This window comes from Cesiribacter sp. SM1 (genome assembly GCF_020178975.1).
GTDB lineage: Bacteria > Bacteroidota > Bacteroidia > Cytophagales > Cyclobacteriaceae > Cesiribacter.
The window spans coordinates 1-57,671 of sequence record NZ_JAHXBU010000038.1 but is presented as its reverse complement, the minus strand read 5'-3'; the positions used below and the strand labels follow the sequence as shown (position 1 = coordinate 57,671).

The window sequence follows — 57,671 nt, the reverse complement described above, 5'->3', positions numbered from 1 at the left end:
CGGAATCAGACTGGATGATCATAACTTTGGGAATTGGCACCACCATACTATATATAGCAGGAGTTGTACTTTACGAAAAGAAAGGATTACGCGCCAACCTTTAAGCTTTTTCCTAACTTTGTTCTTCGATCTGAAACCTAATGCACTCAACCATGAACAACGCGCTGGCAGTTAAAGTCATCAACAAATCACATCATCCGCTACCGGAATATCAGACTCAGGCAGCGGCCGGACTTGATTTGCGTGCTTTTTTGCAGGAACCTGTTACACTTAAACCCCTGCAAAGAGCCCTGCTGCCTACAGGCTTGTTTCTGGAAATACCAGCCGGTTATGAAGCGCAGGTAAGACCACGGAGCGGCTTAGCCTATAAACATGGCATTACCGTACTCAACAGCCCCGGCACTATAGATGCAGATTATCGTGGTGAGCTAAAGGTACTATTGGTTAACCTCTCGGCAGAGGAGTTCGTTATAAACGATGGTGAACGTATTGCGCAATTAATAGTAGCCCGCCATGAAGTAGTGCAGTGGGAAAGCGCACAAGTGCTTGCCGACTCTCTTAGAGGTGCTGGTGGTTTTGGCAGCTCCGGAACGCATTAACCGCCCTGTTTACCGAAGGCAGGCGTGCTTAAAAATCGAAGCGTGCAAAAACTTCTTTTACACCACCCTGATGCAAAAGTTTAAACTACCCGGTACATTTAATAGTAATAACTTATACCGGTGAATGGCTTAGCCTTTCAGTTGTACTTACCTTCAAACAATCCTGGTGCTGTGCCCTTCGCTGCTGATTAAAATACTAAATAATGTATATTCATAGTCCAGTTGCCAATGGACCGCTTTTAATACAGACTAAACCGAATACTAAATACTACATTTTTTTATGAACATTATTATTCCAATGGCCGGCAGGGGCACCCGTATGCGCCCGCACTCACTTACCATTCCAAAGCCACTTATTCCAATAGCCGGCAAACCCATTGCTCAGCGTCTGGTAGAAGACATTGCTGGTATTGCCCAGCAAAAAATCGACAACATCGGCTTTGTGATTCACCCTAGCTTTGGTAAAGATGTGGAAGAGCACCTGAAGCAGGTAGCAGCACAACTAGGAGCAAAAGGCCATGTTTATTATCAGGAAAAAGCACTTGGTACAGCACATGCCATTCAGTGCGCCCAGGACCTGCTGGAGGGCAACTGCATTGTTGCTTTTGCCGATACCCTTTTCAAGGCCGATTTTAAGCTGGATAACACCAAAGACGGCATCATATGGGTTCAGAAGGTAGAAAACCCGAAGCCGTTCGGCGTAGTAAAAGTAAATGCCGATGGCAACATCACCGACTTTGTAGAAAAGCCTCAGGAGTTTATTTCTGACCTTGCCATTATTGGCATCTACTATTTTAAAGATGGCGCCTGGCTGCGCAAGGAAATCCAGCACCTGCTCGATAATGACATCAAAGACAAAGGCGAATACCAGATTACCAATGCCCTTGAGAACATGAAGCAGAAGGGCGCACAGCTGGTTCCGGGCCAGGTTGATGAGTGGCTCGACTGCGGCAATAAAGATGTTACTGTTTATACCAACCAGCGCTACCTGGAGTTTATCAAAGACAAAGAGCTGGTGGCAAAATCGGCAAAGATTGAAAATTCAGTAGTGATTCCCCCCTGCTACATCGGAGAAAATGTTGTGCTGAACAATTCTGTTATCGGCCCGTACGTTTCAATAGGTACCAATACCAAAATAGTAAACAGCCGTATCGAAAATAGCATCATTCAGGAAAACACTTCGCTGAAAGACCTGCTGGCAAAGAACTCGATGATCGGCAATCACGTTATCTATGAAGGAAGGGCAGCCGACTTAAGTGTGGGTGACTATAACGTAATAAAAGAATAAACCGGCATGATCATTAACAAGCACCGGATCTTAAAAGTAACTGTACTTACATACCTACTGCTTGCAGTAGGTATGTCTTTTTCATATGCTCAGAAGAAGAATAAAAAAGCTTCTGCGCAGGCAGCACAATTAAAGTCCGGTGCTGCTGTTGATTATTTTATGGATGGCGTTCGCTATGCCTTAACAGACGATAACGCCAAGGCCGTGAGTGCCTTTGAACAATCTCTGCGGCTGGACCCCAAAAATGCTGCCGCCCATTACAAACTGGCAGAAATCCTTTTGCAGCAAAACCAGTACGACCAGGCAGTTGACCACGCCCGCCAGGCCTTAGCACTGGATAAAAGCAACGAATGGTACTACATGATCCTGGCAGAAAGCCAGCTGCGCTCAGGAAATGCTAGTGAGGCTGCCGCAACAGTGGAGACTATGCTAAGCAAAACAAAGGCTCCCCCGCATAACTACCTGAAACTGGCACAGCTCTACCTGCAACAAAACCAGGTAAACAAAGCCCTTACTGCACTCGATAATGCAGAAAAAGCACTGGGTGTAGACGAAGAAGTGGTAGCACTCAAACAACGCCTGTACCTGAACCAGAACAAGCCGGAAGAAGCACTGGCAGAAGGCGAAAAGCTGGTATCCAACTTTCCGCATCAGAACATTTATGCCCTTCGCCAGGCCCAGCTACTGATTAACCTCGATCGTAAGGCCGAAGCACAAAAATACCTGGAAAGCTACCTGAAGAAAAATCCCGAAGATCCGGAGGCACTGTTCCTGATGGCAAAAACCTATGAGCAGCAGGAGCAGCACAATAAGGCCGGCGATGAATTACTGAAAGCCTTCAGCAGCCCCGGCATGGCCATAGAGCCTAAATTACAGGAAGCAGCCCAGCTCATCAGCCAGCTTCCCAATGTCGAACTGGAGGCCTCCCTCCTACAGCTCACCAATGCCATAAAAGAAGCACATCCAGAAGATTCCCGGGCATATGCCATCAGTGGCGACTACCTGCTGGCCGTTAACCGTAAAAATGAAGCTCGTGGTCAGTACCTGAAAGCACTTGAATTTGATGAGAGCAACTTTGAAGTGTGGCAGAATGCACTAACCTTAGGCATGGAGCTTGGCCGATTCGACAGCGTAGCAAAGGAAGCAGACGAAGCATTGATGCTTTTCCCTAACCAGGCGGCGCTCTACTACTTCAGTGGCGCTGCTAACCTAAGCCTTAACCAGTACGACGAAGCCGTTATGGCCCTGGAGCAGGGTAAAAAATTAGCAGCCTCAAACAAACAGCTAAGCAGCATCTTTAACAGCCACCTGGGCGATGCTTACAACGGACTCAAACGTTACGATTTGTCTGATGCTGCCTACGAAGCTGCGCTGGCCATCAACCCAAATAATCCATACATTCTTAATAATTACAGCTATTACCTGGCCCTGCGCAACGATAAACTGCAGCAGGCGCTGGAGATGAGCAAAAAGCTGGTAGAGCTGGAGCCGGAAAACCCCAACTACCTCGATACCCACGCCTGGGTTTATTACCAGCTGAAAGAATACGATAAAGCGCGCAACATCCTGGAAAAAGCCCTCAAACATGCAGATGATGCAGATGGCACAATTCTTGAACACTATGGAGATGTTCTCTTCCAGCTAAACCGGAAGGAAGAAGCTGTTCAGCAATGGAAAAAAGCCAAAGACAAGAACAGCACTTCAGAATTAATTGACAAGAAAATACAGGATCAAAAGCTTTATGAATAAAAATTTGCTCGTGCTGCTGTTAAGCGCACTTATTTTAGTAGTTGGTTGCAAGCGCGATACTATTCCTTCTGTTAGTGAAAGTGATTTAAAAGGCCTGAATATACGTCCGGCCGATTTTAAATACTTTAGCTCCCGCAGTAAGATTAATTTTGATGACGGCAACAACCGCATTGGTGCCACTGCCAACATACGTATAGCCAAAGACAGCCTTATCTGGATTAGCATTACCCCGGGTTTTGGCATCGAAGCAGCCCGAGGCCTGGTAACCCGCGACTCTCTTTTTCTGGTAAACAAATTGCAGAAAGAGTACCATGCCTACAGCTTTAAAGAGCTTAGCCAGAAATTAAATGTGGTGGTAGATTACGACATTCTGCAATCGGCCCTGCTGGGAGACCCTATCAAACCCATCACCAACAACAAAGGCGTTATGCGCAACGAGACCGAAACCATTGTAATGCAGCAGGAACAGGGTATTGATATCATCAACTACTTCAGCAACAACACACTTAAACTAACCAAGGTACTGCTGCAGGAGCCCTCATCGCCAAACAACCTTATGCTGGAGTATGCCGACTTTCAGGAGGTGGCAAATAATATTTTACCGTTTACAAGTACAATTACAGCACAATATCAGGATAATCAACAAATGAAGGCCACAGTAGTTGCTTTTCAGCATAATAAGGCCGAGTTTAGTGATACGGCATTACCGTTTCCATTCAGTATTCCGGATCGCTATGTACGCAAACAGTAGAGGGGTTGGCCTGTGGCTTGTTGTAATATTCTGTTTAATGCTTGCACCCGCCTGGGCGCAAAGCAAGGCAGAACTTGAAAAAAAGAAGCAGGAAAACCTGCGCAAGATCAAAGAAGCAGAAAACATCCTGGCTCAGACCCGTAACCAGAAAAGATCTACCCTGGGGGAACTTTCTGCCCTTGAAGCCCAGATCAGTGCAAGCCAGGAATTAACACGCCTCATTAGCCGGGAACTTAACATCTTGGACTCAGAGATTGGTGAGCTGGGCATGGTTGTAAATGCGCTGGAAAGAGACCTTGGCCAACTCAAAAAGGAGTACGCCAGCATGGTGTACAACGCCTACAAAGCCCATAAAGGTTATAGCCACCTTACCTTTCTTTTCTCTGCGCCTACCTTTAACCAGCTGGTAATGCGCATGAAATGGCTGGAACAGTATAAAGAGGCCCGCCAGGTACAACTGGAGCATATCCGCAAGGTACAGGACCTGTTGGGCTCGCAACAGGCCCAGGTAAAAAGCAAAAGGCAGGAACAACAGGTGTTGCTCGATGAGCAGGTGGCCCAGAACCAGAACCTGCTGGCCCTGCAGCAACAGCAAAGCAAAACCATTGCAAAGCTTAGCGACCAGGAGAAAAAAATTCAGCAGGATATTGCCCAGCGACGCAAAGACCTGCAGCAAATGGAGGCTCTTATTGCCAAGCTGGTACGAGAAGAAATAGAGCGTGCCCGTCGCGAAGCAGAGGAAGAAGCTAAAAAAACAAAAACAGCCACTGCCTCAGCATCGGTTGCCGTTCCGCTTACCCCAGAGGCCACAGCTTTGGGCAATTCTTTTGAGGGTGCACGCTCCAGGCTGCTGTGGCCTGTGACAAGCGGCTTTGTATCGAACCGTTTTGGAGAGCACCAGGTCTACAAACAGGTAAAACTGGAGAACAGCGGTGTAGAAATTCAAACCAAGGAAAATGAGCAGGTACGTTCTGTATTCGATGGCCAGGTAAGGCGCGTGTTCTTTATGCCCGGCATGAATAACGTGGTAATGATACAGCACGGCCAGTATTTTACCGTTTATGCCCGCCTGAAAGATGTATCTGTAAAACCTTTACAGAAAGTGAAAGCCAAAGAAGCCCTTGGCACCGTATACACCAACAAAGACGGTGTTTCGGAGCTGCATTTCGAGATCTGGAAAAATGATCAGAAGCTGGACCCCGAACACTGGCTTTACAAGAATTAAAGCATATTATGCTGGAAATGACCGGCGTAAGATTTTAATTAAAATAAGAAGTTAAGCCAGTCTGCAGGTTGGGCTGATACTAAAATTTCCTGAAAAAGGCCTTCCCCTTTAAAATATCAGCCCTTTTTTCTCATTTTATAATTATGTAGGGAAGTTCCTCTTATTTAATTTACTTACGGAGCAGTTACGATAAGTGAGCGAATACATTAAAAATATTGAACTTTTGTCAGACACTACGCCTTTTTTATGAGAAGTTCGTGTGCTCTGATTTGAGTATACTAATCCATTGACTAAATTTACTTTACAAAAAAAGCTACAGCTACATGGAAACTCTTTTATTATTTTTCAACATGGGTGGTCAGGAAATCCTGCTTATCCTGCTTATCATCCTGATATTCTTCGGTGCCAAGAAAATCCCGGAACTTGCACGTGGCCTGGGCCGTGGTATTCGTGAGTTCAAGGATGCTACAAAAGAGATCAAGGAAGAGGTAGAAGAAGCAGCAAAAGAAAGACCTGCAACTACTCACACACCACGTACTACTGCTACAACTGCTAGTACCAACGGTGAAGTGAAGCCTTGATTGATCGCCAACCAAAGCAACGTTGAAAAATTTTTCTTCTCTCTCCGAAATAAAAGCCAGCCTTAAAACTGGCACCCTAAGTTGCGCCACCCTGGTGGAGCATTATTTGAAAAATATAGAAGAGCATAAGCATCTTAATGCTTTTCTTGAGGTATATACAGAAGAAGCCCGGCTGCAGGCACAGCGTGTAGATGAAAAGCTACGCCTGGGTACTGCCGGGCGCCTGGCAGGTCTTGTAGTAGGCCTGAAAGATGTTCTTTGCCTTCAGGATAAGGGCCTGCAAGCCTCCAGTAAAATACTGGATGGATTCATCAGCCAGTTTACCGGCACTGCCGTACAGCGTCTTCTGGATGAAGATGCCATTATTATTGGCCGGCAAAACTGTGATGAATTTGCCATGGGCTCCTCTAACGAAAACTCTGCCTTTGGGCCTGTGCGTAATGCAGCAGATCCTGACAGGGTGCCGGGAGGCAGCTCAGGAGGTTCTGCTGTAGCCGTACAGGCAGATCTCTGCCAGGTGTCCTTAGGTACAGATACAGGTGGCTCAGTGCGCCAGCCAGCCGCCTTCACAGGGCTGGTGGGATTTAAACCAAGCTATGGCCGCATTTCCCGCTGGGGCCTGCTGGCTTATGCCTCTTCTTTTGATGTGATAGGCATTTTTGCCAAAAGCATTGAAGACTGTGCCCTGGTACTGGAGGTAATGGCCGGACCCGATGAGTACGATAGTACTGCTACTCAGCTGGAGGTACCTGCTTACACACAAAAATTAGACAGGGGCAACGCTAAATACAAGGTTGCCTATATTAAGAATACACTGGAATCAGAGGGTTTAAGTGCTGCGGTAAAGCAACGTACGGTAGAAAAGCTCCGCTGGCTGGAAGAACAAGGCCACACGGTAGAAGCAGTGGATTTTCCGCTGCTCGACTATATGCTGCCTACCTACTACATCCTTACTACAGCAGAAGCAAGTTCAAATCTCTCCCGTTTTGACGGCGTACGATATGGTTACCGTTCGCCAAATGCCGACAGCCTGGAGAGCATGTACAAGCTTACACGCAGCGAAGGTTTTGGCGCCGAAGTAAAGCGCCGTATCATGCTGGGAACATTTGTGCTAAGCGCCAGCTATTACGATGCCTACTACACAAAGGCACAAAAAGTAAGGCGCCTTATAAAAGAGGCAACCCAGGCCCTTTTAGGTACGTATGATTTTCTAGTAATGCCCACAACACCTACTACTGCGTTCAAACTGGGCGAACACACCGAAGACCCTTTGGAGATGTATTTGGCCGATATTTTCACCGTACACGCTAACCTGTGCGGGATACCAGCCATCTCTCTGCCAAACGGCACCGATTCCAGCGGTTTACCAGTCGGCATACAAATTGTAGCCGATCTGTATCAAGAAGATAAACTACTGGCTTTCTCGCAGTACCTGCAGGGAGCCGCAACATAATATAAAATTCTTCTTTAGGGAGTAAGTACGGCATGAATTTAGGAGCGATCAAAAAAATCAAAAATTATGGATCACAGCTGCTTTTGGTGATGGGCCTGGGCGTTGTTTCCGTAAACACCACAACAGCACAGAGTTTATCAGAAGCGGAAGAAGACAGCACTGCAGCAGGCGAAGAAGTAGCAATTTCAGATACGCTGAACCTGGATGCCATTGTCGAAATCAGCCGAACCTATTACGACTATATTCCCGATGCCAGCTATGAGCTGATCGGGGAGCGTATAGCAGGCATGAACGCCCAGATAAAGGTTCCCTACAATCCGCGGGTAAAAGGCTTCATCGATTACTTTACCGTACGCAACCGGGAGTACACCCGCACCATGCTGAAACGCCGTGATGTGTACTTTCCCCTGTTTGAGAAATACCTGGCAAAATATGGTATTCCCGATGACCTAAAGTATCTCTCCATAGTAGAGTCAGGCCTTAACCCTAAAGCAATATCACGTGCAGGTGCTGCAGGCCTGTGGCAGTTTATGCCCAGCACAGGCCGCATCTACAGGCTTAACCGGAACTGGTATGTAGATGAACGCCTCGATCCTGAAAAAGCAACCGAAGCTGCCTGCCGTTACCTGAAACAACTCCATGGCATGTTTGGCGACTGGCAGCTGGCTCTTGCCGCCTATAATGCCGGTCCTGGCAATGTAAACAAAGCGATTCGCCGCTCTGGTGGCAAAAAAGACTTTTGGGAGGTTTACAACCACCTGCCAAGAGAAACCCGCTCTTATGTACCCCAGTTTGCTGCCGTTATGTACGTAATGCAGTTTGCCGAGGAGCATAACCTTTTGCCTGAGGAGCACGAGTACCTCTACTCGCAGCAGGTAGATACCGTACACCTTAACCGCTTCATGAGCCTGGAGGCACTGGAGGCGCAGCTGAACCTCTGCCCCGGCGAACTGGAGTACCTGAACCCCGAACTGGTGCGCAAGGCCATACCAGAAAACGCAGGCACTTATGCGCTGCGCATACCGGCAGAGGTAGCGGAGTATTTTCAGACAAACCGCCTTGCCATCATAGACTCAACGGCTAAAACCAGCCAGGCACTGCTGGCATACAATACCAAAACAGAAGTAGGCAGTACCTACAACCGGGAAAAAATAACCTACCGGGTTAGATCGGGAGACCATCTGAGTAAGATTGCCGGCAAATATGATGTTCGGGTGAGTGACATTAAGCAGTGGAACCGCCTAAACAGCAGTAACCTGCGGATTGGCCAGCAGCTCACCATTTATGTTTCTCCTACACAAAAGGCGTCTATCAATAACCAGCTGGCTTCAAATAACAGCAGCAGCAGCAAGCCTATACAGGTTAGTAAAAACAAAGTGTACTATGTGCAGCCTGGCGATACCCTCTGGGAGATATCACGCAAGCATGGCAATGTAAGCGTAGCACAGATCAAGCAAATGAATGGTCTGAAAAGCAACGAAATTAAAGTTGGCCAGAAACTGATCCTTGCTAAGTAAAAAATACAGAAGCACTATCCCCTTCTCAAGCTTTGCCTTTATAAAAGGCAAAGCTTTTTTATTTTGAGGCTGCTTTTCTTATTTTACCGAAAATTGCCTGCATCTTATATCAGCTGCACTATTTTTTTGGTTATAGTAATTAGTGAAAAAGCACCCAGAATTTATTCCAACAAATTACATGAATTATAAAGCCTTAAGCCTTTGGCTGTTTGCTATTATTACTGTTTGTATTAGCTGTGGAGATGGAGAAAATAAAAACACTACCAATCGTGATTTCTTACCCCGCGCCAGTTTAGTACCTAATGAAATACTGGTTGTAATGGACTCCTCACAATGGAACGGAGTGTTGGGAGAGGCAATCCGCGATGTATTTACAGAGCCCATTCCAGGCCTTCCGCAGGAAGAACCCTACTTTAAGGTAAGTCACATACAACCCCAGGATTTGCGTGGTTTCCTGAAGCGTTACCCCAACATTCTGTTTGCCTTTACGCTGGATAATAACAGCCGCGCCACCGAAATGCTCAAGACGATGTTTTCTGAACGGTCGCTGGAGCAAATCCAGAACGAGCCCCAGCGCTACATGGCTACCCGCAAGGATGAATTTGCAAAAGGTCAGGAAGTAATGTACCTGTTCGCAAACTCGGAGGAGCAGCTAACAAGCAGAATTTATTCCAGCAGAGATCAGCTGCTTAATTACTTCAGAGATGTAGAGCGCCAGCGTTCCATAAGGGAGTACTCCCAGGTAAAGGTTACAAGGCCTTTATCCGATATGCTTAGCCAGCAGTATGGCTTTAGCCTTAGGTTCCCGGCCGGCTACGAGGTTGCCAAGCAGGACTCTAACTTCGTATGGATACGCCTGCTCGATAACCAGGTAGACAAAAGCATCTGGGCAACCTGGAAGCCCTATACCGGTCAGGAAGCATTTGAACGCGAAAATATTATAGAATACAGGAACACTGTAGCCAAGCAGTACATCTGGGGTGACCAAAGCGACACCTACATGCGTTTGGAAAACCAGCTGCCTGTTTCTATGGAGGAGGTAAACTTTAATGGACGCTTTGCCGTAGAAACCCGCGGCCTCTGGCGCCTGGAAAAAATGATCATGGGTGGCCCCTTCATTAGCTATACTTTTGTGGATGAAGCCACAAACAGACTCTACTACCTGGAGGGATTCGTTTATGCACCCGGACAGGATAAGCGTGCTGCCATGAGTGAACTGGAGGCTATTTTGTGGACGTTTAAAAGTGCTCCACAGCAGAAGAAATAGTACTTTACCGTACTTCTCTTACTTTGCTCCAAAAAACCTGCTAAATTGCACAGGAATTAGTATCTTTCTAAATGGCTATCAAAATAAGGAAGCAAGATGCCCTTGCCTATCATACTCAGGGGCAGCCGGGTAAGATTGAAGTAGTGCCCACAAAAATGTTAAGCACTCAGCTGGACCTCGCCCTGGCCTATTCGCCAGGCGTAGCAGAGCCCTGCAAAGAAATTGCTCAAAACCAGGAGGATGTTTATAAATATACTGCCAAAGGAAACCTGGTGGCGGTTATTTCAAATGGTACAGCAGTACTAGGCCTTGGCGATATAGGCCCTGAAGCCTCCAAGCCAGTAATGGAGGGAAAAGGAGTGCTCTTCAAAAAATTTGCCGGCATCGATGTGTTCGATATTGAGATCAACGAAAAAGATCCGGACAAACTTATTGAAATTATTGCCTCTCTGGAACCTACTTTCGGTGGCATAAACCTGGAAGACATCAAGGCACCCGAGTGTTTTCGTATTGAGCAGGAGCTGAAGCGCCGTATGAAAATTCCGGTAATGCACGACGATCAGCACGGTACAGCCATCATCTCTTCTGCTGCTCTTTTGAATGCACTCGAAATTGTTGGCAAGAAGATCGAGGAAGTAAAAATTGTTGTATCCGGAGCAGGGGCCTCTGCAGTTGCCTGCACCAAGCTGTACCTGCAGCTGGGTGCCCGCCGCGAAAATATAGTAATGTGCGATCGCGAGGGCGTGATTCATACAAACCGCACCGATCTGGATGAAATAAAAAATCAATTTGTTACCAGCAGAACCGATATCACAACCCTGCAGGAAGCACTTGTTGGTGCCGATATGTTCCTGGGGCTGTCTGCCGGTAATATCCTGAAGGGAGAAGACCTGCAGGTAATGGCTAAAGATCCCATTGTGTTTGCGCTGGCCAACCCCGATCCTGAAATTCCCTATGAGGTTGCCATGGCTGCCCGTGAGGATATTATCATGGCTACGGGCCGTTCCGATCATCCTAACCAGGTGAACAACGTACTGGGCTTTCCTTTCATCTTCAGGGGTGCGCTTGATGTAAGTGCCAGTGCCATTAATGAAGAAATGAAAATGGCTGCGGTGCGTGCCCTTGCCCACCTGGCAAAAGAGCCCGTTCCCGAAGCGGTAAATAAAGCATACGGCGACCGGAGAATGGTGTTCGGCAGAGAATACCTGATTCCAAAGCCACTTGACCCGCGCCTGATCACCACCCTGGCACCAGCCGTGGCAAAAGCAGCCATGGATAGTGGGGTTGCCCGCAAGTCGATAGAAGACTGGGAGCAGTACAATGTTGACCTGCAAATGCGCATTGGCATTGACCAGCGCCTGATGTCACGCATACTGGTTCAGGCTAAGAAAGATCCAAGAAGGGTAGTTTTTGCAGAAGCAGATAACCATAAGATCCTGAAAGCTGCCCAGACGGTACAGGATGAGAAGATAGGTATTCCCATTCTGCTCGGAGACCGTGAAAAGATCCAGGCACTTATAGAAGAAAACCAGCTGGAGCTCGATGGCTGCGAAATTGTAGACCCAAAAGCCCCTGAGCAGCAGGAGCGCTTTGAAACCTATGCGCAGCTGCTCTTCAAGAAGCGCCAGCGCCGTGGTGTAACCCTGCACGAGGCACGCAAACTGATGCAGGACCGCAACTATTTTGGAGCCATGATGCTCGAAAATGGCGAGGCAGATGCTTTTATATCCGGTCTTACCAAAGACTATCCAAAAACCATTACGCCTGCACTGCATGTAATTGGCATTGAAGAGGGTATCAGCCGGGTGGCCGGTATGTACATCATCTCCAACAAGCGGCAGTCTTACTTCTTTGCCGATACCACTGTTAACCGTAATCCGTCAGCAGAAGAGCTGGTAGATATTATTGGCCTCACCGCCCGTGGTGTACGCTTCTTTGATACAGAACCACGTATTGCAGTACTCTCCTACTCCAACTTTGGCTCCAGCAAAGGCGATGTGCCAGAGAAAACAGCCAAAGCAGCCATGCTGGCGAAAAAGCGTTATCCAGACCTTATCATAGAAGGAGATATACAGGCAAATACAGCACTAAACCCAACCCTGCAGCAGGAGAATTACCCCTTCAGCGCACTGGCCGACAAAGGAGCCAACACACTGGTATTTCCAGACCTGGCTTCGGGCAACATAGCCTATAAGTTGCTGATGGAAATTGGCGGCTCCGAAGCCATTGGCCCGGTGCTGATGGGTATGCGCAAGCCCGTACATATTCTGCAGTTAGGCAGCTCTATTCGCGATATTGTAAACATGGTTGGCATTGCGGTGGTAGATGCACAACACCACGAGAAAAAGCAAATAGAGATTTTATGATCGCCTATCTTAACGGACGGCTGGTACATAAAGACCCAACTTATGTACTGCTGGAGGTGAATGGCATTGGGTATGAAGTTAAGATCTCTTTAAATACTTATGCATCTATAAAAGATAAGGAGCAGTGCAAACTGCTCACTTATCTTCATATTAAAGAAGATGCGCATACCCTCTACGGGTTTCAGGAAGGATCAGAAAAGCGCTTGTTCATGCACCTTATTTCGGTAAGTGGTATTGGCCCCGGTACAGCCCTTATGATGCTCTCTTCCCTTACCCCTGCAGAACTGGAATATGCAATTGTTCATGAAGATGTCCGCACGCTTTCAAGAGTAAAAGGAATAGGCGCTAAAACAGCCCAGCGTGCTATTCTGGAACTGCGCGATAAGGTAATGAAGGGAGAAGTTGTAAATCCTTCTGCATCTTTAGCTTCTGTTTCACACAATACTGTTCGTCAGGAAGCGTTGCAGGCTTTAGTAACCTTGGGAATTAACAGGGCTGCTGCCGAAAAAACTTTGGATGGTATTTTGAAGCAGCACGGTAACAGCCTTTCCCTGGAAGAACTTATAAAATCAGCCCTGAAAAACGCATAAGGATTTTGATTCAGCCCTGGCTTTTCCGGATTTTCCTACTTTTGGTAGTAGGTAGCGCTATACCAGTAGCCCTGCCTGCTCCTGCTTTTGCTGCTAAGGCACGCCTGTTCCAGCAGGGGCCTGTTCAGACACCGCCCGACACCATAGGTCGTGATACAACCCGTAGCACGGGAGCCTACAAACCCAGCAAGTTTCCCACCGGCCAGCCAAGGGACCGTTATGCCGATCCTTTTACTAACAAAAGAAATGCATCCCCGCTTTTTCCGGCCCCTCCTACCCAGGTGGAGATGGAAATAGACACTGGTTTTAACTATACCATTTACGAAAGAATTGGCGATATGCCCTATCGCCCCCCTACTACCCTTAGTTTTGAAGAGTACATGCGCCTGCAGCGCGAGCAGGCCATTCGCAATTACTGGAAGACCCAGTCTGCGGGTTTGGATGGCGAAAGCCCCGTAAGTAGCCGCAGCCTTATTCCCCCCATTTACACCAGCCCTGCGCTGGACCGTATCTTTGGTGGCAGCTTTGTTAATATCACGCCTAACGGTTTTGTAAACCTCGATTTTGGAGGTGAGTTTCAGCGGGTGCAAAACCCTGCCATACCCATCAGGGCGCAGCGCAGGCCACAGTTTATTTTCGATCAGCAGATCAATATGAACGTGATCGGAAAAATCGGTGAAAAACTGGAGATATCTGCCAACTTCGACAGCAACAACAGCTTTGACTTTGAGAACAACTTCAGGGTAGAGTATACTGGTTTTCCTGAAGAGATCATTAAAAAAATTGAAGTAGGCAATGTAAGCCTGCCCGTACGCAACAGCTTAATGAGCGGTGCCCAAAGCCTCTTTGGTGTAAAAACCCAGCTGCAGTTTGGCCGGCTGTTTGTAACAGGTGTGGCCACCACACAGCGTGGCGAGAGTGATGTAATTACCATAGAAGGAGGCTCCCAGGCCACTACCTTTTCGGTTCGGGCCTCAGATTATGACCTGAACCGCCACTTCTTCCTGGGCCACTTTTTCCGTGATAACTATGGCGTAAACCCGGGCCAGTGGCTGGCTAACCTGCCGCAGATCACCTCCGGGGTAAACATTACCCGCATGGAGGTCTACATCATTAACCGTAATCAGCAAACCGAAGGCCTGCGAAATGTTGCCGCCTTTATGGACCTGGGCGAGGGTGAGGAAGATGATGTATTCCGTGACGACAACCCCAATGTAACTCCCCTAAGGGGCAACCCCAACAACAACAATGCCAACAGCCTGTTTGCTAACCTTCGAGCCAACGAGAGCCTGCGCAACATAGACCAAGTCGATAATGTACTTCAAAATGATTTTGGCTTTGCCAATGGACGCGACTATGTGCTGATTAAGAGCGCACGAAAACTTGCAGCTTCGGAATACGGCTACAATTCAGAGCTTGGGTACATCAGCTTAAACCGCCAGCTGCAAACAGACGAGGCCCTTGCAGTTGCCTATGAATATACCTACAATGGCAAACGCTATCAGGTAGGCGAGCTTACAGAAAACTACCAGAACAGACCTGCCAACGATGTTATTTTCCTGAAAATGCTTCGCTCCAACAACATCGATACAGAGGTACCGGTGTGGGACCTGATGATGAAAAATATTTACTCCCTTGGTGCAAACCAGGTGGCCCGCGAAGGATTTCAGCTAAATGTAGTGTACCGCGACGACCGCTCCGGCCTGGACCAGCCCAACCTGCAGGAAGGTGAAGACAGAAATGGTGTACCCCTGCGAAACACACCGATCATACGCCTGCTGGGCCTCGACCTGCTTAACCAGAACAACGACCGCCAGCCCGATGGTAATTTCGACTTTGTGGAAGGGGTTACCATTAACCTGGAACGCGGCCTGATCATGTTCCCGGTGCTGGAGCCTTTTGGCGATTACCTGCGTTCGCAGATAGCTGCCGGACAAACAAACGTGCTGGAAAAGTATGTTTACGACGAGCTCTACGAAAACACCAAGTACAATGCAGAGCTGGAGGCCGAGCAAAACAAGTACTTTATACAGGGTAAGTATGCCGCCTCTTCGGTACAGGATATTGCACTGGAGGGTATAAATGTGGCACCTGGCTCTGTGCGGGTATTTGCCGGCAACACGCCTCTTACCGAGGGTGTAGATTACCAGGTAGACTATAACTTCGGACGGGTGCGTATTCTTAACGAGGGCATTACCAACTCCGGCAAGCAAATCCGGATCTCTTACGAGCGGGCTTCGCTGCTGAACTTCCAGACACGCCGCTTCCTGGGTACCCATTTCGATTATGTGATCAACGAAGACATAAGCCTGGGTGCAACCCTTCTTTACCTGAATGAACTGCCCATTGTTACCCGCGTAGGCATTGGCCAGGAGCCTATCAAAAACACCAAGTGGGGCTTCGATGCCAGCATCAGGAAGGATAGCTATTTTCTTACCCGCATGCTCGACTGGCTGCCACTGCTGCAGACCAAAGAAACCTCTACCATTACCTTCAATGGGGAGTTTGCCCAGATGGTACCCGGCACCTCTAACGTAGTAGATGGCGAAGGCACCTCCTATATCGAAGATTTCGAAACAGCCGTTACACCTTATCGCATCGATGGAAATATATTGGACTGGAGCCATGCCGCTACTCCGCTCACGACCGATGGCCGCTACACAGGTGGCAGCGCCTCCTCCAACGACCTGTCGTTTGGCTATAAGCGTGCACGCCTGGCCTGGTATTCTGTAGATAATATCTTTTACCGCGAAAGCGACAGAAACAGGTACGCTCCTGGCCTCAGCAAGGAAGATATGCGGAACAACTATGTACGCCAGGTTATTCCTCAGGAGCTCTTTCAGCGCGATCAGCGCAACATGCAGCTGAACGAATCGATCTTTGACCTTGCCTACTACCCTGCCGAACGCGGGCCTTACAATTATAACCCTGCCATTCAGCCGGGTGGTGTACTACCAAACCCTGCCTCTAACTGGGGTGGTATTACGCGCGCCATTCCCGGCGATGTAGACTTTGAAAGAACCAACATCGAGTACATAGAATTCTGGATGATGGACCCCTTTATCCAGGGGGAGAACGGCCGTAATGAAGCTTTCAGGGATTACAACATAGCCAATGAAGGCAGCGGCGGCCGCCTGGTATTTAACCTGGGCAGCATCTCCGAAGATTATGTAAACGATAACCAGCACGGCTTCGAAAATGGCTTGCCTGCTGATGGCAGCACAGATAATGCCAAGCTCACCGAATGGGGTAAAGTAACCGACCGCCAGTACCTGAACAATGCCTTCGATCTGGATCCTGCTGCACGGGCTTACCAGGATGTGGGAATGGATGGTTTAAATGACGATGATGAACGGAACTATTTCCAGTCCAGATTTGGCGGTGGTAACTGGAACAACATCAGCGATGACCCTTCGGCAGATAACTTCCGCAGCTTTGTAGATGATCAGTACGAAGGTAACAATGCCAATGTGGTAGAGCGTTACAAATACTATAATAACCAGGAGCGCAACACCCCTATCGCACAGGCTGCACAGGGAACCATCTCGCAAGGCAAGCCTACTCCCGATAACGAAGACCTGAATAGGGACAACACCATAAACGACCTGGAGCAGTACTACGAGTACGCCATAGATCTGCGCCCCAACCGTATGAATGTTGGCCAGAACTATATTGTTGACAGGGTAACCACCACCAACAGCGTAAATGGCGACCAGGTTACCTGGTACCAGTTCCGGGTGCCGCTGCAGGAGTTCACCAACACCTATGGCGATCCGCAGAGCTTCCGTACCATCCGCTACATCCGTACTTACCTTACCGGCTTTACCGATCCTATCCTGCTTCGCTTTGCAAAAATGCAATTGGTAGGTAGCCAGTGGCGCCGCTATGAACAGGATTTGCGCAGCGAAGGCCTGGGCCAGGTGCCGGAAGAAGATATCTCCAACTTTACTATTTCTGCCGTAGGTTATGAAGATAATGGCTATGCCGATGGCAGCACCATTCCATATGTAATACCTCCGGGCTTTATACGCGACCGCGACAATACCGCCTATAACCAGCAGGTACGCCTGAACGAGCAGTCGCTGCAACTGTGTGTAGAAGACCTGCAGGACCGCGATGCACGGGCAGTGTTTAAGAACATTTCGCTTGACCTGATCAATTACGGCAACATAAAAATGCTTTTCCATGCCCATGAGCAGGAGGGTGCTACCGTACGCGATGGTGAGGTAACAGGCTTTTTGCGCCTGGGCGCCGATAATACCCAGCACTACTACGAAATAGAAATACCGCTAAGTATTACACCACAGGGTTCTGTTACCCCTGCAGCCATATGGCCAAGTGAAAACGAAATTGATATAGCCCTGAAGGAGCTCTATGCCCTCAAGGCAGAACGTAACCGACTTAACATACCACAAGACAGGCGCTTTAGCGGAACTGTAGGCAAACACACCATCTATGTAAAGGGTAACCCACAAATGAATGACCTGCGGGCCATGATGATTGGTGTGCGCAATCCCGAAGATGTAAATGATAAGAGCCCAAAATCGGTATGCGTGTGGGCAAACGAACTCCGCGTAGCCGATTTTGACCGCCAGGCAGGCTGGGCCACCAATGCCCGCATGAATGCCAAGCTGGCCGATGTTGCCAATGTAACGGCCTCTACCCGCTACAGCTCCCTTGGCTATGGCGATCTTGCACAACGCGTAAATGAGCGTACCCGTGGCGAAGATCTTTCTTACGATATCTCTGCCAACATCGCACTGGATAAGTTCCTGCCGGAGCGTGCCCGGCTCACCGTGCCTATGTTTGTTTCCTTTGAGCGTAGCATCAATACCCCATTCTATGATCCGGGTAGCGAAGACATACCCCTTGCTGCCTCACTGGAATCTTTCGAAACTGCCGAGGAAAAGGATTTCTACAAGCGAATTGCTCAGAACAGAACTACTCGCCGTAGCATTAACTTTACCAATGTAAGGCTAAACCGGCGCGAAGGAGATGAAAATCCTACCCCCTTCGACCTGTCTAACCTGGCGCTTACCTACGCATTTAGCGAAATCAGGAGCAGCAGCTGGGAGATATCGGATTATGTGCTCAGAACCTACAAGGCTGCCGTTGCTTATAACTATTCACCACAAACCAAGCCCTGGTCACCACTAGCAGGCAGTAAGCTGTTTAACTCGCCCTGGCTGCAGCTAATCAAGGATTTTAACATCACGCCGCTGCCTTCTAACGTTTCTGTGCGTTGGGATCTGGACAGGCGATACACCAGCAACCTGTACCGTGGGGACGACCTGCTGCCAAACTATAACAACCAGCAGTTTGAAAAAGCCTTTACCTTTAGCAGGCTGTACTCCTTCCGCTGGAACCTCACCAACGCACTGGTACTGGATTATAACGCCCGCGCCAATGCCATTATCGATGAACCAAACGGCGAGATTAACAAAGAAGCACAGGAAGTAATAATGGATAACCTGGCCTCTTTTGGCCGCATGAAAAATTTCGACCAGATAGTTTCTGCTACCTACAGGTTGCCATTTGATAAATTCCCCATCACTAACTGGATAAGTGCAGATGCCCGATATGAGGTAAACTATACCTGGACTGCCGGCTCTATTGTTTCTGACAGGGAAAGCATTACTGGTGAGGAAAACCAGCAGGATAAGTTTGGTAACCTGATACAGAACATCCGTACCACTGGTGTTACCGGTAAGCTTGACCTGGTAAGGCTGTACAACAACTCTGCCTATCTTAAAAAGATAAACGACGCAGGCCAGCAGAAGGCACGCCCGCAGCCACGCCCACAGGCAGCAAGGCCGGGTCAGCCACAGGCAGATACCACCGCCAATGCTGTACCAGGCGAAGGTGGTAAGTTTGCCAAAGGCCTGATAAGAGGACTGATGTCGGTGCGGGGTATAACCTTCAATGCCACCCAAACCGAGGGCACCATGCTACCAGGCTTCCGGCCACGTTCCTTCCTGTTTGGCCTCGATTCCGGCTTTGTAGCACCGGGTATCGATTTCCTGCTGGGCAGCCAGGATCCTGATATCCGCTATAAGGCAGCCCAGAACGGATGGCTGGTAACTTCAAATGAACTTACTACGCCCTTTACCCAAACCAATACCATCAACTACGATCTGCGGGCCGATGTACAGCCCCTCCCTGATATGCGCATACAAATAGATGTACGTAAGGAGAAAACTGCTAATTACCAGGAGATTTTCCGTTATGTTGACGAAGATCCTCTGGATGGATTGGACGGTGCCTACATGGGGCTTACTCCTGCACACAGGGGCAGTTACAGTATTTCGTTCCTGTCTATCTCAACAGCATTTGGTGATAAAATAGGCGAATCGGGTTCCAAGGCATTTGACAATTTTGCTGCCTACCGTTCACAGATATGGAACAGGGTACAGGCTACAAACGAACTTGACTCTGCCTACAGGCTTAACTCGCAGGATGTGCTGATTCCGGCCTTCCTGGCAGCCTACAGTGGCAAAGATCCTAATGATGTAAAACTATCTCCGTTCCCAAGCATACCGCTGCCTAACTGGCGCCTCGAGTATGCAGGTCTTAGCAAGGTAAAGTGGCTGCAGAACAGGTTCTCTTCTATCGCCATCACCCACAGCTATGTATCGCGCTACTCGGTAAACAGCTACAGCAGCTCACTAGCCTATGGCGAAAATGCTCAGTACGCAGGTAACCTGGCGCTGAATAACTCTATTGAAGGCTATACATCTGCAGATAACCAGCTGCTGGACACACTAAATGGTGCTCCGATGCCTATGTACATTGCCAGCCAGGTGCTGATATCAGAAAAGTTCGCTCCCCTGATAGGTGTAAACCTGCGCACTAAAAAGCGAATGACCCTGCAGATGAGCTATAACCTGGAGCGCAACCTGGGCCTCGACCTCTCGAATACCCAGGTAACGGAGCTAAAGAGCCAGGATGTACGCTTTGATATTGGTTATACCACCAAGAACTTCAAGGTACCTTTCAGGATCCAGGGCAGGGAAGTAACGCTTAAAAACGACCTAACCTTCCGGATGGGTATTACCGTGCGTGATACCCAGACCATACAGCGACGCCTGGAGCAACCCGATGACGTAACCAACGGCAGCCTTAACTTCCAGCTGAACCCAACCGTTAACTACGTTATTAACCAGCAACTAAGCCTGCAGATGTACTTCAGACGCAACATTAACGAGCCAAGGGTACTTACTTCATTCCCTTCAAGCAACACTGCTTTCGGTGTTCAGCTGCGGTATAATATTGTTCCCTAAACTTTTGCTTCTTCAGAAAGAGGTGTATTTTTGGCTGTCTAAAACTAAATGTATATGCAATTTCCTGAAGAGTTTCGCTACACCAAAGACCACGAATGGATTAGTCTGGATGGCGATATTGCTACAGTAGGTATCACTGATTTTGCTCAGCGGGAGCTGGGTGACATCGTTTATGTAGAGATTGAGACCCAGGGCGAAACCGTAGACCAGGGCGAGGTGTTTGGAACAGTTGAAGCTGTAAAAACAGTGTCTGACCTGTTTATGCCTGCCACCGGTGTAATCGAAGAAGTTAACGAGGCCCTGCAATCAGAACCAGAACTGGTTAACAGCGATCCTTACGGTAAAGGCTGGATGATCCGCATTCGCCTGGAAAACACAGATGATTACAACAATCTTCTGTCGGCCAGCGAGTATGCAGAAATGGTAGGCCAGTAGGCATTATCTTTCGTTCATGCTGAATGTTCTTTCGCTATAACCTCTTTACTTTTCTCTGGCTGCTGCTCATTCTGCTGCTTACCCTCACGCCAGGCGGCTCAATGCCCGAGGCTAATTTGTGGGAAGAGCTGCTAAGCTTTGATAAAGTAGTTCACTTTATGATCTTCGGCATCCTGGTGCTGCTGATGATTGTAGGATTTACAAAACAGTATGCTTATGCTTACCTGCGCAAGTATGCTGTTCCATTATCTCTAAGCATTAGTATTGGTTATAGTATTTTGATTGAGGTAATTCAGATTCCGATACCCGGCCGTTACATGGAGTTTATGGACATTGTTGCCAACACTTTGGGCTGTTTTATCGGATATGGAATATTTTATCTCATATATAAATATTGAAGCCTTGCACTTTTTGTCAATTCTAACGTTATTAGTATGTGACGTTGCAAATTGTTTATTTTACTGCAGTCTATGGAACCTAAAAAGAATCCGAAGTACGACCTAACCCGCAAATCCAGCCTGTTTTTTAACATTGGCCTGGTGGTGAGCCTTTTGCTGGTTGTCGTAGCCTTCGAATGGAAAAGCTACGACGAAGTTAGCGTAATTGACAATTACGCCGGCGATGAGTTCGAAGAGATCATCGACATTCCGATCACGGAGCAACCACCACCACCACCACCTCAGGAAATTCCTAAGCAACCGGAAATTATCGAAGTTCCGGATGAAGAGGAAATCGAAGAGACTCCCCCTATCCAGGATATGTCAGAAATCAGCACCGAAACCGTTGTTGATATTCCCATACCTGCAGCTCCTCCGGTAAAGGAAGAGAAAGTTCAGGAGATCTTTGATATCGTGGAAGAAGAAGCCCAGCCTCGTGGCGGCATGAAAGAATTCTACGAATTCCTTTACAAAAACATCGAGTATCCACGTCAGGCCATTCGTTTAGGTATTGAAGGTACAGCTTATGTACGCTTCGTAATCGACGAAAATGGCAATGTGGAGTCTGCTGAAGTTGTAGAAGGACGTGAATTGGGCTACGGACTTGACGAAGAAGCCATCAGGGTAATTAAACTTACAAAGTGGACCCCTGGTAAGCAGCGTGGACGTGCCGTAAAACAGCGTAAGATCCTTCCAGTGAAGTTTAAGCTTCAGAAATAATCAAAAACCTTTAAGGTGAAAAAGCTTAACCAGCTCCAAGACTGGTTAAGCTTTTTTTTTGCATCGTCTATCCCGGGGCCTAAACCCTAAACAGCTTTCAGCTTACAGGATGAGACACCTAAATTAGAAAAGCCTGGTTCAAAACGAACCAGGCTTTTTCTTTTGTGTGAAGAGGATTTACTGCTACTTATCTTATACGGAATTTTAGAGAAAGGTTTAGAATAAAAGCGGAATTTTTACGTTAAATATGAACTACTAGCAGAATTTCCTTTCAACTTTTATATGATAAGCCTATGCAAACTCCTGCTAAACCTCAACAAAAATCTTACCGGAAGGGTAGCTCACTCTACTTTTCAGCTGGTCTTGTGGTAAGTATGGTGCTGATAATCACCGCCTTTGAGTGGAAAACGCCTCATGAAACGCTTGCGGATGGCGGTGTCATCGAGGCCAAAGATTCTGGCATTGACATTATTGACTTCAAACCAACATTTGTGCCTGAAAAGCCAAAGCCTAAAAGTATCTCATCAGAGATTACAACTACTGAAGATGATATCACTCCGGACATAGACATTGACATAACCCCTCCTGATATTGAAGTACCGGAAGGAACAGAGGGTGACAGCGAACTGGATCCGAATGTTTTGTTTGGCAACAGCGAACCCGAAGGCCCCGTAACAGACATGCCTGATTACAGCGAGGCTGCAGTACCGGCACAGGGATATGAGGCCTTTTATGCATACCTCTACAATAACCTGCGAATACCAGACCACCTCATTAGCCAAAACAGGGATGGCAAGGTGCAGGTTTCTTTTGTAGTTGATACCGATGGTACCTTAACCGATATTAAAATTGTACGGGGCTTCGATAAAAAGCTGGAAGAACAGATTATAAAGCTGCTGCAGGAAGCACCTGCCTGGGAGCCAGCCTGGCAGCAGGGGCGTAAGGTAAAAATGCGTATGCAGCTTCCTGTAGCCATCAAAATCAATAACTGATTCAGTCAGTACTGAATGAAAAAAGAGGCCTCCCCCATGGGAAGCCTCTTTTTTATGAGAACTAGAGAATATTCAGACTTTGCTCTTTGATTTTTTCGAGCTCTTCTTTCATCTGAATTACCCGCAGCTGAATTTCTGCATCATTGGCTTTAGAACCGATTGTATTAATTTCGCGGCCGATCTCCTGTGAGAGGAAGCCCAGCTTTTTACCGTTAGAATCAGGCGCCTGGAGTGTTTGTTCAAAATAAGAAAGGTGTGTACGCAGCCTTACCTTCTCCTCGCTTATCTCGAGTTTTTCAATGTAAAAGAACATCTCCTGCTCCAGCCTGTTCTTGTCCATCTTATCCAGAGACATCAGCTCCTCAACCCGCTTTTCAAGGCGCTCCCTGATGTTATCGATCCTGCCACTGTCCAGCTTTTCTATTTCACTTAACAGGCGTCCTATTTCAACAGCATAGCCGTGCAGCTTCATGCGCAGGGCTTCTCCTTCCCTGATCCTGAATGCATCACACTGCTTAGCCGCCATTCTGATGGTTTCCTCCATCAGCTTCCACTCCTCTTCCTCCAGCTCAACCACCGGCGTACTTACTACCTCAGGCTGCTGAAGTGCCAGGCGAAAAATATCATTCTCGGGTGCTCCAACCTCCCTGGCCAATTGTTGCAGGGTTTGATAATAATGGCGAAAAAGCTCTTTATTATAATTGATCTGTGTACTGGAAATACCCAGATACTGTACCTCTACGGTTACATTTGCCTTGCCTCTCACCAACAAATGGTTCAGCTGGTGGCGCACCTCCATCTCATAGTCAGTGTAGGCTTTGGGTAAACGCAGATTTAACTCTAAGTATTTTGAATTTAATGTCTTAACCTCCACGGTAATTAACACATTATTTTTCTCGGCTTGTGCTTTGCCATAGCCGGTCATTGATTTTAGCATACAACTGATTTAGAATTAGCTTAGTACCGTATGCAGCAAAACTAACACTTATTTTAATTTTGTTCCCACGAAAGTAGCAGTAGTAGTATTTGCAGGCTCAAATTGTAATAGAGCTGCGCATTACTAATCAAAGACAAATTACAGCTGCCTGCGCAAAACTATGGCATAACACGGGTGGTTTGCCTGTTTGTGAGCCACTGGCGAAGCACTATTGCCAAGGTAGTATGCTGGACATGCTGTATATCATGCTACAGCTATAAAACATAAAAAAGCCTCCTGCTAAGTAGCGGGAGGCTTTTCAGGTATATAGTACGATGTTTTTTAGAAATCATATCCAAGGGTGAAGTAGAACCTGGTGCTTCCTACCTCATAATCAACAATTGGTTTTGCTATATCAAACTTGGCGTAGTAGCCCAGCAACACAGTTCTTATGCCAAAGCCATAACCACTAAGCCAGGGGTTCCGGTAGTTAACTACAACAATATCAAAACCGCTGCCCTCATCAGGTATAGGCTCGGTGTTTACACTATTCGCCTGGTAAAATGGTGGTTTACCAGACCACGAGGAGCCTATGTCGAAAAAGCTGGTAAGCTGCAGGTTCCTGAAGAAATTAGAAGAAATAGGACCTCTGTAGAAGTACTGGATCAGTGGCACGCGCAACTCCAGGTTCAGGGCCAGGGCGTTGGTACCATGCTGGGCATTATAGCTGAAGCCGCGTAAAGGAGTTACATAATCATGGAAGAGCAGGTTTCTTCTATCCTGGTGGTTGTCGCTGGCTGGCGGAAGCAGCGGGTCTTTAGAGCGGTAATTGGTTCTGTTGAACAGCCAGTTATCCATTCCCCCCAGTATAAAGAGCGGTTTATTCTCTCCGGTAAACCTTCCGTAGAACAGGCGGCCTGCCAGTGTTATTTCCCTGCTGATAGGCTGGTAGTGCCTGATCTCACCAGTGATTTTTCCGAAGCCCATTTCCTGATCGTCGATGCCGAGCATGTGCTCATACTGCAGGCGACCTCTTGTGCCCTGGAAAATATTAAAGCCCTTGACTACCGTGTTATCGAACACCACCTGCGCATGCCCACCTGCGTAAAAGGTGTTTTCGTTAGATAAGAGGTTACTGGTGTTTGCTCTGTTGGGATCGTAGATAGGAATAAAGCTGGAGCTTGCCACAGTAGGTCCGCCCTCCAGCCTGGTACTGATAGAGAAAGGATAGGCAAAGGTAAAGGCAGCTTTATTTAGAGCAAACTTATCTCTTTCTACATCGGCCATGGGGGCAATAATTACCCGTCGGTCATAACGTACCTTAAAATCGATGAGGTGCTTCAGGTACTGATACTCCAGGAACAGGTCACCACTGCGCAAATCCGACATCGCCAGCACACCACCATAAATTTTATGGTTCTCCAGCATATCGTTAAGCTCTCCCTCAATTACAAATCCTAAACTACCGGCACCAATGCTGGCCCGTAAAGGATCAAAAGCAATAGAGGTTACCACATTATTCACCATAAACCTTGGCTCCATCCGGAAAGGCCCCTGCATCGGGTCTTTCTTTCTGGTTTGCCGGTATGCACTTAAGAAAGATGCCGAACGCCGCTCCTGCACCTGCTGCCTGCTTGGCTCCTGCTCTCTTGCAGGCCCCTGTGTACTTGTTGCGGTGGCATCAAATACATAATTATCGGTATTGATCAGGCCTGGCTCTTCGGGTTCTTCCGCAGCCACTTCAGGTTCTGGCTGCGTTGCTGCCTGGGTGGTATCGGGTGGTGTTACCAGCGTTGGCGCCTGTGATTCCAGCGTTGGAGGTACACTTTGTGCAGTATCTGCAGGAGTTCCTCTCCTTCGCTGCAGGCTCTGCCCCTGCTGAGTACCAGTGCCTGTTGCCTCTCTAAGCCTGTTCTGGTAAAACTTACGCGCCTGCAGAATTCCCTGTCGTTTGGTAGGTTTGGTAAATTTATTAACGCTCAGATCAATATTGGGCAGATAGTAAAGGCGCTCATCGCCATCATTCAGGCTAATAAAAGCCAGAGCGTTTGTACCTAAATCGAGTGAATAATCTTCGATACCTGTGTAATACGACGTAATCTGGTGGTAGAGGCTGTCATACATATTGTAGCGAAACAGGTTGTTGATGCCTCTCTGCTCACTAAGGAAATAGATATTACCCTTACCATCAGCCAGCGGCTGCTGACTTTTGCCCAGTGTGTTTGTTACCCTCACCAACACATCCCTGGTAGTATCTACATTATAGATGAACAGGTTGTAGTTATCTGTTATCTCTTTCAACTCAACAGGCCTGTTGGTATTAAGTGTGTCAGTTAAGCGGTTTGAGCTAAAGACAATATTGTTTGTACCAGGCACAAAAGAAGGTGTAATATCATCATACCAGTCGTTGGTGATGGCAGTTAAGCTGTTGCGCTTGAGGCTATAGAGGTAAATATCATTTCTACCCTGCTTTTCTGCACTCATGGCAATTACACGGCCATTAGGCGAAAAGGAGAAATTGTTTACCTGGCTTATTTTACCAATGGTTTGGCGTTCAGACCTGCGGTTAAGCACATTTACCAGGTAGAGGGTATACAAACCTTTACGTACGCTCATTACCCCCAGGCTTGTGCTGTCCTGCCAGTCTACAAGAGGAATGGTATCGTCGGTCTGCTGGTCTAAAATTCTGTAACCTGTTTTAAGAACGGTTCTGGTTTTGCCCGTGCGTGTATCTTTTACCCTGATGGAATAGCTTCCTTTATAATTCTCAGTAAAGGCAAGGTAACGGCCGCCCGGGCTTAGGGCTACACTATTGTGGAGCTGCAGACCGGAGCGCCTGTTCGATACCAGGTTTTCATCTGCAGGAACAGTATAGTCGGCAAGTACTTCTCTGGCATTTTCAGTATAGAATTTCTGCCAGCCTCCCATAAACTGCCTGAAGGGCATTCCCAGTGTATTGGAAATTGCCATTTCTTCATTTCTGATAATACGCGTATAGTTCAGGATATTAGAGATGTTGGAGCGTCCGTACTCTTCTGCAATGTAATTCCAGACAGACTGGCCTACCAGGGCCGCCTGCAGCCCTTTCAGTTTATTAAGCTTGGGCGCTTTACCGTCTTTAAACTCATCGCGCATGTAATCATCCATCTGCATACCCCAGCCATAGGCAACATAGCGGGCAGCTCCCTCCAGGAACCACTCCGGCAGGGTCATGAGGTAGGTGTTCTGAAAAATATCTGAAAGGCTTCCGCCGAACATCATATCCATCAGCAGCATATGCGATACTCTTAAAATCAGCTCTTCTTTGTACTCCTGCAGTGTTCCCGGAAAAGCAATTTCTACCTGCGACTTTACAAAGTTCGTCTGCCCCCCCACAGTAAATGGAGTTTCATTAGCACCTACATTGCTTTGCTGTAAATCGGCAAGGGAGTTGTAGAGAAAGATCTTGGTTTTGGAATAGGGCGCGTAGCCCAGCACATCTGTTATGCGATCATATTCATCTTCAATATAACGAGCGGTAAGCCTGGCAAGCTCCTGCCCATCGTCGTAGAAGTAAATATCGAAATTGGTAGTGCTGTAGTAGCGCCAGTTAAATTCCTTGTATTGCAGGCGGTTCTTTCCAAAATCTGATTTGGTAAGCTGTGCCGACAGTGTAAAGGGTAAAAAAAGGCAGCACAGTGCCAGCATGTAACGTGTAAAAACAGACATAGGCCTTATTGATGGGCAAGTGTTCTAATATAACGAATAAAACCGCTCAATACATATTTCTGTTGCCAGATCTGAGCCGTTTTTCAGGTGTTGTGTTAACATTTCTGCACAATAGGGTGCCAGGCTAACGCCCTTGGTACCCAAACCATTGAAAACATAAACAGATTTATGCTCCGGGTGAGGGCCCAGCACCGGCCGGCGGTCTTTGGTTGCCGGGCGTATGCCTACCTGCTGCTCCAGTACCTGCCAGGGAATACTGATCAGATCAGCCAGCTTTTCTTCAATCTCCTGCCGCCCTTTCGGATCGGGGGTTAAGTGTAAATCCTGGTGATAATAGGTAGAGCCGGCCCTGAAAAGCCCCTCTCCCACCGGCACCATAAACACACCCCTGTTCGGAATTACCGGCAAGGCTGCATTTGCCTGCAGCAGCAGCACATCTCCTTTTACCGGCCGTAGTGGCAGCCACTGCCAGAACCGGCTCTGCAACTGTGCAGTTCCATTACAGTAAATGACCCAGCGGGCTTCAACATTCTGGTAGTTAACGCCTTCACCCCCTACCTCTAGTGTATCCTCCTGAAAAATTTCACTACGGAAACTATTCCGTGCCTGCAGGTATTGCTTCCACGCCTGCAGCAGAAGCGGAATATCAAGCCAGCCGGTCTGCTTCAACAGCAGCCCTCCATAAGGATTTTTTATATGGGGCGTGTAGGCAGGGGCTACATGCACCTGCTCAATATAGGGAGCATAGGCGGCATCGCTCCAGCGGCCCGACCAGTCGTTTTGTTCTGCAATAGAAAAAAAAGGGCGGTAAACAGGCATCTGGTGCAGAAACAGGCTGCCACACAGCTGCTCCAGTTCTCCATAGGCCTGCGGAATTAACGGAAACAGCCGGTCGGCCCACCAGGTTTTAACCATTTGCCTGCCTGTAATGGGATTGTATATACCAGCGGCCACCCTGCTGGAGGCTGTGAGCTGTGGCTGGTCCAGTACCATTACAGAAAAGCCCTGCTTAAGTAAATTGTAAGACAAGAGCGTACCGGCCAGCCCCTGGCCTATGATGAGTGCATCAACCTTCATGGGCGAAAGAAAACAAATTGCCTTGGTAAATTGTCAAAATTAAGTACATTTTCGCAAAAAACAGGCGCATGATAAAAGTAGAGAGCTTTACCTTCAATCCTTTTTCAGAGAACACTTTTGTATTATATGATGAAGAAAGCCTGCAGGCTGCCATCATAGATCCGGGCTGCTACGAGCCCGAAGAGCAGGAACAACTGGCACTATTCATAGAAGAAAAAGGCCTGGAGCCTGCCCTGTTGCTCAACACCCACTGCCATATAGATCATGTGCTGGGCAACTGGTTTGTAAAAACCAAATGGAACCTGCCCCTGCAGATACACCAGATTGAAGACCAGGTGCTGCGCGCCGTACCTACCTATGCACCTATGTACGGATTTTCGCGCTACCAACCTACCGAAGCCGATGCCTGGCTGGAGGAAGGCCAAACGCTGATGCTTGGCAAGCATGAGCTTAAAGTACTTTTTGTACCCGGCCACGCCCCTGGCCATGTTGCATTCTGGCAGCAGGAGCAAAAGTTCTGCATCAATGGCGACTGCCTCTTTGCCGGCAGCATTGGCCGGACCGATCTGCCCGGCGGCAACCACGAAACACTGATGAAGAGCATTCGTGAGAAACTTTTTACCCTGCCCGACGACACCAAAATTTACTGTGGCCATGGCCCTGCCACCACCATTAAGCAGGAAAAGTTATTCAATCCATTCTTTAGTAATTTAATCGCGTGAGCATTCGCCATTACATTCCAAATGCCCTTACGTGCAGCAACCTGGTGTGCGGATGCCTGGGAGTTGTAGAAGTACTGGAGGGCAGTATGATCTGGGGTCCTTACCTGATCTGGCTTGCCGCTATATTTGATTTTTTCGATGGCTTTGCCGCCCGCACGCTAAAAGTAAGCTCTCCCATTGGCGGCGAGCTGGACTCCCTGGCCGATATGGTAACCTTTGGCCTGCTACCCGCCATGATACTGTTTGCCATGCTGCGCGAAACAGCAGTACCCGAGTGGGTTCCCTACCTTGCATTCATTGTAGCGATCTTTTCGGCCATACGGCTGGCTAAGTTTAATGTAGATACCCGCCAGACCACCAGTTTTATTGGTGTACCCACGCCTGCCAATGCCCTGCTCATCAGCTCATTCCCCCTCATCCTGGACAGGCAGCCCGGCTGGGAGTTTATGCGTCACCCGGCATTTTTGCTGGCTGTAGCCTTTATCATGTCTTTTTTACTGGTGGCAGAGCTGCCGCTGTTTGCACTAAAGTTCAAAGACTTTAGCTGGGCACACAACCGGGTTAAATATATTTTCCTCCTACTTTCTCTACTATTGATTATTTTCTTCAAATTTGTAGCTATACCGCTCATCATTTTGTTGTACGTAGCTCTTTCCATGTTCCACAAAGAACATGAGATATCGCACTGAAAGCAGCCTGATCCCTGAAGAGATCCCGGACCCACAAGGCAAAGCAGTAATACAACGCCTTGCCAGCCTTGAACTACAAAGGCACAGGCTGTTTGTATCGGTAAACACGTTCAACTGGAGCCGAAAGCCGTGATTCTGCCAGCCAACAGTTAGGTGAAGCCTGCAAAATATTGCTGGCCCGGCTGATTAAGGAAGGCTACTCCTGCACAATACACGAGGCCCGGGCCACGTTTTCAGAATGGCTCCTCCTGTGCGGGAACCAGCTCGGCAAAAAGGCCGTTATCGATGAGCACTGCAAAGCAGCCTATGCCCTGGCGACTCCTTTTATGCGCTTTATGTACATGTTTGTGCCTATCTCCAGATAGTGCTGCACAGCAAAATAGTGCGCTGGCCGAAGGCCGCTGGATCAGGATAGGTGTTACCCAGAGCGGGGTCTACAAAATTTCTTCTTCTTTTTTAAGCAGCAATAGCATACTGGCTGCAGGTGCCGATCCGGCTAACCTGCAGATCAGTGGTTATGGGGGCGGCATGGTGCCGGAACCCAATGCTTCAGCACGCCACCAGGACCTGCCCCAGCTGGCTGTACAGGTTGTAGGCGGTGATGATGGTCGTCTCGATGCTGCCGATTACCTGCTTTTTTATGCGCAGGGTCCTGATGCCCTTACTTATGATCAGGAGAGCGGCTGGTACAATCATCAGAAAAATATTTACAGCGATACTGCCTATTACTTTATAGGCATGGGCACAACGCCCGGGCTGCGACAGACACAAGGCGCTAACGAAGGGCTCAGTTATCCCGCCATTACCAGCTACGAAGCAGTGGAGGTCTACGAAAAGGACGAGGTAAACATTATCTCCTCGGGGCGCCGCTGGTTTGGCGATGCCTTTGGCCTGACAGCTTCACGCCAATACACCACTGCCCTGCAGGAGCTAACAGAAGGAAACGTGCGGCTCCGCACTGCCTTTATCAACACCAACAGGAGTGCAGTTAGCTTTTCAGTTCTACTTAATAACCAGCTTCAGCAGGAAGTATCCATCCGCCATACCATTGATTATCAGTATGCCGAAAAAGGCTGGATAGCCGAAAAGGAAAGCCAGGTATCTACAGCTGCCTTTACAGGCAGCGCACCCCTGCAGCTACAGATATCCCTAAGTGGCGGCAATTCAGGCAACAAAGCCTATCTCGATTATTACCTGCTGCAGACTCCAACTCGCCTGCGCTACCGTGGCAGTCAGTTATCATTCATATCTCCACAAAGCATAAACCACCCGGCTGTTACCTACCAGCTGGCCGATGCGCCAGCCGGCCTCCAGGTTTGGGACATCAGCAATCCGCAACAGCCGCTGGCGCAGGAGGCAAGCCTGCAAAACAACCAGCTCCTTTTTGGTACCGCCAGCAACCAGCTGAAAAGTTTTATAGCCTTTACGCCTGCCGATGCACCTGCACCGGTTTCTTTTGGACCTGTGCCCAACCAGAACCTGCATGCCGATCTGCAGCCCGAGCTGCTAATTGTTACCCACCAAAGCCTGCTGGCCGAGGCAGAACGTCTGGCAGATTTCAGGCGCAGCCACGATGGCCTGGCAGTAAAAGTGGTAACTACGCGGCAGGTATACAATGAATTTTCTTCCGGAAGGCAGGATGTTGCCGCCATACGCGATTATGTGCGCTACCTCCACCAGCAGGGAGGCGGCAGGCTACGCTACCTCCTGTTGTTTGGCAGGGGCTACTACGATTATAAGCAGCGCACCCAGCAGCCTTTTAACCTGGTGCCGCTTTATGAGTCTTATAACTCTGTGCACCCCATCAACAGCTACGCCTCAGATGATTTCTATGGCTTTCTGGAGGAGCACGAAGGAGACTGGACCGAAGATGAAAGTGGCAACCAGTCGCTCGATATTGGCATTGGCCGCCTGCCGGTAACCACGGCCACCGAGGCCCGGCAGGTGGTAGATAAACTGATACGCTACAGCAGCGATGAAGCTACCTTTGGCAACTGGCGGCAGCGCATCCTGTTTGTTGCAGACGATGAAGACGGCAATGTACACCAGCAGGATGCAGAACAGCTAGCCAGGCTGGCAACGACTGCCAACGATCTTTACTCCCCGCGCAAAATATACGTAGATGCCTACCCGAAGATTATTACGGCCAACAGCCAGACTTCTCCGGGAGCACAAAAGGCACTAAGAGATGCCATTGACCAGGGGGCGCTGATTGTGAATTTCACCGGGCATGGCAGTCACCGCTTCTGGACCTTCGAGAACATATTTTCTAAAACTGCAGCCGAAAACCTGCAGAACCGCAACAAGCTGCCGCTTTTTGTAACCGCCACCTGCGAGTTTGGATTGCACGATGGAGAACTGCGTTCCGGCGCGGAAAGCCTGATCCTTAACCCTGGCGGAGGCGCCATTGGTCTGCTTACAACTGCCCGGCCTGTTTTTACTTTCTCTAATTTTAAGATCAACAGTGCTTTTTACAAGTACGCTTTTCCTTCAGCTAGCGGAGAAATCCGTCGACTGGGCGATATAACCCGCCTCACTAAAAATGAAGGGGTGCCTGAAACAGGCGTGTACAACCGCAATTTTGTTTTGCTGGGAGACCCCTCCCTGCAGCTGGCCTACCCAAAGCAGCCTATTGCGCTCACGGCTATTACCCGCCTTACTGGCGCAGAAGCACTCGATACCCTTAAGGCATATGAAATAGTGCGTATAGAAGGCATGGTTGTAAACCCCGATCAGGAAGCAGATGCAAGTTTCAGCGGCACCCTGCTGGCCACTGTATATGACAAAAGTGATATGCTAAGCACCCTGGGGCAAAGCGATCCTGCCATGACCTACAGCCAGCGCCAGAATGTACTACACAGGGGTGAAGCAAGCGTAAAGAACGGTCATTTCTTTTTTGAGATGGCAGTGCCCAAAAACATTCGCTACGAAACTGGCTTTGGCAGAATTGAGCTGTATGCCACCCATGCAGATGGCAAACGAGATGCTGCCGGCGCCAGCGAACAAATAAAAATAGGCGGAAGTGCAGCCGGCAAAGCAAATGACCGCACGCCCCCTCAGGTGCAGCTCTACCTGAACGATACAACATTTGTCTCTGGTAATCCTGTAGCCAGCCAGGCCATGCTGCTGGCAAAGCTACAGGATGAGCATGGCATCAACATATCTTATTCCGTACCCGGCCAGAACATAGAGGCCGTACTGAACGATACCAGTACATTTATTTTAAATGATTACTACATCAGTACAAAAGGTAATTACAAAGAAGGCTGGCTCCGTTTTCCGCTCTACAATTTACCCCCAGGCCGGCACAGGCTTAACTTACAAGCCTGGGATACGCATGGTAATGGCAGCGTTCAGTCTATTGATTTTGTAGTACCCGGCAGTGAGGGCATCAGTATTACCAGTGCCCGCAATTACCCAAACCCACTAAGGGAACAAACAAATTTTGCTATTACCCACACCAGGTCCGGCGACGATCTTGAGATAGAACTGCTGGTTTATGGCATGGATGGCCGTGTGTACCAGCGGCTTAAGCAGACAAGCCTTGCCGCAACCGGCACGCTACACCTGTCAGCACCCGGAATCAACAACAAAAATTTAAATCCGGGCATATACGTATTCAAGGTGGTGCTGCGTTCCCTCTCAGATGGTAGTGTGGCAGAGAGAGCAGAAAAACTTGTAATCCTGAAATAAAAAATATTTCTTTATCTTTAAGCCGGATTTGTTTCATTAATTGCATCATGCGTAAAATCCTTATACTATTCTTCTTAGTAGTTACTGTTTCTAATGCTTTTGGCCAGGGTCAGGCATTTATAGGTCAGGATACGGCTGCCCGCCCTATCATCACGGCTGTTCCCTTTCTAATGATTTCACCAGATGCCCGCAGCGGAGCCATGGGCGATGCCGGAGCGGCCATCTCTCCCGATGCTAACTCTGCTCACTGGAATGTAGGCAAGCTGGTATTTGCAGAAAAAGACTTTGGCGCATCGCTTTCCTATACCCCCTGGTTAGGCAAGATCGTAGATGACATGAACCTGCTCTACCTGGCTGGCTTCTATAAACTTGATGATCTGCAGGCCATTGCCTTCTCGCTTAGGTATTTCGATCTTGGGGAAATCTTTTTAACAGAAGATGGCAGAACGCCGATAGCCCCAAACTTCAGGCCACAGGAGCTTGCCATTGATGCCAGCTACTCCAGGAAATTATCTGAAAAATTAGGTCTGGGTGTTACAGGCCGGTACATATACTCAAACCTGGCAGGTGAGGTACCTGTTAGCAGCACACAGGTTGCTACACCTGGTAACAGCATTGCTGCAGATGTTGGTCTCTATTATAATTCCGATCTGGTGGTGGGTGCCCGTGATGGTAACCTGGCCCTGGCGGCAGTTATCTCTAACATTGGCAATAAAATCTCTTACCTCGACGAAAGCACCGAAAGCTTTATCCCTACCAACCTGCGCATAGGTACTGCCTATACTGCCAATCTCGATCCATTCAATAAAATTACCGTAGCAGTAGATTTTAATAAATTGCTGGTGCCTACCCCTCCTATTTACGAAACGGATGAAACCGGACAATACGTTTATGGCCCGGACGGCAACCCAAATGTGATAGATGGAAGAGATCCAAACCGTCCGCTGGTAAACGGTATTTTCACCTCTGTGGCAGATGCGCCTGATGGCTTTTCAGAAGAGCTGAAAGAAATCACCATTGCCTCTGGTCTGGAGTACTGGTATAATGACCTGTTTGCCGCCCGTGCCGGATATTTCTGGGAGCACGACCTGAAAGGTGCCCGTAAGTTCTTCACCCTGGGTGTAGGTCTGCGCTACCAGGTACTGAATTTCGACTTTGCTTACCTGATTCCGCAGCAACAGCAGCACCCGCTTGCCGAAACACTCCGCTTTACACTGGGTGTAAATTTCGTGAAAGCAAATACAAACAATCGCCCTGATCAGCAGTAGTTGTAAGTATGCTTGATCGTAAAAGTCCACCTCCATATAAAAAAGTAGACAGCATTCACCTGCCAGAGGTAGCACACCTCAGGCTCAAAGGTGGTATGCCTGTACACATCATAGATGCCGGCAAGCAGCCTGTGCTGCGCCTGGAGTTTATTGTAAAAAATGGTGCCGTAAGTGAAAAGGTACTGGGGCAATCTTTCTTTGCCACCAAAATGCTTACCGAAGGTGCCGGCCCTTACAGCTCTAAGGAAATTGCCAACATACTGGATGCTCATGGTGCTTATGTTGAGCACCACCCCGGCCTGGATTACTGCACCCTTACGCTTTACAGCCTAAGCAAGCACCTGCCCAGCCTGCTGCCACTCTTCAGAACCATTCTAACCCAGCCTACCTTTCCGGAGCATGAGTTTAATATTCTGAAGGATATTAAAAAGCAGCAGATTAAGGTTGATGAAACCAAAAATGCTGTGGTGGCCGCAAAAAGGTTCAGGGAAGCCCTGTATGGCGAACATACATACGGACGCCATCTTTACCAGGAAGACCTGGACCGCATAGCGTTGCAGCATGTGGTGCAGTTCTATGAAGACAACATTCGCAACGGTTTTGAAATTATGCTTGCCGGCCAGGTAGACCAGCAGGTGCTGGATCTGCTGGAGGAGCATTTTGGGGATCTGCCCTTCAGGGACCTGCGAGGCTCAACCACATCCGTAACCGGAACAGGGGAAACAAGCCGCATTAATATTGAAAAAGAAGGCAGCCTGCAGTCTTCCATCAGGCAGGGTAAAGTACTGTTTAATGTTACCCATCCCGATTTCCATAAGTTTACAGTACTGAACACCGCTCTGGGTGGCTACTTTGGCAGCCGCCTGATGAAAGAGATAAGGGAAGAACGTGGCTATACCTACGGCATTTATTCCAACCTTATTCCTCTCAAGAATTCAGGTTATTTTCTGATAGGTACCGATGTTATCGGAGAACATACAGAAGATACCTTAAATGAAATTAAGCGCCAGATACAGCTGCTGCAAAGCGAGACCATTGATCCGGAAGAGTTGGAAACTATCAAAAATTACATGGTAGGCACCTTCCTTGGAAGTCTCAACACGCCTTTTGCACTGGCAGATAAATACAAAACAGTCTATTTTAACGGAATAGACCTGGAGTTTTTCACTGATCATGTGCGCCAGATCTACGATACCTCTGCAGAAGATGTAAAGCGACTGGCAACAGATTATCTGGACCCGGATACCTTTACCACAGTAGTGGTAGGTAAAGTGTAATAAAAAAGGATGGCAGGCCGCCATCCTTTTTTATTTTTGAATCCCTGCACAATTATTATCAGTCTATCCAAACCTGCAGGGAAGGCAAGCAGAACACTCATTGAATTACTGCCAGCTGTAATAAATTTTTTAAAAGCCTGCATGAGATTGAACAGTAGGTGTTAAGCCATTTAAAACGCTTATGCTGTTCCACTTCAACTGAAATCTAAGCTGCCCCGGCATAAATTTGCCTTTAGTAAAAAGGCAGAACCTGCCGGATTAGCTAAAAAGTATTGGCTTGAAACCTATCATTTTTACCTTTATGGTAAATTGTGCGAATACTTTTCTATCATCACCAAGCATGAAAGTTGTTGGGTTTACATTCATCAGAAACGCCATTAAATATGATTATCCTGTAACGGAAGCCATCCGCTCCATTCTGCCTCTCTGCAGCGAAGTGGTGGTGGCAGTGGGTAATTCTGATGATAATACACTGGAGCTGATCCGGCAGATAGATCAGAACAAGATCAGGATCATACAAACAGTGTGGGATGACAGCCTGCGTACCGGCGGCAGTGTTTTGGCAGAAGAAACCAATAAAGCCTTTGCCGAAGTGACTACAGATGCAGACTGGGCCTTTTACATTCAGGGTGATGAGGTGATACACGAAAAGTACCTGCCAAGCATACAGGCTGCCATGGAGCGCTGGAAATCAGATAAGCGGGTAGACGGACTGCTATTCAACTACCTGCATTTTTTTGGTTCCTATGACTATGTAGGCGATGCTTACAACTGGTACCGGCGCGAAATTCGCATTGTGCGCAGCTCAAAAAACATCTACTCCTACAAAGATGCGCAGGGCTTTCGCAAAGACGACAATAAAAAGCTAAGGGTAAAGCTGGTTGATGCCTGGGTATATCACTACGGCTGGGTGCGTCCGCCTAAAATTATGCAGCAAAAGCATTACGACACCCGCAAATTTTACAGGGATGATGAATGGATTGCCCAAAACCTAAGCAAGCAGGAAGAGTTTGACTACTCCACCATTCATTCACTGGCGCGCTTTACAGGCACCCACCCTAAACTGATGCAGGAGCGGATAAACCGCATAAACTGGAAGTTCGACAGGGATCCCTCCTACAATCGGCTTAAACCGAAAGACCGCTTTCGTCGAATAGTAGAAAAGCTTACCGGCTACCGGATTTTTGAATATAAGAACTACAAGATCATATAAGTGAGCAATAAAAAACAACAACTTCTTATTGCTAACGAACGTTAGGTTGTTTAGATTTGTTAGATAAGTACAGTAATGAGTGGAAGAATGCCCTCTAAAAAGAAACAGGTAGAATTAACGGCTACCAACTTATTCCAGGAGCGTGGCTATGCCGCTACCTCCATGCGCGACATGGCACAGGCGCTGGGCATAGAGGCAGCCAGCCTGTATTCACACATCCGTTCCAAGGAGGAGATCCTGCAGAACATTTGCTTTCGAATGGCCCGGATGTTTTTTGAGGCTCAGAATGAAGCCCTCACAGGCTTTACCGGCACCGCTGCCGAAAAGCTGGAAAGAGCCATTGTTGCACACGTAAAGGTTATAACGGAAGATACTTCTGCTTCGGCAGTTTTCTTTTCAGAATGGCGCCATCTGAGTGAGCCCCATATGGAAGAATTTAAGCAGATGCGTAACCGCTACGAGGGCAAATTTCGTGAAATACTACATGAAGGCCTGCGCAACGGAGAATTTGTAGCCTTAGACGAGCGCTTTGCCGTGCTCACCATTCTTTCGGCCCTTAACTGGACCCACCAGTGGTTTAAAGCTACGGGTCCTATGTCGGCCGAAGAAATTGGACAGCGCCTGGCCGACGTGATTTTAAATGGATTGAAGAAAAAATAAAACAGATACGCTTATGTACGGTGGTGGAAATACATTCGAAAAGTTGCAGGGAACAGACTTACAGCAGGAAGATCCTCAGCAGTTAGCAGAGTTTGAAGCCCGTATACAGCGTGGTGAAAAAATTGAGCCTTCTGACTGGATGCCGCAGCTATACCGCAAGCAGCTCATCCGCATGATTGAGCAGCATGGCCACAGCGAAATTATTGGCGCCCTGCCCGAAGGCACCTGGATTACCCGCGCCCCCGGCTTTAAACGCAAGCTTTCGCTTATGGCCAAGGTACAGGATGAGGTGGGGCATGCTCAGCTGCTCTATGCCGCTGCCGAAACCCTGGGCAAGCCAAGAGAGCAGATGATCAGCGACCTGGTGAACGGTAAATCAAAATACTCCAATATTTTTAACTACCCTGCCTTTACCTGGGCCGATGCCTGTACCATCAGCTGGCTGGTAGATGCAGGCGCTATTGTAAACCAGCTGGCTAACAGCCGGGGCAGCTATGGCCCCTACTGCCGTGCCCTGGAGCGCATTTGTGCCGAAGAAAGCTTTCACCTGAAGTACGGCCACCATGCCGTTACTTACCTGGCTACCGGCACAGCCAAACAGCGTGAAATGATGCAGGCTGCTTTAAACCGCTGGTGGGGTCCGCTGATGCACTTTTTTGGCCCACCGGATAAAATGAGCGTACACAGCGAAACACTGATGCGCTGGAAGGTAAAAATGGCCTCCAACGACGATATGCGCCAGCAGTTTCTGGATATGTATGTACCAAAAATCTATGAGCTGGGCCTTAGCATACCAGATCCTAAGCTTAAAAAGAATGAAGAAAGCGGTAAGTGGGAATATACCGAGCCCGACTGGGACGAGTTTAAGCGCGTGATCAATGGCGATGGCCCCTGCAACAAAGAGCGCCTGGCTGTGCGCCGTACTGCCGAAGAGCGGGGTAAGTGGGTAAGAGAAGCACTGAAAGCTTCGGCCAGAAAATATGTAGCACCGCTTGCGTAAGTGCAGATGTATAAGCCAGCCCCGTATTATGCACGGCTGGCTTTCTTTTTAACTATAGTAGACCCAGGCTCTTTTTAGTCCCTTGTTTTTATGTCTGAAGAATTTATCAAATCCCTCGATCCGCGCGTGAGCCGCATGCAAATGCCTGCAGATATTAACGAGCAGCCCCTGCAAAAGGAAGAGCTCGATCAGCTGGTAACCTACCAGGTGTTTATGCAAAAGAAAGAGGGCAAAAATTTTGAACATGCAGGCATTGTACATGCCCCAACCCAGGAGCTGGCGCTGCTATATGCAAAGGAGCAATACAGCCGCCGCTTTACCTGCAGTGGCATGGCCGTAGCCGAAACCTCTGCTGTTTTGGCCAGCCCTGTTACCGATGGAGGGCTTAGTGTGTACGAGCTGCTGGAAGGGCCTGCTCCTGAAACGGATGGTCCTGCTGAAGCCTACGAGGTTTTTCACCTGATGAAAAGAGGAAAACAGCACGAGCATGCCGGCAGCGTGGAAGCAGCCACTGTAGAAGAAGCTTTCCTGAAAGCAAAAGAAAGCCTTACACCCGAAAAACCGGTGCTTAACATCTGGCTCGTACGCCGCAGCGATCTGCTAACCATAGACGAAGAAGACAAAGACATCTGGCAGACCCTACCCGAAAAAGGCTATCGCGATGCTGTTGCCTATAAGGCCAGCGATAGGCTAAAGGAGTTTAAGGAAAAGAACTAATGCGCTACAGCAACGAGCACAACAGTTAAAAGCATCATCATCATGAACAAAGCATTAAAAGAACTACTCTATAAAATGGCTGATGACCAGCTGGTACTGGGCCACCGGAATTCTGAATGGACAGGCGTAGGTCCGCTGCTGGAGGAAGATATTGCCTTCTCCTCCATGGCACAGGATAAGGTAGGGCAAAGCTACCAGCTGTACCAGATGCTGCATCAGCTGGGAGAGCAGGAGCCAGATACAGTAGCTTTTATGCGGAATGCAGGCCAGTTTCACAATAGCCAGTTTGTAGAGTTGCCTGTAGGTGAGTACGACTTCAGCCTGATCAGGCACTTCCTGTTCGATCATGCTGAATTTCTGCGTTTTGGTATGCTAAGCGAATGCAGCCATGAGCCACTGGCACAGCTGGCCAGAAAAATTCGCGGAGAGCTAAAATACCATGTAATGCATGCCAATACCCTTATTAAACAATTGGGTACGGCAACAGAAGAAAGCGTAAGCCGCCTGCAGCAGAGCCTGGAATACGCCCTGCCCTATGCCCTCGGCATTTTCGAAAAGTCGCCCTATGAGGATGAGCTGATACAACAGGGAATTTTTGCCGGAGAAGCCGAATTGCAAAAGCGCTGGGCAGAACAGATCAGCAAAGCCCTGCAACCTACGGCCCTGCAGCTACCCAGCATGAACAGCCTGCAGCCCATAACAGGCGGCCGCAGGGGCCAGCACACGCAGCACCTGCAACCCCTGCTGGATGAAATGGCAGAGGTGTTTAAGATAGATCCTGCTGCGGATTGGTAAGTAACAAGAGCGTTTGGCATGGCCTGGGGTGCATAGCCATTATGGCGCATATGCTAATTGATTAGGGCGCTAATAAGGGCCCCTGCTAAAGGATATTTGCATTCAGATGCCGGCATCTGTTGGGTTAATCTGGCAAATAAAAGCGACCACTGTCCTTAGTTGCATCTGTTAATATATCACAAACAAATAAAATAAAGTGTTAAAGGAAACCACCGTACGTGAATGGCTTGAGGCAGTGAAAGACCCGGAAATTCCGGTGCTCTCGCTCAACGACCTGGGTGTAATTACGGCTATTAACGTAATTACCGACCAGCACGTGCAGGTGCGCATGACACCCACCTTTGTTGGCTGCCCCGCACTCGACTATATGAAACAGGAGGTAGAACAGCTGCTGCACGAAAAGGGAATAGCGCAGGCCGATGTGCTGGTAAGCTTTGAAACACCCTGGAGCTCCGACAGGATAACAGAACGTGGTAGAAAAGCACTAAAAGAATTTGGCCTGGCCCCTCCTCCCCAACAGGCACTCATTGAAGACCTCGATATTCTTGAAAATGTAGAGTGCCCTAACTGCGGCAGCTCAGAAACACAACTCAAAACACCCTTCGGTCCTACATTATGCAGGGCCATTCACTACTGCACCCAGTGCAAAGAAACCTTTGAGCAGTTCAAGCCACTGTAAGCAAGTTGGATTAAACCCATGTACTTAAAGTAAAACTTTAAATATTTTAGCGCCGTAAGTGCCTGAAAAATAAGCCATTATTCTTTACCGGATTGCAATAATCTTGCATCCGGTTTGTTTTTTTAATACAGCTGTGTAATTTGTCCCCACTGATGAAAGACCAGAACTATGCAAAAAACCATCAGAGTTTGTGTGTTTGTACTATTGATGGCAGCCGCGTATACGGCCTGCCAGCGTGCCAGTGAAGAAAAACGAAGTGAAGAGATGGCACCAGATTCGGTTACTGTGGTGTATAATTCACTAAACGACAGTATTAAAGTAGCCTGGCAGGATATTTCTGCTACTGAAGAGGGTAAGCTTTCCGATATGAAACGCCTGCTTCAGGAAATTTCCTACACCCCCAGCTACGATAAAGCCCGCTACGATTCACTATGGGATAACCTGCAGCAGGTGTATGCCCTGCGCTTTGAGGCGGAAACCATGACGAGCCGGCAAATAGACCGTTACGATTCTGCCGTGAGCAAGCTGCAGCGGGAGGTAATAGACTTTGCACGCAGCCACCCTTCCTTTGAGCAGTATCCGCTTATGGGCAAGCTATCAGATAGCATTGAGGCTGCTGATCAACGCACCCTCTTTCTCAGAGTGCGTTACGATCAGTTCGCCAGTGAGTACAACGATTTTCTAAAAGGCAATCAGGGCAGAATGATTCAACCCTCCGATACAGCACTGCCTCTTCGTGAGCGCCCGCTGTTCCGGTTGAGCGAGTAAGGTCTGCAGCCTGGAAAAATAAAGCAAAAGCCGCTTCCTCTACGGAGCGGCTTTTGCTTTTAAGATAGTGTACAAACCATTTAAATCTTTTCTATCTCTGCCCTTATAAACTGCATCAGCTCCCGTATATTGGCCTGACCAAAATCGAAGCGGATGTCTGCAGCAGCATATACCTCTGGTATGGGGCGGGTGTAGCCAAGCTTCAGGGCATTAATATAACCCTCCAGCCCTTTTTGCGGGTTTTCCTTGTAGTTCTTCCACACGGCTATAGCACCTAGCTGCGCAATGCCATACTCAATGTAATAGAAGGGTACTTCGTAGAGATGCAGCTGCTTTTGCCACATAAAAGCTTTGAACTGCTCAAAGCCTTTCCAGTCAGTTACACTATCTGAGAATTGATCATAAATCTCCAGCCAGGCCTCTTTCCGCTGTTCCTCGTTATGTTCTGGATGCGTATACACCCAGTGCTGAAACTTATCAATGATGGCAACCCACGGAAGGGTATTGATGATCTGCTCCAGGTGTTCACGCTTGGCCCGCCGCAGCTCTTCTTCATCTTGAAAAAACTCATCCCAATAATCCATGGTAAGCAGCTCCATGCTCATAGAAGCCAACTCTGCCACCTCTGAAGGGGTATGTTTGAAGTCGTTTAGCTCCAGGTCGCGGGTAAGGAAAGAATGCACTGCATGACCACCCTCATGCAGGATCGTAATCATATCACGCAGGGTGGAGGTAGCATTCATGAAGATGAAAGGAACACCTGTTTCTGCCAGCGGGTAGTTATAGCCTCCCGGAGCCTTGCCTTTGCGACTATCCAGGTCCAGGTGCTCCATCTCGCGCATAATTTCCAGGCAGCGGCCCAGGAAGGGGTCCAGGCGCCTAAACACACGAATGGTACGTTCCATCAGCTCTTCACTGTTGCTGAAAGGCTTAAGCGGATTACGCCCCTCTACATCTACAGCTTTGTCCCAGGGGCGAAGTGGCTCAACGCCTAAAGATTCTTTACGCTGTCGGCTGAGCTCACTTAACAATGGCGTTACCTCACGGCTAACAGATTCATGAAAATCCTCACAATCTTTTGGCGTATAATCAAAGCGGCCCAGCGCCTTGAACATATAGTCGCGGTAGTTGGCAAAGCCGGCATTTAGGGCAATCTGATGGCGCAGCTGCAGCAGCTGGTCAAAAAGGTCGTTGAGGCGCTTGCCATCCTGCAGGCGGCGTTCGTTTATTTTCTTCCACACTTCCTCGCGCTTGCCTCTGTCGGTGCTTTGCAGGTAATCTGCTGCCTGCTGAAGCGTCAGCTCTTTGCCATCAACCTCTACCGTCATGGCACCGCTAATGGCGCCAAACTCCTGCGAGAGTGTTTGCATCTGGGTGTTCAGGGGCACATTCTCTTCCCGGAAAATCTCAAACTCGGTTTTAAGCGTACGGGCAAGTATTGGGTACCCCTCCTTTTTCAGCTTCAGTAAAAATTCACTCTCCAGCGCTTTTTCATTCAGCCTGTTTGCCTCCGGGGCAATGTTTGGCTGTATCTGGCTGATAAAGTGGTTGAATTTCTCCCGTCGCTCAGCATCGGCCGTATCGATGGTCATGCGGATGTAACGCCAGCCAAGATCTTCAGAAACCACAGATTCCAGTTCACTTCTGTCCTGGAACCACTGCTGCAGCTCTTCCTCGCTGCTGATGTTGCGTTGCAGCAGCGATTCATAAAAAGGTTTTATGGTTTCCCAGTCTGTTATCTTGAAATCCTCTGGCAGAAAACTCCTTTTTTTTCGCTTTGGAAGCTCCAGTTGTGTATTATTCATATAAGTGTCTGTTATTCAAAAAATGGCGGGGCATTTCCTGTTGCAGGTTAGTATTGCCCCTATGCTATAAAGTTCGAAATTGAGCTTTGTGTTGCTGAGTTATATGTTGTTTTTCAGCACAGCATATAAACATCAAATAAAAAGCCGCTGTAGAATTTACTTCTACAACGGCTAAAATGCTTATTAATTGGTCTGCACTATCCTATTTCTATGATTACATCATCAGTTTTAGGATGGCCAACGCACAGCAGCACGTAGCCCTCTTCTTTTTCAGAATCTGATAAGCCCTCATCTTCGTCCATATGCACTTTACCGCTCATGCATTTACCGCGGCAGGCGGTGCAAAGGCCACTCTGGCAAGAGTAAGGCAAGTCTATATCCAGGTCCAATGCGGTTTCAAGAATGGTTTTATCAGGCTCTACAGAAAATTTGTATTCCTCTCCATCCAGAATAACCGTTACCTCACGTGTTTTCGGCCCCTCTGTGGCACCCGCACCAGGAGTGGCAAGACCAGGTTCTTCGCTTACCTTTTCAGTTTTTCCGGCTACAAAGCTTTCTTTATGTACCTGTGCCTTTGGAATATTCAAAGCCTGCAGGGTCTGGTCCACACAGATCATGAGGCCCTCTGGCCCGCAAACAAAGTACTCTACCTCTGACTGGGGCCATTTGGGTAGCTGCTCCAGCAATTGTGGCAGGTTGGCAGGTGTCAGTAATCCCGATGGTCCAGTCCAGCCTGCAGGGGGCTGATCCAGCACATGAATCACATGGAAGCGGCTGCTGTACTGTTGCTGCAGCTCTTCAAGGCCTTTTTTGAAAATGATACTCTCGAGATTACGGTTGGCATATACCAGCGATACCTGACTACCTGGCTCCTGCGCCAGCACCGATTTTGCTATAGACATCAGTGGCGTTATGCCGCTGCCTCCACCCAACAGTACAATATGGCGACGTTTTGCTGCATCTGGTTCAATGGTAAAATGGCCCATGGGCTCCATTACCTCCAGGGTATCGCCTGCACGCAGCTGGCTGTTCAGAAAATTAGAAACAAGCCCTCCCTCTACCCTTTTTACAGTTACTGCCGGGTACGGATCGGTATAGGGCGAGGTGCAGACAGAGTAGGCTCTGCGCACTTTTTTACCTTCCACAGTTGGAATAAGGGTAAAGAACTGGCCTGGCTTATAGGTGATCTTTTTATCGGCAGGATGCTCAAACACAATGGAAATGGCATCGGGGGTTTCCTGTACAACCTCCCGTATGCGCAGGTTCAGGTAATGCACCGATGTGGAAGGTTTCTTCGCTTCTGGCGCTGGTGTTACTTCCGGTGCTTTTTGTACTTCTTGTTTCTTTTTAAAAAATCCAAACGGCATGCGTTCTTTCGTTAATCTACGTATGATCTAATGCTTTCAATACTGATGAAGTGCTGCAGCCATAAAGATGCTATTTTGCAGCTGCGACTTACAAAAGTAGCAAGGAAATGCGTAAGATATAACCCTGCTACTATCAAATACGGTTTTAGCGCCTCTCTGTTTGGCCTGAAGATAGCTTGATACCGGAATTTCTCTTATTTTTAGCGCATAATTATCTCGGACATGAATCTGATTTCGCTAACGGCCATATCACCGGTAGATGGCCGGTACCGCAGCAAGGTAAAAGAGCTGGCTCCATATTTTTCTGAATTTGGCCTTATTCGCTACAGGGTACAAATTGAGGTAGAGTATTTTCTTGCCCTTTGCCAGCTGCCACTGCCACAGCTAGAGGGCGTGGAAACCCGCCAGTACGAGAAGCTTCGTCAGCTGTACCTTAATTTTGGCATCAACGAAGCCAAGGAAATTAAGGAAATTGAAAAAACGACCAACCACGATGTAAAGGCAGTTGAGTACTTCCTGAAAAACAGGTTTGAGCTGCTGGGGCTGGGCCAGTATAAAGAGTTTATCCACTTTGGACTTACCTCGCAGGACATAAACAACACAGCCATTCCCCTATCGCTGAAAGAGGCGGTAAATGAACAGATGGCACCTGTTTTAAAGCAACTGCGCGAAACACTTAAAAAGCTTTCGCTGGAATGGCTCGACCAGCCCATGCTGGCCCGTACCCACGGACAGCCTGCTTCTCCTACCACTGTTGGAAAGGAACTGGGGGTATTTGTTGCCCGCCTGAAAGAGCAGGTTAAACTCATACAGATGGTGCCTTATGCAGCGAAATTTGGCGGGGCCACCGGCAACTTTAATGCACATGCTGTTGCTTATCCTGATATTGACTGGCTTGAGTTTGGCAACGACTTTGTAAACAACTGCCTGGAGCTAAAGCGCAGCCACCCCACCACCCAGATTGAGCACTATGATCACCTGGCTGCACTGCTGGACAATGTTCGCCGCATCAACACCATTCTGATTGACCTGTGCCGCGATATATGGCAGTATGTATCGATGGGCTATTTTACCCAAAAAACCAAAGAGGGCGAAGTAGGATCTTCGGCCATGCCACACAAGGTAAACCCTATCGATTTCGAAAATGCAGAAGGTAACCTGGGCATTGCCAACGCCCTGCTGTCGCACCTGTCAGAAAAGCTGCCCATTAGCCGGCTGCAACGCGATTTAACAGACTCTACCGTGCTGCGTAACCTGGGCATGCCCATGGCACATACCCACATTGCCTGGAAATCGATACTGGTTGGCCTGGAAAAGCTAAAGCTGAACAAGGCTGCCATCGATAAAGACCTGGAGGATAACTGGGCTGTGGTGGCAGAAGCAATTCAGACGATACTGCGCCGCGAAGGCATACCTAACCCTTATGAGCAGTTAAAAGCCCTTACCCGGGGCCAGGGCAATATTACTGCAGATACTTTCAGGAAGTTTATCAATGAACTGGAAGTGAGTGATGGCATAAAAGAAGAGCTTAGGCGAATCAGCCCCCACAACTATACCGGCATCATCAGCCTGTAAGCTGACTAAGCCTGTGCGTGTACAACTAAAAACAAAAACCAGCCTTATACGCTGGTTTTTTCCTTTATAAAACGGGTGAGTTCATGTATCTGCTCTATTGAAAAATGGCTGCGCAGCATCTTTAAGTGATGTGGCGTTACAGTTTCCGGATCATCAATCAACAGGTTAGCGTAGGCTACTGCAAGGGCAATATGAGCCGGATCACCGGGCTGCTCATCATCGGAATCCATTTCGGAGAACACCACTGGCTTACCGGTGCGCTTGGCTATGGTTTCTTTTACAGCCAAAAGAAGTGCGGACGGCAGCATGTTGGCTGCGTAAAACCCGCTATCTGACGTATGAACAGAAGATTTATCCATATACAAGGCGAGTATACGGTTAAATTCTGGAAAAGAAAACATAACATTCACTTAACATAGAAAAAGCCAGCCCAATGGGCCGGCCTTAGCATTAAGTTGTATGAAGAGGAATTACTGATGCAAATGTAGCAGCCAGTTACCTCTTGCTGGTTATCGGAATATTATCCATTCATGAATTTACTAACCGTAAAAGTCGCCTGTTTTTTCTCTGCACTTCTTTACCTGTTTATTGAGGCGGTGATGCCAGAAGGGTCCGTTTTTAAGCAGCAGGGCAAACTTCACCCCAAAATTATGAAACCGCATTTCGGTTGCTGTTAAGCTGCCATCCTGGTCGGGAGGCATCATTACATACCTGAACCCCATTTTCTCTGTATAATCTTCCATGCACTTGTTGCCCAGCAGGGTACCCCTGGTATTGGTACGGTACAGGTGCATATATTCTTTAGCAGCCGCCGGCTCATTTTTCATTCTGGCGCTATAGCTGGTGTTGCCCGTTGCATTCTTATTCTTCTTATTAGATTTCTTCTTCTGGGCATGCAGCGGCTGTGCCACCAGCAAACATAGCAGCATCAGTAAAAAGGGTATAGATTTGTTCATATGTTTCAATCTTCTGCCTTCTGTTAACCAAGTTTCCCCTCACGAAGCAGAATAGCACCGTAGTGTTTGCGGTGCATTCTTTATATTTGCAAAGGTATGGTAAAAAACATCATCAGCTGGGTAATACGCAAAGTACCCCGCAGGCACCTGCAGTTATTCAGCCATCATGTATTAAAGGTAGCTGCAATTTTGTACAGAGGCAATGGGGTAAACTGCCCTGTTTGCAATCATAATTTCCGGAAGTTCCTGCCTTATGGCAGAAAAGCCCGTGAAAATGCCCTTTGCCCTAATTGCCTGGCACTGGAGCGGCACCGGCTCATGTACCTGTTTTTACAGCGAAAGACTCCTTTTTTTACCAAACCCCTTAAAGTGCTGCACATTGCACCGGAGCTGTGCTTTATACACCGTTTTGAGCAGCAGAAAAACCTTGATTACGTTACTGCCGATATAGAATCGCCGCTGGCAAAGGTAAAAATGGATGTGCACCAGATTCCATTCGAGGAGGCTACCTTCGATGTGGTATTTTGCAACCATGTGCTGGAACATGTAACCAGCGACCTGCAGGCCATGCGCGAAATGCACCGCGTGCTAAAGCCGGGAGGCTGGGGTATTATGCAGATACCGCTCTTTCACCCCCTGCCGGAGGTTACCTACGAAGATTTCAGCGTTACCACCCCAGCCGAAAGAGAAAAAGCCTTTGGCCAGGACGACCATGTGCGCCTCTTTGGCAAAGACTATCCTGACCGCCTCCGCAGCGCCGGCTTTAAGGTAACAGAAGACTGGCTTGCACGTGAATTACCCCCTGAAGAACAGCAACGCTATGCCCTGCCCCAGGAACCGGTGTATTTTGTGCAAAAGGTGTAGTAGATGCTAACTGAAAGCCGCAGCCGTTAATACTTTTTTAGTAGTTAGAATAAACCTGTGCCCCCGCCAGACTGCACGTACAGGCACTGATGCCATCTGCGTGGCTGAGATGACAACATATAGAGAGCATCCATGTGACATTAACAGAAGAAGATAAGTTTTGCTACAGGCCCAGCCATTAGCCCATTACTTCCCCTTTAGCCCTTCTTCGATAAAGCCAATGCCATAGGCCCAGAGTTGTACAAAGGCTGCGGCTACGCTAAGTGTAGCTACCTTAAGACTTTTATTCTGGCGAAGGCTGTCTGCAAAGATAAGCCCGAAAAACAGGAGGTACAGAAACAGGAGCGCCAGGAACAGTTTACTGCTTATGAGCCAGCTTAGGGCCAGTACCAGGGTTCCTGCTACAAAAGCGGCGGGAAAGGCGTGTACAAGCTTTATTTCTTTTGGAAAAAAACGGCCTATGTTGATCCGTGCCCTGCCGAAGAAGTGCAGCTGCCGGTAGAATTGCTGAAGGCTGGTGCGACGCTTGTGGTATACATAAGCTTCGGGAATAAGGCCCGTTTTAAAGCCCATGCTGTTAATGCGGATGCTAAACTCAATATCTTCGCCCATGCGGGTAATAATGTAACCCTGGGTTTGCTCCCATACCCGGCGGCTGATGCCCATGTTGAAGCTACGCGGATGGAAAGCACCAATGCGCTTTTTACCGCCCCTGATACCACCTGTGGTAAAAGGTGAGGTCATGCTGTAGCTGATTGCCTTTTGCATGTCTGTAAACCCGCTGTGTGCCCTGTCGGGCCCACCCCAGGCATCAAGCGGTTCCTGCTGTAAATGTGCCTCTACTGCCTCAAAATAATGCTCTGGAATAAGGCAATCGCTGTCGAATACCACCAGGTACTCTCCCTGTGCCCGTTCAAAACCAAAGTTGCGGCTAAAGCCCTGCCCGGTGTTTTCTTTCGAAAAGTACCGAATAGTAAGTTTTGCAGCCCACTTTTCTGCAATATGTTTGGCAGGGCGGCTGCTGCCATCCTCCACCACCAGTACTTCAAAGTTAGTGTAGCGCTGCCGGCTTAAGCTCTCCAGCAGCTCGTCCAGCTCTTCGGGGCGGTTGTATACAGGAATAATAATGGAATACCGGTACATGCTAGTGCAGTCCTACCTTTTCTATCACCAGGTATTTGTTTTCCCGTTCAGAGATCATCGCCAGCATTTCGGCAATAAATCCGGTCATGAAAAGCTGCACCCCAATAATGAGCGCTACCAGCGCCAGGAAAAAGAGGGGCTGATCAGTTACTGCCCGCACAGATTCGTGTAGGTACCAGTTATTGTATACTTTCCAGCCTATCATCCAAAGCGTTATGAAAAAGCCAAATATAAATGATAGAGCACCCAGCACGCCAAAGAAGTGCATGGGCTTTTGCCGGAATTTAGAAACAAAGGTAATGGAGATCAGATCCAGAAAACCTGTTACAAAGCGCTGCCAGCCAAACTTGGTTTCGCCATACTTGCGGGGCCTGTGCTGTACTACTTTTTCTCCTATTGATGAGAACCCCCTCCACTTGGCAATAACAGGAATATAGCGGTGCATCTCGCCATAGATGTTAATATTCTTTACCACCTCGGATCGGTAGGCTTTAAGGCCACAGTTAAAGTCGTGCAGGGGAATACCGCTGATCTTGCGGGTAACCCAGTTAAAGAATTTGGAAGGAACGGTTTTCCCGATGGGGTCGTGGCGCTTCCGCTTCCAGCCCGACACAAGATCATAGCCACCCGCTGTAACCATTTTAAACAGTTCCGGCACCTCATCGGGGCTGTCCTGAAGGTCGGCATCCATGCTGATCACTACCTGGCCCCTGCTGGCGTGGAAGCCTGTATTGAGGGCCGCCGATTTACCATAATTGCGGTTAAAGCGAATGCCCCTGATATGAGGGTTGGTCTCAAACAACTGGCGTACAACCGACCAGCTTCTGTCGGAGCTGCCATCGTCAACCATAATAATTTCATAAGTAAAGCCGTGCTCTTTCATAACGCGGCTTATCCAACTACACAATTCAGGCAGCGATTCCTCTTCGTTGTAAAGAGGAACCACCACCGAAATATCAATACGCTCTGACATTTAATAAACGTGCTCCGGATGATTGTTTTTTGTGAAGGCTGATATGATCAGCGACAGAATAAAAGCATAAAAGAGCGTGCCAATAATACTGAAGATGAAAAGCATGCCTGGTGACATCATCATTTCCACCATTTCCATAGACTGATCAATCTGTGCATCAGCCATGCCCATCTCTTCATACTGGTACCTGGTTTCATCCAGCCTTTCCTGCATCACATTAGGATCAACAAAGCTAATATAAATAAAGCTGAAAATACCTACCAGCAGACCAGTGACCAGGCCCAGTACACTTCCCATTCCAAGCCCCTGGCCATAGGTCATATAGCCCTCATTTTCTTCTTTGAAAGCCCTGTGGGTAAGTACAATGCCAATAATGAGTGAAAAGAGGGTAAATATACCCGATAACCACTGATTGGTTGCTTCTCCAATCAGGTACATAATCAGGGAAAATACTACCAGTATGGCACCGGTAATCAAACCACCTTTTGAGCCTTTGCTCCATACGGTAGGTGCTGTTGGGTGGGTGGTGGTACTGTTGTGATGAGTTGCAGGTTCCATAGGTTTATTTTTTAAAGAAAAGGGTGATGATACCTGTAAAGAACAGGCCAATCAGGGTCTTTTTCAGCAAATCATCCAGCGCCAGGTCCATGGCTGTAATGCGCTTTACTTCTGCAATGGCCTTATCATAGGTCTGCTGCCCTAAATCCTCTATCCACTTCTGCGGATCATCCGTAAGCACCGCCATATTTTCCTGCTGGTGCCTTATGAGCAAGCCTGTATCTGCGTAAGATAAAAAAATAAAGATAAAAAGTGCAGAAATCAGGGCAAGGCTTGTGTAACAAACAAAACTTACCGTCATGCCCTGGGAGTAAGTAAGCTTACCTCCCTGGCGGTAATCTCTGAATTCTTTAAGGGTAAAGAATATAAATATGGGTAGTATCACAAAATCGAAAATGCGCAGCATGCTCACTGGATTTTCCTTAAGCAGCCACATCACCAGAAAAAAGACAATGGATAATACACCTCCGGTAACTCCGTATTTCAGGCCTGTACTCAGCCAGGGGTAACTTTTCTTTTCTTCTGCTTCCGTATCAGCCAACCCTGATGCCATCTTCATCGATATAAACCTTTTGATATACAATAACCCCTACCGCTTTTCCCCTTAGTGCCTGCTGCCAGTGGGGCGAATTTTCAGAGCGGGAGCGGTTGCTGCCTTCATCCAGCACCCAGGAGGCATCCGGCACAAAAAGGGTACAGCAAGCCTCCTGCCCTTCGGCAAGCTGGGGCTGTGGTATACCTAATACCCTGCGCGGCCCTTCCGTAAGCTTTTGCACGATAAGCTCCTGGGAGAGCTCAGGCAGGCTGCACAAAGCAGCATAAGTTGTTTGCAGGCCAATAGCACCGAAAGCAGCCAGATCAAACTCAAGGCGCTTGTTTTCGGTATCTTCAGGCCGGTGGTCGGATACAATGGCATCTATGGTACCATCCTGCAGACCCCTGAGCAATGCCTGCCGATCCTGTTCGGAGCGCAGCGGCGGGCTTAGCTTAAAGTTTGTGTCAAAATCCATCAGCTGCTCATCTGTGAAAATGAGGTTATGCACGGCAACATCGGCAGTTACAGCCAGGCCTTCTGCTTTGGCCTTGCGAACAAGCGCTACTGCTGCAGCTGTAGAAAGACAGGAGATGTGCATGCTGCCGCCTGCATAACGAAGCAGTTCCAGGTCGCGCTGCAGGGCAATTTCTTCTGCCAGCGCAGGTATGCCCTTCATGCCCAGCAGGGTGCTGTTGATACCTTCGTGCATTTGCGCTCCCTGGGCCAGCCGCGGCTCTACCGGCTGATTCATAAAGACTCCAGCTGTTTTCTGCAGGTACTGCAGGGTACGCACGATCAGGGCCGGATCTGACAACGGATGTAGGCCATCTGTAAAGGCCAGAGCTCCTGCCTTGTACAGATCCAGTATTTCCGTTAGCTGCTCCCCTTTTGCACCCGTACTTACTGCTGCAGCAACGTGCAGGCGGGTAGGACTACTTAAGCGGCTGCCCCGTATAAAGTGAACAGAGTTTTTTGAATCAACTACCGGTTCGGTGTTAGGCATCAGCAGTACATCAGTATATCCGCCGGCTGCGGCAGCACTGCTGCCACTTTCCAGATCTTCCTTATACTCCAGCCCTGGCTCGCCAAAGGTAGCCCTTAGGTCAAACCAACCTGCTGACAGGTGCAGGCCTGGCACACTAATAACCTTATCGGCTTCTGCTTCTGTGGCAGTTGCTGAAGGTTTGATGGAGCGAATTACACCATCTTCAATAACGATATGGTAATTGTCGGAAGAAAAGCCGGGATGGATAACCCGTACGTCTTTGATGAGAATTTTCATTTCCAGAAACGTATTAAGAGCACCTCACACAAGAGGAAGAGCAAAGCTAACAACAATGTCCACTTCCACAGCATAACAGCACCAAAATTAGCTTGCATTTCGTTGCCTTCACCGGCTGATACGGCATCGTTCAGTACTTCAACATGCGGAAGTTCTTCTGCACTGGCATTGAGTACCTCTATGCCTACCTGCTCCGGAATAGATTCTTCCTCCGCATGGTTAAAGGCCAGCAACTGTTCTACTGAATCTTCAGCCGTGAGGCTGTAAAAGCCGGGTTGCAGGGTATATGCCGGCACATCCAGTAAAAGGGAGCGGTTGTTGTACTGCTGTGCAGGAATAATTTCTGCTTCTTCTCTTTCCAGGCGGTACACCCTGTTTTGTGTTTGCTCCCCTACCTGAACATTAAAAACACTCTCCTGTGTATTAAAGTAAAGCGGGTTTGTAACACTCTTGCTCTCAAAGGCTATTTTATACATAACTGGCACAAATAAAGCATGCCTGTGAAAGTTTGTATAGTCATCTGTGAGCGGGGAGGCAAACAGCCATACATTTCCTATTTCTCCGGCAAATGGGCTACCGGTCTGCAGCATTAGAATATTATTTGCCCTGCCTGCCCAGCTTATTACAGGCCTGGCCTGTGGCGTAGTAAAGCGGGCATTATTTTCTTCGAAAATACCTTCGAAGAAAGGATTATCTACATTTGGTGGTGCTAAGCGCACGGTACTTTCTGCCTGCACCGGCTGCACGGCAACCCTTTCTGTAATGCGATCTGCAGTACCTCCGGCAGCTTGTGGATGGGGTATGTATACGAGTGTACCTCCTGCCGCCGTATATTCCTGCAAAGCTGTTAGAATAGAAGAAGAGGGTTGCTCTAAACTGTTTACCACTACCAGGTCTGCCCAGCCTAATTCAGAAAAATTAAAATTGCCGGCTTCTCTGCTACGCAAACGGAAAAGGCTGCTATCAGCAAAAACCCTGCTAACTGGTGTTGATGCATTATCCTGTGTAAGTTCCAGGATGTTGACCGGATCTCCTTTTCGCAGCACAAAGTAAAACTCATTATCAAAGTTTATGGGATAATCTACCAGTTCCAGCTTTGCCCTGTTGAGCTTATCTATGGAGAAATTAAGCGGAAAAGAAACCAGTTCCTTGCCATTGGCTGGCACTGTTACGGTACTTGTTGCTATCTGCCGGCCGTTTACAGTAAGTTTGAGAGGAACATCTGCCGTACTGGTACCAGTATTTGTTACCCTTACCTGCAGGGTGTTCTGAATATTGGGCAGGTAGTAAGGCTTATCGAGGTAAACCGAATCAACATAAAGATTTCTGTGCTGCTCGTACTGGAGCGGTACCAGGAAGTAACGGTTAGTACTATCTGCAGCCAGTCCATTCAGGTTTTGTGGCCAGCTGCTCCGCTGCATATCACTGATCAGGAAAACATCGCGCTGCGACTGTTCTTCAACATTTGAGCGGACAGATAACCTCTCAAGCACCTCTTCCAGGTTTCTGCTACGGCCAGCCAGTTGCAGTTCCGTTAACTTATCGCTGATGATTTCAGCGCTGTAATAGTACTGTTCTGATGATTCAAACCCATTGGTGAGCAACCTGAATTTAGTACCCTTTGGATAATTAGTTAAGATGCCGTTCGCATACCTGATGGCAGCCTCAAAAGCTGTCAGTCCCTCTTCTACATCATTCGTCATGCTGTAGGAATTATCGAGGTAAATATCTACCAGCCGGGCTTCGGCCTGGTGTGGTCCAGGAATATAAGGCCTTGCAAACGTAAGGATCAGAAACAGGAGAAAGCCAAGGCGGCACAGCAACACAAGCAGGTGCTTGAGCCTTCGCTTTGTCTGGCTTACCTGTTTTACCTGTTCCAGGAAACGGGTATTTGAGAAGTAAACCCTGCGGACCTTCCTGAATTGAAACAGATGTATGATAACCGGAATGGCTAGCGCCGCAAGCGCATATAGAAAACCAGGAGCAAGCAAATTCATGTTCAGCTAAATTAAACAGCTGCGGGCGTATTACAAATACATTTATCAGCCTTGGCCTGATTAACGCTTAAATAGTGCTAATCATATGTAAAAAAAGGCTGTATCACTAAAATCTCCTGTTATTCTACAGCATGGGCCAAACACAGTGAATGCAGCACTTATGTGTTAAGAGCTGCATTCCATCTTATTGTTCAACATTCTGTTCCAAACCGATGTATCTGTTAAATACCTGGTTTACTCAATAAACGCTGAGGTAATCGCCACTGCTGTGTTAAGGCTTTGCAAAGTACAATATTTTTTATGCAGCCGGCTTTGCAGCAGATGGAGCAATCTTATCTTTACCCGCCTGTACATTTTCTGGCAGTGGAGCTGTTTCCAGCACAGGTCCGCCCGGAGGGCCAAATAATATATTCCAGCCTTCCTTAAAGCTCTTACACTTTCTTAGATCCGACCAGATATCCATCCACTCGTGGAAATTCAGATAAACGGGGTTATACGGATGCTTGATTGGCTTAGTGATACCATATACTACTTTTTCTCCTTCCGGTTCAAAGGTTCCGAACAGGCGGTCCCAAATGATAAAAGTAGATCCATAGTTTTTGTCGATGTACTGTGGATTAGTACCATGATGCACCCTGTGATTAGATGGCGTTACAAAAATGAATTCAATTGGTGCTGGTAGTTTTTGGATGATGGGAGAATGTATCCAGAATTGGTACAACACGGCAATCTGGTGGCACAGGAAGAAAACTATGGGATCGAAGCCCATAAGGATAACAGGAACAAAAAAAATGATTTTGATATACTGGGTCCAGCCAAGGCGAAAGCTAACTGTAAAGTTGTATTCTTTCGACGAATGGTGCGTTACATGTGTAGCCCACCAGAACCTCTGCTCATGTGCAATTCTATGAGCCCAATACCTGAAGAAGTCAATGGCTATAAAACATAGAATGAAGGTCCACCACTCTGTTGGAATTCTCCAGGGGATCAGTGTAAAAAAGAAAAGCAGGAAAGTAAAATTGATCGTTTTGAGCAGCAGGCCTATACCCACATTGGTTAGTCCAATAACTGTTGCTGCTGCAGAATCTTTGGGATCATATATTTTAATTTTTTTCCTGGTACTGATGATCCATTCCACGACTACCAATGAAAGCAGTACCGGAACAGCATACGGCATAATGCTATAAGCCTCTAGTTTGTCTAGATATAAAATAATTTGATCCATTTTCTTAAAAATTAGTCTTCGTTTAGGCTGCTGTTTCTATACATATACATCCATTTTTCTAAGCTTTTGTTTGCTAAAAATCCAGCCTATCGTTCAAAAAAGTGTACTAGAATTTGGGATGCAGCACATGAAATTTCTCTCTACTAACTCAAAGTACTAACCCATAGCTTCAATTACCAATTTCTAAACCCTTTTAAATCTTATTCTCATTATTTATCATGCTCCCTGTGATTTTCCTTGAATATGAACAAGCTCAAAACATCTAAGCCCTAGCAGCTAATCATCCAGGGCATAGATTGTACATATCAATGTTGTATCAAAAAATTTCACAGCCATACAGTTTCTCTTAAGTAGAAACTATAGAGGGCAAAGGCATAAATGAGAAGTTCCTTGTGAAGGAAAGCAGAAGGTATAATGAATAGAGGAACAGCCATAAAAAAAAGGGATCAAGCGGAAAAGTTGTGGAGGGGTAGAATCAGGCATAGATTTTACTTAATCTAAAAAAGAAGTCAATGTTTCTCACGCCCCTGAACTGGCTTCTGAAGGCTTTGATTTTGGCGTTGAAGGATTCAGCAGAAGCATTGGTGCTTCTGTTGTCAAAGAAGTTGAGAATGCTTAGGTAGTGGTTCTGAATAGTTCTGGCTACTGTAGAAAAGGATTTGAAGGCTGCTTTTTCTACTTTGTTGTACCAGATGGCAAGCTTCTTAAAAGCTACTTCTCTTACCTTTGTCTGCTGGTAGATAGCAGCCAAATCCCTGGAGAGGTTGTAAGCTTGTTCCAGGGCAGGATACCTACTAAAGAGGATCTCTGCCCGATGAGCTTGTGAAGCAGACCAGTTGCTTTTGTTCTTAAACAGAAGATACCTGCTTCTGGCCAGCAGCTGTTTTAAGGAGTCTCCGTTTTCCAGCCTATCAGGGATAAAGTTACACCCCAACTCCTTTGCCAGTTCTATCTCCTTA

Annotated in this window: 47 protein-coding genes (1 of these 47 running past the window's edge); 32 read left to right on the top strand and 15 right to left on the bottom strand. The window is 47.9% G+C overall.

The window, feature by feature from the left end:
• From KWJ01_RS04255 to KWJ01_RS04175, 17 genes are all read left to right on the top strand, one after another.
• On the top strand, positions 1-104 hold the 3' end of the coding sequence (locus KWJ01_RS04255; protein WP_224995183.1) for a polysaccharide biosynthesis C-terminal domain-containing protein. The gene continues 1,396 nt to the left of window position 1, outside the view; the window shows 104 of its 1,500 coding nt (coding positions 1,397-1,500); its start codon lies off the left edge, out of view; its stop codon occupies positions 102-104.
• Positions 105-152: 48 nt separating this feature from the next.
• Positions 153-599 carry a dUTP diphosphatase gene (gene dut, locus KWJ01_RS04250; RefSeq protein ID WP_224995182.1) on the top strand — a complete coding sequence of 149 codons (447 nt, stop codon included), beginning with the start codon at positions 153-155 and terminating at the stop codon, positions 597-599.
• A 280-nt stretch (positions 600-879) separates the two neighbouring features.
• The gene (locus KWJ01_RS04245; RefSeq protein ID WP_224995181.1) at positions 880-1,887 is read left to right on the top strand and encodes a sugar phosphate nucleotidyltransferase; all 1,008 of its coding nucleotides are present in this window, start codon (positions 880-882) and stop codon (positions 1,885-1,887) included.
• A gap of 6 nt (positions 1,888-1,893) precedes the next feature.
• Positions 1,894-3,636 (top strand): tetratricopeptide repeat protein, encoded by a 1,743-nt coding sequence (locus KWJ01_RS04240; protein ID WP_224995180.1) that lies wholly within the window; start codon positions 1,894-1,896, stop codon positions 3,634-3,636.
• Positions 3,629-4,387: a DUF4292 domain-containing protein gene (locus tag KWJ01_RS04235; RefSeq protein WP_224995179.1), complete on the top strand. Its 759-nt coding sequence runs from the start codon at positions 3,629-3,631 to the stop codon at positions 4,385-4,387. The genes KWJ01_RS04240 and KWJ01_RS04235 overlap by 8 nt, the downstream gene beginning before the upstream one ends.
• A 37-nt stretch (positions 4,388-4,424) precedes the next feature.
• A complete protein-coding gene (locus KWJ01_RS04230) occupies positions 4,425-5,612 on the top strand; it encodes a murein hydrolase activator EnvC (RefSeq protein WP_224995178.1) in 1,188 nt (395 codons plus the stop codon).
• 323 nt (positions 5,613-5,935) lie between these two features.
• Complete coding sequence (tatA, locus tag KWJ01_RS04225) at positions 5,936-6,193, top strand: twin-arginine translocase TatA/TatE family subunit (protein WP_224995177.1); 258 nt, start codon at positions 5,936-5,938, stop codon at positions 6,191-6,193.
• A gap of 22 nt (positions 6,194-6,215) precedes the next feature.
• Positions 6,216-7,646, top strand: coding sequence for an Asp-tRNA(Asn)/Glu-tRNA(Gln) amidotransferase subunit GatA (gene gatA, locus KWJ01_RS04220; protein ID WP_224995176.1), 1,431 nt, complete (start codon positions 6,216-6,218; stop codon positions 7,644-7,646).
• Positions 7,647-7,678: 32 nt separating this feature from the next.
• On the top strand, positions 7,679-9,163 hold the full coding sequence (locus KWJ01_RS04215; RefSeq protein ID WP_224995175.1) for a lytic transglycosylase domain-containing protein: 1,485 nt from the start codon (positions 7,679-7,681) through the stop codon (positions 9,161-9,163).
• A 178-nt stretch (positions 9,164-9,341) separates the two neighbouring features.
• A complete protein-coding gene (locus KWJ01_RS04210) occupies positions 9,342-10,430 on the top strand; it encodes a DUF4837 family protein (RefSeq protein WP_224995174.1) in 1,089 nt (362 codons plus the stop codon).
• 71 nt (positions 10,431-10,501) lie between these two features.
• Complete coding sequence (locus KWJ01_RS04205; RefSeq protein WP_224995173.1) at positions 10,502-12,796, top strand: NADP-dependent malic enzyme; 2,295 nt, start codon at positions 10,502-10,504, stop codon at positions 12,794-12,796.
• The gene (gene ruvA, locus KWJ01_RS04200) at positions 12,793-13,386 is read left to right on the top strand and encodes a Holliday junction branch migration protein RuvA (protein ID WP_224995172.1); all 594 of its coding nucleotides are present in this window, start codon (positions 12,793-12,795) and stop codon (positions 13,384-13,386) included. Before KWJ01_RS04205 ends, ruvA begins: the two co-directional genes overlap by 4 nt.
• A gap of 41 nt (positions 13,387-13,427) precedes the next feature.
• Positions 13,428-20,666: a cell surface protein SprA gene (sprA, locus tag KWJ01_RS04195; protein WP_224995171.1), complete on the top strand. Its 7,239-nt coding sequence runs from the start codon at positions 13,428-13,430 to the stop codon at positions 20,664-20,666.
• Between the two features lie 54 nt (positions 20,667-20,720).
• Positions 20,721-21,101 carry a glycine cleavage system protein GcvH gene (gene gcvH / locus KWJ01_RS04190; RefSeq protein WP_224995170.1) on the top strand — a complete coding sequence of 127 codons (381 nt, stop codon included), beginning with the start codon at positions 20,721-20,723 and terminating at the stop codon, positions 21,099-21,101.
• Between the two features lie 23 nt (positions 21,102-21,124).
• Complete coding sequence (locus KWJ01_RS04185; protein WP_224995169.1) at positions 21,125-21,499, top strand: VanZ family protein; 375 nt, start codon at positions 21,125-21,127, stop codon at positions 21,497-21,499.
• A gap of 72 nt (positions 21,500-21,571) precedes the next feature.
• Entirely contained in the window at positions 21,572-22,258 is a 687-nt protein-coding gene (locus tag KWJ01_RS04180; protein ID WP_224995168.1) for an energy transducer TonB, read from the top strand.
• A gap of 293 nt (positions 22,259-22,551) precedes the next feature.
• Positions 22,552-23,250: an energy transducer TonB gene (locus KWJ01_RS04175; protein ID WP_224995167.1), complete on the top strand. Its 699-nt coding sequence runs from the start codon at positions 22,552-22,554 to the stop codon at positions 23,248-23,250.
• 61 nt (positions 23,251-23,311) lie between these two features.
• Here the strand turns inward: KWJ01_RS04175 and KWJ01_RS04170 are convergent, their stop codons facing one another.
• The 3 genes from KWJ01_RS04170 to KWJ01_RS04160 all read right to left on the bottom strand — a co-directional run bounded on the left by KWJ01_RS04170 (position 23,312) and on the right by KWJ01_RS04160 (position 28,951).
• The gene (locus KWJ01_RS04170) at positions 23,312-24,187 is read right to left on the bottom strand and encodes a YicC/YloC family endoribonuclease (protein WP_224995166.1); all 876 of its coding nucleotides are present in this window, start codon (positions 24,185-24,187) and stop codon (positions 23,312-23,314) included.
• A gap of 321 nt (positions 24,188-24,508) precedes the next feature.
• The gene (locus tag KWJ01_RS04165) at positions 24,509-27,874 is read right to left on the bottom strand and encodes a translocation protein TolB (RefSeq protein WP_224995165.1); all 3,366 of its coding nucleotides are present in this window, start codon (positions 27,872-27,874) and stop codon (positions 24,509-24,511) included.
• Positions 27,875-27,898: 24 nt separating this feature from the next.
• Positions 27,899-28,951, bottom strand: coding sequence for an FAD-binding oxidoreductase (locus KWJ01_RS04160; RefSeq protein ID WP_224995164.1), 1,053 nt, complete (start codon positions 28,949-28,951; stop codon positions 27,899-27,901).
• Positions 28,952-29,019: 68 nt separating this feature from the next.
• On the opposite strand from KWJ01_RS04160, the gene KWJ01_RS04155 reads away from it, so the two are divergent.
• From KWJ01_RS04155 to KWJ01_RS04095, 13 genes are all read left to right on the top strand, one after another.
• A complete protein-coding gene (locus KWJ01_RS04155; protein WP_224995163.1) occupies positions 29,020-29,673 on the top strand; it encodes an MBL fold metallo-hydrolase in 654 nt (217 codons plus the stop codon).
• Positions 29,670-30,362 carry a CDP-diacylglycerol--serine O-phosphatidyltransferase gene (gene pssA / locus KWJ01_RS04150; RefSeq protein ID WP_224995162.1) on the top strand — a complete coding sequence of 231 codons (693 nt, stop codon included), beginning with the start codon at positions 29,670-29,672 and terminating at the stop codon, positions 30,360-30,362. The genes KWJ01_RS04155 and pssA overlap by 4 nt, the downstream gene beginning before the upstream one ends.
• The gene (locus KWJ01_RS04145; protein WP_224995161.1) at positions 30,346-30,495 is read left to right on the top strand and encodes a hypothetical protein; all 150 of its coding nucleotides are present in this window, start codon (positions 30,346-30,348) and stop codon (positions 30,493-30,495) included. Before pssA ends, KWJ01_RS04145 begins: the two co-directional genes overlap by 17 nt.
• A 212-nt stretch (positions 30,496-30,707) precedes the next feature.
• Positions 30,708-34,055, top strand: coding sequence for a type IX secretion system sortase PorU (gene porU / locus KWJ01_RS04140; protein ID WP_224995160.1), 3,348 nt, complete (start codon positions 30,708-30,710; stop codon positions 34,053-34,055).
• Positions 34,056-34,102: 47 nt separating this feature from the next.
• Entirely contained in the window at positions 34,103-35,323 is a 1,221-nt protein-coding gene (porV, locus tag KWJ01_RS04135) for a type IX secretion system outer membrane channel protein PorV (RefSeq protein WP_224995159.1), read from the top strand.
• A gap of 8 nt (positions 35,324-35,331) precedes the next feature.
• Positions 35,332-36,600, top strand: a complete 1,269-nt coding sequence (locus KWJ01_RS04130; protein ID WP_224995158.1) for a pitrilysin family protein — start codon at positions 35,332-35,334, stop codon at positions 36,598-36,600.
• Positions 36,601-36,940: 340 nt separating this feature from the next.
• Positions 36,941-37,813, top strand: coding sequence for a glycosyltransferase family 2 protein (locus KWJ01_RS04125; RefSeq protein ID WP_224995157.1), 873 nt, complete (start codon positions 36,941-36,943; stop codon positions 37,811-37,813).
• A gap of 75 nt (positions 37,814-37,888) precedes the next feature.
• Positions 37,889-38,473 carry a TetR/AcrR family transcriptional regulator gene (locus KWJ01_RS04120; RefSeq protein ID WP_224995156.1) on the top strand — a complete coding sequence of 195 codons (585 nt, stop codon included), beginning with the start codon at positions 37,889-37,891 and terminating at the stop codon, positions 38,471-38,473.
• Positions 38,474-38,486: 13 nt separating this feature from the next.
• The gene (paaA, locus tag KWJ01_RS04115; RefSeq protein ID WP_224995155.1) at positions 38,487-39,473 is read left to right on the top strand and encodes a 1,2-phenylacetyl-CoA epoxidase subunit PaaA; all 987 of its coding nucleotides are present in this window, start codon (positions 38,487-38,489) and stop codon (positions 39,471-39,473) included.
• Between the two features lie 90 nt (positions 39,474-39,563).
• Positions 39,564-40,190, top strand: a complete 627-nt coding sequence (locus KWJ01_RS04110; RefSeq protein WP_224995154.1) for a phenylacetic acid degradation b — start codon at positions 39,564-39,566, stop codon at positions 40,188-40,190.
• 42 nt (positions 40,191-40,232) lie between these two features.
• The gene (gene paaC / locus KWJ01_RS04105; RefSeq protein WP_224995153.1) at positions 40,233-40,985 is read left to right on the top strand and encodes a 1,2-phenylacetyl-CoA epoxidase subunit PaaC; all 753 of its coding nucleotides are present in this window, start codon (positions 40,233-40,235) and stop codon (positions 40,983-40,985) included.
• Between the two features lie 196 nt (positions 40,986-41,181).
• Positions 41,182-41,664, top strand: a complete 483-nt coding sequence (gene paaD / locus KWJ01_RS04100) for a 1,2-phenylacetyl-CoA epoxidase subunit PaaD (protein WP_224995152.1) — start codon at positions 41,182-41,184, stop codon at positions 41,662-41,664.
• Between the two features lie 168 nt (positions 41,665-41,832).
• On the top strand, positions 41,833-42,432 hold the full coding sequence (locus KWJ01_RS04095) for a hypothetical protein (protein WP_224995151.1): 600 nt from the start codon (positions 41,833-41,835) through the stop codon (positions 42,430-42,432).
• 80 nt (positions 42,433-42,512) lie between these two features.
• Here KWJ01_RS04095 and KWJ01_RS04090 read toward each other — a convergent pair whose 3' ends face one another.
• Positions 42,513-44,237, bottom strand: a complete 1,725-nt coding sequence (locus KWJ01_RS04090; protein ID WP_224995150.1) for a M3 family oligoendopeptidase — start codon at positions 44,235-44,237, stop codon at positions 42,513-42,515.
• Between the two features lie 197 nt (positions 44,238-44,434).
• Positions 44,435-45,604: a ferredoxin--NADP reductase gene (locus KWJ01_RS04085; RefSeq protein WP_224995149.1), complete on the bottom strand. Its 1,170-nt coding sequence runs from the start codon at positions 45,602-45,604 to the stop codon at positions 44,435-44,437.
• Between the two features lie 222 nt (positions 45,605-45,826).
• On the opposite strand from KWJ01_RS04085, the gene purB reads away from it, so the two are divergent.
• Positions 45,827-47,179 (top strand): adenylosuccinate lyase, encoded by a 1,353-nt coding sequence (gene purB / locus KWJ01_RS04080; protein WP_224995148.1) that lies wholly within the window; start codon positions 45,827-45,829, stop codon positions 47,177-47,179.
• Positions 47,180-47,223: 44 nt separating this feature from the next.
• Here the strand turns inward: purB and KWJ01_RS04075 are convergent, their stop codons facing one another.
• Both KWJ01_RS04075 and KWJ01_RS04070 read right to left on the bottom strand, forming a co-directional pair.
• Positions 47,224-47,538, bottom strand: a complete 315-nt coding sequence (locus KWJ01_RS04075) for a hypothetical protein (protein WP_224995147.1) — start codon at positions 47,536-47,538, stop codon at positions 47,224-47,226.
• A gap of 180 nt (positions 47,539-47,718) precedes the next feature.
• A complete protein-coding gene (locus KWJ01_RS04070) occupies positions 47,719-48,135 on the bottom strand; it encodes a hypothetical protein (protein ID WP_224995146.1) in 417 nt (138 codons plus the stop codon).
• Between the two features lie 96 nt (positions 48,136-48,231).
• Here KWJ01_RS04070 and KWJ01_RS04065 point away from each other — a divergent pair, with 96 nt between their 5' ends.
• Complete coding sequence (locus tag KWJ01_RS04065; RefSeq protein WP_224995145.1) at positions 48,232-48,999, top strand: class I SAM-dependent methyltransferase; 768 nt, start codon at positions 48,232-48,234, stop codon at positions 48,997-48,999.
• 186 nt (positions 49,000-49,185) lie between these two features.
• On the opposite strand, the gene KWJ01_RS04060 is transcribed toward KWJ01_RS04065, so the two are convergent.
• The 8 genes from KWJ01_RS04060 to KWJ01_RS04025 form a co-directional block, all read right to left on the bottom strand.
• Positions 49,186-50,142 (bottom strand): glycosyltransferase family 2 protein, encoded by a 957-nt coding sequence (locus KWJ01_RS04060; protein WP_224995144.1) that lies wholly within the window; start codon positions 50,140-50,142, stop codon positions 49,186-49,188.
• Between the two features lies 1 nt (position 50,143).
• Positions 50,144-51,115, bottom strand: a complete 972-nt coding sequence (locus KWJ01_RS04055; RefSeq protein ID WP_224995143.1) for a glycosyltransferase family 2 protein — start codon at positions 51,113-51,115, stop codon at positions 50,144-50,146.
• Positions 51,116-51,673 (bottom strand): DUF4199 domain-containing protein, encoded by a 558-nt coding sequence (locus KWJ01_RS04050; RefSeq protein WP_224995142.1) that lies wholly within the window; start codon positions 51,671-51,673, stop codon positions 51,116-51,118.
• A gap of 4 nt (positions 51,674-51,677) precedes the next feature.
• Complete coding sequence (locus tag KWJ01_RS04045) at positions 51,678-52,226, bottom strand: DUF4199 domain-containing protein (RefSeq protein WP_224995141.1); 549 nt, start codon at positions 52,224-52,226, stop codon at positions 51,678-51,680.
• Positions 52,207-53,490: a dihydroorotase family protein gene (locus KWJ01_RS04040; RefSeq protein WP_224995140.1), complete on the bottom strand. Its 1,284-nt coding sequence runs from the start codon at positions 53,488-53,490 to the stop codon at positions 52,207-52,209. The genes KWJ01_RS04045 and KWJ01_RS04040 overlap by 20 nt, the downstream gene beginning before the upstream one ends.
• Positions 53,487-55,487 carry a BatA domain-containing protein gene (locus tag KWJ01_RS04035; protein WP_224995139.1) on the bottom strand — a complete coding sequence of 667 codons (2,001 nt, stop codon included), beginning with the start codon at positions 55,485-55,487 and terminating at the stop codon, positions 53,487-53,489. The genes KWJ01_RS04040 and KWJ01_RS04035 overlap by 4 nt, the downstream gene beginning before the upstream one ends.
• Before the next feature lie 298 nt (positions 55,488-55,785).
• A complete protein-coding gene (locus KWJ01_RS04030) occupies positions 55,786-56,712 on the bottom strand; it encodes a sterol desaturase family protein (RefSeq protein ID WP_224995138.1) in 927 nt (308 codons plus the stop codon).
• Between the two features lie 475 nt (positions 56,713-57,187).
• On the bottom strand, positions 57,188-57,671 hold a 484-nt coding region (locus tag KWJ01_RS04025), incomplete at its 5' end, for a transposase (RefSeq protein WP_224995137.1).

What these genes read in the sequence shown, in the direction of transcription:
- KWJ01_RS04165 (WP_224995165.1), bottom strand. Translation starts at nt 27,874, where the DNA reads ATGTCTGTTTTTACACGTTACATGCTGGCACTGTGCTGCCTTTTTTTA.
- KWJ01_RS04070 (WP_224995146.1), bottom strand. Translation starts at nt 48,135, where the DNA reads ATGAACAAATCTATACCCTTTTTACTGATGCTGCTATGTTTGCTGGTG.
- KWJ01_RS04095 (WP_224995151.1), top strand. Translation starts at nt 41,833, where the DNA reads ATGCAAAAAACCATCAGAGTTTGTGTGTTTGTACTATTGATGGCAGCC.
- KWJ01_RS04210 (WP_224995174.1), top strand. Translation starts at nt 9,342, where the DNA reads ATGAATTATAAAGCCTTAAGCCTTTGGCTGTTTGCTATTATTACTGTT.
- KWJ01_RS04160 (WP_224995164.1), bottom strand. Translation starts at nt 28,951, where the DNA reads ATGAAGGTTGATGCACTCATCATAGGCCAGGGGCTGGCCGGTACGCTC.
- KWJ01_RS04205 (WP_224995173.1), top strand. Translation starts at nt 10,502, where the DNA reads ATGGCTATCAAAATAAGGAAGCAAGATGCCCTTGCCTATCATACTCAG.
- paaC (WP_224995153.1), top strand. Translation starts at nt 40,233, where the DNA reads ATGAACAAAGCATTAAAAGAACTACTCTATAAAATGGCTGATGACCAG.
- KWJ01_RS04090 (WP_224995150.1), bottom strand. Translation starts at nt 44,237, where the DNA reads ATGAATAATACACAACTGGAGCTTCCAAAGCGAAAAAAAAGGAGTTTT.
- KWJ01_RS04050 (WP_224995142.1), bottom strand. Translation starts at nt 51,673, where the DNA reads ATGGAACCTGCAACTCATCACAACAGTACCACCACCCACCCAACAGCA.
- KWJ01_RS04245 (WP_224995181.1), top strand. Translation starts at nt 880, where the DNA reads ATGAACATTATTATTCCAATGGCCGGCAGGGGCACCCGTATGCGCCCG.
- KWJ01_RS04175 (WP_224995167.1), top strand. Translation starts at nt 22,552, where the DNA reads ATGCAAACTCCTGCTAAACCTCAACAAAAATCTTACCGGAAGGGTAGC.
- KWJ01_RS04035 (WP_224995139.1), bottom strand. Translation starts at nt 55,487, where the DNA reads ATGAATTTGCTTGCTCCTGGTTTTCTATATGCGCTTGCGGCGCTAGCC.
- KWJ01_RS04185 (WP_224995169.1), top strand. Translation starts at nt 21,125, where the DNA reads ATGTTCTTTCGCTATAACCTCTTTACTTTTCTCTGGCTGCTGCTCATT.
- KWJ01_RS04130 (WP_224995158.1), top strand. Translation starts at nt 35,332, where the DNA reads ATGCTTGATCGTAAAAGTCCACCTCCATATAAAAAAGTAGACAGCATT.
- purB (WP_224995148.1), top strand. Translation starts at nt 45,827, where the DNA reads ATGAATCTGATTTCGCTAACGGCCATATCACCGGTAGATGGCCGGTAC.
- KWJ01_RS04125 (WP_224995157.1), top strand. Translation starts at nt 36,941, where the DNA reads ATGAAAGTTGTTGGGTTTACATTCATCAGAAACGCCATTAAATATGAT.
- KWJ01_RS04060 (WP_224995144.1), bottom strand. Translation starts at nt 50,142, where the DNA reads ATGTACCGGTATTCCATTATTATTCCTGTATACAACCGCCCCGAAGAG.
- KWJ01_RS04240 (WP_224995180.1), top strand. Translation starts at nt 1,894, where the DNA reads ATGATCATTAACAAGCACCGGATCTTAAAAGTAACTGTACTTACATAC.
- KWJ01_RS04235 (WP_224995179.1), top strand. Translation starts at nt 3,629, where the DNA reads ATGAATAAAAATTTGCTCGTGCTGCTGTTAAGCGCACTTATTTTAGTA.
- KWJ01_RS04180 (WP_224995168.1), top strand. Translation starts at nt 21,572, where the DNA reads ATGGAACCTAAAAAGAATCCGAAGTACGACCTAACCCGCAAATCCAGC.
- ruvA (WP_224995172.1), top strand. Translation starts at nt 12,793, where the DNA reads ATGATCGCCTATCTTAACGGACGGCTGGTACATAAAGACCCAACTTAT.
- KWJ01_RS04030 (WP_224995138.1), bottom strand. Translation starts at nt 56,712, where the DNA reads ATGGATCAAATTATTTTATATCTAGACAAACTAGAGGCTTATAGCATT.
- KWJ01_RS04040 (WP_224995140.1), bottom strand. Translation starts at nt 53,490, where the DNA reads ATGAAAATTCTCATCAAAGACGTACGGGTTATCCATCCCGGCTTTTCT.
- KWJ01_RS04145 (WP_224995161.1), top strand. Translation starts at nt 30,346, where the DNA reads ATGAGATATCGCACTGAAAGCAGCCTGATCCCTGAAGAGATCCCGGAC.
- paaA (WP_224995155.1), top strand. Translation starts at nt 38,487, where the DNA reads ATGTACGGTGGTGGAAATACATTCGAAAAGTTGCAGGGAACAGACTTA.
- KWJ01_RS04110 (WP_224995154.1), top strand. Translation starts at nt 39,564, where the DNA reads ATGTCTGAAGAATTTATCAAATCCCTCGATCCGCGCGTGAGCCGCATG.
- KWJ01_RS04085 (WP_224995149.1), bottom strand. Translation starts at nt 45,604, where the DNA reads ATGCCGTTTGGATTTTTTAAAAAGAAACAAGAAGTACAAAAAGCACCG.
- porV (WP_224995159.1), top strand. Translation starts at nt 34,103, where the DNA reads ATGCGTAAAATCCTTATACTATTCTTCTTAGTAGTTACTGTTTCTAAT.
- KWJ01_RS04045 (WP_224995141.1), bottom strand. Translation starts at nt 52,226, where the DNA reads ATGGCATCAGGGTTGGCTGATACGGAAGCAGAAGAAAAGAAAAGTTAC.
- tatA (WP_224995177.1), top strand. Translation starts at nt 5,936, where the DNA reads ATGGAAACTCTTTTATTATTTTTCAACATGGGTGGTCAGGAAATCCTG.
- KWJ01_RS04230 (WP_224995178.1), top strand. Translation starts at nt 4,425, where the DNA reads ATGCTTGCACCCGCCTGGGCGCAAAGCAAGGCAGAACTTGAAAAAAAG.
- KWJ01_RS04155 (WP_224995163.1), top strand. Translation starts at nt 29,020, where the DNA reads ATGATAAAAGTAGAGAGCTTTACCTTCAATCCTTTTTCAGAGAACACT.
- gcvH (WP_224995170.1), top strand. Translation starts at nt 20,721, where the DNA reads ATGCAATTTCCTGAAGAGTTTCGCTACACCAAAGACCACGAATGGATT.
- KWJ01_RS04055 (WP_224995143.1), bottom strand. Translation starts at nt 51,115, where the DNA reads ATGTCAGAGCGTATTGATATTTCGGTGGTGGTTCCTCTTTACAACGAA.
- KWJ01_RS04120 (WP_224995156.1), top strand. Translation starts at nt 37,889, where the DNA reads ATGAGTGGAAGAATGCCCTCTAAAAAGAAACAGGTAGAATTAACGGCT.
- KWJ01_RS04075 (WP_224995147.1), bottom strand. Translation starts at nt 47,538, where the DNA reads ATGGATAAATCTTCTGTTCATACGTCAGATAGCGGGTTTTACGCAGCC.
- dut (WP_224995182.1), top strand. Translation starts at nt 153, where the DNA reads ATGAACAACGCGCTGGCAGTTAAAGTCATCAACAAATCACATCATCCG.
- KWJ01_RS04215 (WP_224995175.1), top strand. Translation starts at nt 7,679, where the DNA reads ATGAATTTAGGAGCGATCAAAAAAATCAAAAATTATGGATCACAGCTG.
- KWJ01_RS04065 (WP_224995145.1), top strand. Translation starts at nt 48,232, where the DNA reads ATGGTAAAAAACATCATCAGCTGGGTAATACGCAAAGTACCCCGCAGG.
- KWJ01_RS04170 (WP_224995166.1), bottom strand. Translation starts at nt 24,187, where the DNA reads ATGCTAAAATCAATGACCGGCTATGGCAAAGCACAAGCCGAGAAAAAT.